Annotated in this window: 44 protein-coding genes (1 of these 44 running past the window's edge); 25 read left to right on the plus strand and 19 right to left on the minus strand. The window is 71.7% G+C overall.

Annotated elements, in window-relative coordinates:
* Positions 1 to 143 precede the first annotated feature (143 nt).
* From ACIBM5_RS14245 to ACIBM5_RS14255, 3 genes are all read right to left on the minus strand, one after another.
* Positions 144 to 521: a hypothetical protein gene (locus ACIBM5_RS14245; protein ID WP_391586927.1), complete on the minus strand. Its 378-nt coding sequence runs from the start codon at positions 519 to 521 to the stop codon at positions 144 to 146.
* Positions 522 to 708: 187 nt separating this feature from the next.
* A complete protein-coding gene (gene bioA, locus ACIBM5_RS14250) occupies positions 709 to 2010 on the minus strand; it encodes an adenosylmethionine--8-amino-7-oxononanoate transaminase (protein WP_396007109.1) in 1302 nt (433 codons plus the stop codon).
* Positions 2011 to 2119: 109 nt separating this feature from the next.
* Complete coding sequence (locus tag ACIBM5_RS14255; protein WP_391586929.1) at positions 2120 to 2899, minus strand: hypothetical protein; 780 nt, start codon at positions 2897 to 2899, stop codon at positions 2120 to 2122.
* Positions 2900 to 3498: 599 nt separating this feature from the next.
* Here ACIBM5_RS14255 and ACIBM5_RS14260 point away from each other — a divergent pair.
* On the plus strand, positions 3499 to 4884 hold the full coding sequence (locus ACIBM5_RS14260; protein ID WP_396007110.1) for a glycine betaine/L-proline ABC transporter ATP-binding protein: 1386 nt from the start codon (positions 3499 to 3501) through the stop codon (positions 4882 to 4884).
* The gene (locus tag ACIBM5_RS14265) at positions 4877 to 6763 is read left to right on the plus strand and encodes an ABC transporter permease/substrate binding protein (RefSeq protein ID WP_396007111.1); all 1887 of its coding nucleotides are present in this window, start codon (positions 4877 to 4879) and stop codon (positions 6761 to 6763) included. The genes ACIBM5_RS14260 and ACIBM5_RS14265 overlap by 8 nt, the downstream gene beginning before the upstream one ends.
* Positions 6764 to 6956: 193 nt before the next feature.
* Here the strand turns inward: ACIBM5_RS14265 and ACIBM5_RS14270 are convergent, their stop codons facing one another.
* On the minus strand, positions 6957 to 8081 hold the full coding sequence (locus tag ACIBM5_RS14270) for a hypothetical protein (protein WP_396007113.1): 1125 nt from the start codon (positions 8079 to 8081) through the stop codon (positions 6957 to 6959).
* 22 nt (positions 8082 to 8103) lie between these two features.
* Positions 8104 to 8340, minus strand: coding sequence for a LapA family protein (locus ACIBM5_RS14275; RefSeq protein WP_396007114.1), 237 nt, complete (start codon positions 8338 to 8340; stop codon positions 8104 to 8106).
* Positions 8341 to 8518: 178 nt separating this feature from the next.
* Between ACIBM5_RS14275 and ACIBM5_RS14280 the strand changes: the two genes are divergently transcribed.
* Positions 8519 to 10189 (plus strand): MDR family MFS transporter, encoded by a 1671-nt coding sequence (locus ACIBM5_RS14280; RefSeq protein WP_396007116.1) that lies wholly within the window; start codon positions 8519 to 8521, stop codon positions 10187 to 10189.
* Between the two features lie 83 nt (positions 10190 to 10272).
* Here the strand turns inward: ACIBM5_RS14280 and ACIBM5_RS14285 are convergent, their stop codons facing one another.
* The 4 genes from ACIBM5_RS14285 to ACIBM5_RS14300 form a co-directional block, all read right to left on the minus strand.
* Positions 10273 to 11130 (minus strand): 3-hydroxybutyryl-CoA dehydrogenase, encoded by an 858-nt coding sequence (locus ACIBM5_RS14285; protein WP_396007117.1) that lies wholly within the window; start codon positions 11128 to 11130, stop codon positions 10273 to 10275.
* 59 nt (positions 11131 to 11189) lie between these two features.
* The gene (locus ACIBM5_RS14290) at positions 11190 to 11600 is read right to left on the minus strand and encodes a PIN domain-containing protein (protein WP_396007118.1); all 411 of its coding nucleotides are present in this window, start codon (positions 11598 to 11600) and stop codon (positions 11190 to 11192) included.
* Positions 11597 to 11833, minus strand: a complete 237-nt coding sequence (locus ACIBM5_RS14295) for a type II toxin-antitoxin system VapB family antitoxin (RefSeq protein ID WP_396007119.1) — start codon at positions 11831 to 11833, stop codon at positions 11597 to 11599. The genes ACIBM5_RS14290 and ACIBM5_RS14295 overlap by 4 nt, the downstream gene beginning before the upstream one ends.
* 166 nt (positions 11834 to 11999) lie before the next feature.
* On the minus strand, positions 12000 to 12815 hold the full coding sequence (locus ACIBM5_RS14300; protein WP_396007120.1) for an SDR family NAD(P)-dependent oxidoreductase: 816 nt from the start codon (positions 12813 to 12815) through the stop codon (positions 12000 to 12002).
* 154 nt (positions 12816 to 12969) lie between these two features.
* On the opposite strand from ACIBM5_RS14300, the gene ACIBM5_RS14305 reads away from it, so the two are divergent.
* The 5 genes from ACIBM5_RS14305 to ACIBM5_RS14325 all read left to right on the plus strand — a co-directional run bounded on the left by ACIBM5_RS14305 (position 12970) and on the right by ACIBM5_RS14325 (position 19198).
* Positions 12970 to 13464, plus strand: a complete 495-nt coding sequence (locus tag ACIBM5_RS14305; protein WP_391586937.1) for a pyridoxamine 5'-phosphate oxidase family protein — start codon at positions 12970 to 12972, stop codon at positions 13462 to 13464.
* A gap of 166 nt (positions 13465 to 13630) precedes the next feature.
* Positions 13631 to 15859 (plus strand): acyl-CoA dehydrogenase, encoded by a 2229-nt coding sequence (locus tag ACIBM5_RS14310; protein ID WP_396007121.1) that lies wholly within the window; start codon positions 13631 to 13633, stop codon positions 15857 to 15859.
* Positions 15860 to 15969: 110 nt separating this feature from the next.
* The gene (locus ACIBM5_RS14315; protein WP_396007122.1) at positions 15970 to 17160 is read left to right on the plus strand and encodes an acyl-CoA dehydrogenase family protein; all 1191 of its coding nucleotides are present in this window, start codon (positions 15970 to 15972) and stop codon (positions 17158 to 17160) included.
* 33 nt (positions 17161 to 17193) lie between these two features.
* Entirely contained in the window at positions 17194 to 18321 is a 1128-nt protein-coding gene (locus ACIBM5_RS14320) for an acyl-CoA dehydrogenase family protein (protein WP_396007123.1), read from the plus strand.
* A gap of 76 nt (positions 18322 to 18397) precedes the next feature.
* The gene (locus ACIBM5_RS14325) at positions 18398 to 19198 is read left to right on the plus strand and encodes a crotonase/enoyl-CoA hydratase family protein (RefSeq protein ID WP_391586941.1); all 801 of its coding nucleotides are present in this window, start codon (positions 18398 to 18400) and stop codon (positions 19196 to 19198) included.
* A gap of 92 nt (positions 19199 to 19290) precedes the next feature.
* Here ACIBM5_RS14325 and ACIBM5_RS14330 read toward each other — a convergent pair whose 3' ends face one another.
* The gene (locus tag ACIBM5_RS14330; RefSeq protein WP_396007124.1) at positions 19291 to 20931 is read right to left on the minus strand and encodes a protein kinase; all 1641 of its coding nucleotides are present in this window, start codon (positions 20929 to 20931) and stop codon (positions 19291 to 19293) included.
* 303 nt (positions 20932 to 21234) lie between these two features.
* Here ACIBM5_RS14330 and ACIBM5_RS14335 point away from each other — a divergent pair, with 303 nt between their 5' ends.
* Positions 21235 to 22839 (plus strand): acyl-CoA synthetase, encoded by a 1605-nt coding sequence (locus tag ACIBM5_RS14335; protein WP_396007125.1) that lies wholly within the window; start codon positions 21235 to 21237, stop codon positions 22837 to 22839.
* A gap of 133 nt (positions 22840 to 22972) precedes the next feature.
* On the opposite strand, the gene ACIBM5_RS14340 is transcribed toward ACIBM5_RS14335, so the two are convergent.
* Complete coding sequence (locus ACIBM5_RS14340; protein ID WP_396007126.1) at positions 22973 to 24286, minus strand: DUF445 domain-containing protein; 1314 nt, start codon at positions 24284 to 24286, stop codon at positions 22973 to 22975.
* 324 nt (positions 24287 to 24610) lie between these two features.
* A complete protein-coding gene (locus ACIBM5_RS14345) occupies positions 24611 to 25348 on the minus strand; it encodes a TetR/AcrR family transcriptional regulator (RefSeq protein WP_396007127.1) in 738 nt (245 codons plus the stop codon).
* Positions 25349 to 25499: 151 nt separating this feature from the next.
* Between ACIBM5_RS14345 and ACIBM5_RS14350 the strand changes: the two genes are divergently transcribed.
* From ACIBM5_RS14350 to ACIBM5_RS14360, 3 genes are all read left to right on the plus strand, one after another.
* Entirely contained in the window at positions 25500 to 26990 is a 1491-nt protein-coding gene (locus tag ACIBM5_RS14350; protein WP_396007128.1) for an MFS transporter, read from the plus strand.
* 86 nt (positions 26991 to 27076) lie between these two features.
* Positions 27077 to 27940 (plus strand): SDR family oxidoreductase, encoded by an 864-nt coding sequence (locus ACIBM5_RS14355; protein WP_396007129.1) that lies wholly within the window; start codon positions 27077 to 27079, stop codon positions 27938 to 27940.
* A gap of 166 nt (positions 27941 to 28106) precedes the next feature.
* The gene (locus ACIBM5_RS14360) at positions 28107 to 28784 is read left to right on the plus strand and encodes a hypothetical protein (protein ID WP_391586950.1); all 678 of its coding nucleotides are present in this window, start codon (positions 28107 to 28109) and stop codon (positions 28782 to 28784) included.
* A 170-nt stretch (positions 28785 to 28954) separates the two neighbouring features.
* On the opposite strand, the gene ACIBM5_RS14365 is transcribed toward ACIBM5_RS14360, so the two are convergent.
* On the minus strand, positions 28955 to 29380 hold the full coding sequence (locus ACIBM5_RS14365) for a hypothetical protein (protein ID WP_396007130.1): 426 nt from the start codon (positions 29378 to 29380) through the stop codon (positions 28955 to 28957).
* A gap of 473 nt (positions 29381 to 29853) precedes the next feature.
* Between ACIBM5_RS14365 and ACIBM5_RS14370 the strand changes: the two genes are divergently transcribed.
* The 6 genes from ACIBM5_RS14370 to ACIBM5_RS14395 all read left to right on the plus strand — a co-directional run bounded on the left by ACIBM5_RS14370 (position 29854) and on the right by ACIBM5_RS14395 (position 37957).
* Complete coding sequence (locus tag ACIBM5_RS14370) at positions 29854 to 31251, plus strand: hypothetical protein (RefSeq protein WP_396007131.1); 1398 nt, start codon at positions 29854 to 29856, stop codon at positions 31249 to 31251.
* A gap of 122 nt (positions 31252 to 31373) precedes the next feature.
* A complete protein-coding gene (locus ACIBM5_RS14375) occupies positions 31374 to 31958 on the plus strand; it encodes an SUKH-4 family immunity protein (protein WP_396007132.1) in 585 nt (194 codons plus the stop codon).
* A gap of 60 nt (positions 31959 to 32018) precedes the next feature.
* Positions 32019 to 32858, plus strand: a complete 840-nt coding sequence (locus tag ACIBM5_RS14380) for a nucleic acid/nucleotide deaminase domain-containing protein (RefSeq protein ID WP_396007133.1) — start codon at positions 32019 to 32021, stop codon at positions 32856 to 32858.
* 37 nt (positions 32859 to 32895) lie between these two features.
* Positions 32896 to 35115 carry a hypothetical protein gene (locus tag ACIBM5_RS14385; RefSeq protein WP_396007134.1) on the plus strand — a complete coding sequence of 740 codons (2220 nt, stop codon included), beginning with the start codon at positions 32896 to 32898 and terminating at the stop codon, positions 35113 to 35115.
* Positions 35116 to 35244: 129 nt separating this feature from the next.
* Entirely contained in the window at positions 35245 to 35931 is a 687-nt protein-coding gene (locus ACIBM5_RS14390) for a WXG100 family type VII secretion target (protein ID WP_391586956.1), read from the plus strand.
* A gap of 121 nt (positions 35932 to 36052) precedes the next feature.
* Positions 36053 to 37957 carry a propionyl-CoA synthetase gene (locus ACIBM5_RS14395; protein WP_396007135.1) on the plus strand — a complete coding sequence of 635 codons (1905 nt, stop codon included), beginning with the start codon at positions 36053 to 36055 and terminating at the stop codon, positions 37955 to 37957.
* 81 nt (positions 37958 to 38038) lie between these two features.
* On the opposite strand, the gene ACIBM5_RS14400 is transcribed toward ACIBM5_RS14395, so the two are convergent.
* Entirely contained in the window at positions 38039 to 39040 is a 1002-nt protein-coding gene (locus ACIBM5_RS14400; RefSeq protein WP_396007136.1) for a glutamate ABC transporter substrate-binding protein, read from the minus strand.
* A 191-nt stretch (positions 39041 to 39231) separates the two neighbouring features.
* On the opposite strand from ACIBM5_RS14400, the gene ACIBM5_RS14405 reads away from it, so the two are divergent.
* Together ACIBM5_RS14405 and ACIBM5_RS14410 are read left to right on the plus strand one after the other, a co-directional pair.
* The gene (locus ACIBM5_RS14405) at positions 39232 to 39714 is read left to right on the plus strand and encodes a hypothetical protein (RefSeq protein ID WP_396007137.1); all 483 of its coding nucleotides are present in this window, start codon (positions 39232 to 39234) and stop codon (positions 39712 to 39714) included.
* Between the two features lie 156 nt (positions 39715 to 39870).
* Positions 39871 to 40791 (plus strand): TIGR04222 domain-containing membrane protein, encoded by a 921-nt coding sequence (locus tag ACIBM5_RS14410; protein WP_396007138.1) that lies wholly within the window; start codon positions 39871 to 39873, stop codon positions 40789 to 40791.
* Positions 40792 to 41009: 218 nt separating this feature from the next.
* On the opposite strand, the gene ACIBM5_RS14415 is transcribed toward ACIBM5_RS14410, so the two are convergent.
* On the minus strand, positions 41010 to 43454 hold the full coding sequence (locus ACIBM5_RS14415) for a protein kinase (protein WP_396007139.1): 2445 nt from the start codon (positions 43452 to 43454) through the stop codon (positions 41010 to 41012).
* A 321-nt stretch (positions 43455 to 43775) separates the two neighbouring features.
* On the opposite strand from ACIBM5_RS14415, the gene pucL reads away from it, so the two are divergent.
* On the plus strand, positions 43776 to 44666 hold the full coding sequence (pucL, locus tag ACIBM5_RS14420; protein ID WP_396007140.1) for a factor-independent urate hydroxylase: 891 nt from the start codon (positions 43776 to 43778) through the stop codon (positions 44664 to 44666).
* Positions 44667 to 44889: 223 nt separating this feature from the next.
* Here pucL and ACIBM5_RS14425 read toward each other — a convergent pair whose 3' ends face one another.
* Positions 44890 to 45801 (minus strand): hypothetical protein, encoded by a 912-nt coding sequence (locus ACIBM5_RS14425; protein WP_396007141.1) that lies wholly within the window; start codon positions 45799 to 45801, stop codon positions 44890 to 44892.
* A 264-nt stretch (positions 45802 to 46065) separates the two neighbouring features.
* On the opposite strand from ACIBM5_RS14425, the gene ACIBM5_RS14430 reads away from it, so the two are divergent.
* Positions 46066 to 48003 (plus strand): N-6 DNA methylase, encoded by a 1938-nt coding sequence (locus ACIBM5_RS14430; RefSeq protein WP_396007142.1) that lies wholly within the window; start codon positions 46066 to 46068, stop codon positions 48001 to 48003.
* A gap of 31 nt (positions 48004 to 48034) precedes the next feature.
* Here ACIBM5_RS14430 and ACIBM5_RS14435 read toward each other — a convergent pair whose 3' ends face one another.
* Positions 48035 to 49996, minus strand: coding sequence for a protein kinase (locus ACIBM5_RS14435; protein WP_396007143.1), 1962 nt, complete (start codon positions 49994 to 49996; stop codon positions 48035 to 48037).
* Positions 49997 to 50290: 294 nt separating this feature from the next.
* Between ACIBM5_RS14435 and ACIBM5_RS14440 the strand changes: the two genes are divergently transcribed.
* Positions 50291 to 51580, plus strand: a complete 1290-nt coding sequence (locus ACIBM5_RS14440) for a citrate synthase (RefSeq protein WP_020555562.1) — start codon at positions 50291 to 50293, stop codon at positions 51578 to 51580.
* A gap of 345 nt (positions 51581 to 51925) precedes the next feature.
* On the opposite strand, the gene ACIBM5_RS14445 is transcribed toward ACIBM5_RS14440, so the two are convergent.
* Together ACIBM5_RS14445 and ACIBM5_RS14450 are read right to left on the minus strand one after the other, a co-directional pair.
* Positions 51926 to 54250, minus strand: coding sequence for a PQQ-binding-like beta-propeller repeat protein (locus ACIBM5_RS14445; protein WP_396007144.1), 2325 nt, complete (start codon positions 54248 to 54250; stop codon positions 51926 to 51928).
* Between the two features lie 376 nt (positions 54251 to 54626).
* Positions 54627 to 56156 (minus strand): MFS transporter, encoded by a 1530-nt coding sequence (locus ACIBM5_RS14450; protein ID WP_391586967.1) that lies wholly within the window; start codon positions 56154 to 56156, stop codon positions 54627 to 54629.
* Positions 56157 to 56262: 106 nt separating this feature from the next.
* Between ACIBM5_RS14450 and ACIBM5_RS14455 the strand changes: the two genes are divergently transcribed.
* Positions 56263 to 56898 (plus strand): TetR/AcrR family transcriptional regulator, encoded by a 636-nt coding sequence (locus ACIBM5_RS14455; protein ID WP_396007145.1) that lies wholly within the window; start codon positions 56263 to 56265, stop codon positions 56896 to 56898.
* Positions 56899 to 57182: 284 nt separating this feature from the next.
* On the plus strand, positions 57183 to 57671 hold the 5' end (the start) of the coding sequence (locus ACIBM5_RS14460; protein ID WP_396007146.1) for a class I adenylate-forming enzyme family protein. 1212 nt of this gene lie beyond the right edge of the window; 489 of the gene's 1701 nt are visible here — the first part of the coding sequence; it begins with the start codon at positions 57183 to 57185; its stop codon lies off the right edge, out of view.

A 57671-nucleotide genomic window follows, 5' to 3' on the forward strand; every position in this document is an offset into this window, starting at 1 on the left:
CTACGTATTTTCTCTTTAGGCGCGCCCCCGCCCCCACACACCACCCCCCGGCCCCCCCGCCCCCCCCGCGCCCCGCCCCCCCCCCCCCCCCGCCCCCCCCCCCTCCTCGGTGTTTCCCGCCGTTTCCCGCCGGCCCGGCCGCACTAGAGCGGCAGGTGGCCGTGCCCGCCGGGGACATGCGGGCCGGGGACGCGTGCGGGCTGGGCGGGCACCAGGGAGGCGCCGCGGTGTCGGCCGTACGTGGTGTAGCCGCCCTGGGTGGGCAGCGAGAAGTTCGGGAACGGCGGATCCTGCGCGTACGAGTGGCTGATGGCCGCGGGTGCGCCGTAGGACGGCCGGCTCGCCGCGAAGTCCTCGTTCGAGCGCTCGTGCGGGACGGCGCGGAACATCCGCCGCCACTCGGTCTCCAGCGCGTTGTAGATCGGCGTCAGAACGTCATGGGTGGGCGCCGCGGGAGCCCCGACGGCGACTACGGGATGGCCGAGGGCCCGGCTGCTGATGGAGTCGTCGAAACTGAACACACCAGGCCCAACGACCGGAACGCCCGCCGGTTGCGGGGATATCGAGTGACGTTGGGGTGGGGCGGGGGCGCGCCGAGGTGGGTGCCCGGGGTCGCGGCTGCGGCGAGGCGGGGCGGCGTGGGTCGGGGGCGCCGACGCGCCGGGGGTGGGCGTGGCGTGGTGACCCGATGTGTGGGCACAGCGGGGATCAGGTGTGGGTGCGGACCACCTCGACCATGGCCCGGGTGACCGTGCGCAGGTCTTCCGGGGTGATCACGTATGGCGGCATCGTGTAGACGAGTTTGCCGAACGGGCGGATCCAGACGCCCTGTTCGACGAATGCGGGTTGCACGAGGGCCATGTCCACGGGGGCGGCGAGTTCGATCACGCCGATGGCGCCGAGGACGCGGACGTCGACCACGCCGGGGAGGTCGCGGGCCGGGGCCAGGCCGGTGCGGAGGCCGTCGGAGACGGCGGCTACGCGTTCCCGCCAGGGGGTGGACAGGAGCAGGTCCACACTCGCTCCGGCGATCGCCGCCGCGAGCGGATTGGCCATGAACGTGGGGCCGTGCATGAAGGCGCCGCCCTCGCCGCGCGAGATGGTCTCGGCCACCTCGTCGGTGCACAGCGTTGCGGCCATGGTCAGGTAGCCGCCGGTGAGCGCCTTGCCCAGGCACATGATGTCCGGTGCGATTCCCGCGTGTTCGCACGCGAACAACGCGCCGGTCCGGCCGAAGCCGGTGGCGATCTCGTCCGCGATCAGCAACACCCCGAAGCGCGTGCACAGTTCCCGGATCCGGCGCAGATACGCGGGGGAGTGGAAGCGCATTCCGCCCGCGCCCTGCACGATCGGCTCCAGGACCACGGCCGCGATCGTCGAGCCGTACCGATCCAGCAGGTCCTCGATCGCCGCGGTGTCCTCGGCGCGCAGCGCGGTGTCGAACCCGGCCGGTGGAATCGGCGCGAACAGGTGGGCCGGCAGCACCCCGGAGAACAGGTGGTGCATGCCGCCGACCGGATCGCACACCGACATCGCGCCGAAGGTGTCGCCGTGATACCCGCCGCGCACGGTGAGCAGCCGGGTGCGTTCGGGCCGCCCGCGCCCTCGCTGGTATTGCAGCGCCATCTTGAGCGCCACCTCGACGGCGACCGAGCCGGAGTCGGCGAAGAAGACCTTGTTCAGCGGCTCGGGGGTGATCTCCACCAGCCGCCGGGCGAGCCGCACGGCCGGCGGATGGGTCAGCCCGCCGAACATCACGTGCGCCATCGTGTCCACCTGCGCGTGCGCGGCGGCGTTCAGCACGGGGTGGTTGTAGCCGTGGATCGCCGCCCACCACGAGGACATCCCGTCGACGAGCTCGCGACCGTCGGCGAGCCGCAGCCGAACCCCGTCGGCGCCGACCACGGGGAACAGCGGCGCGTCGCCCTCGGTGCTCGCGTACGGGTGCCAGATGTGCCGCCGGTCGTGGGAAACCAGTTCGTCGCCGTAGGCCGCGTCGTAGTGCTCCATAGGCCAGGCACGCTATCGGAGTGCGGGAGGCGGCCCGGAATCGGCCGCCTCCGCCCGTGCCCGCGGCGCCCGTCCGGCCGCCCCGCCGGGTCGACGCGCCGACGCTCGTTCAGATGCCGCTGACCGGCACGGACCCGGCGGCCAGCAGGTTGCGCCGACCCGCCTCGCTCAGCGCTGCGGCCAACTCGTCGTTGCCGGTGTGGATGCCGATCGTGCCCACCGGGGCGGCGAACAGGAGCACCACGCCGTGCGTCTTGGCCGCGTTCAGCCATGCCTCGGGCACCTCGGCCGGGGTCTGCGCCTGCCACCACGCCTCGGTCCGGCCACCCGCGCCGGGGAAGAGCACCGCGGTCAGGTAGCCGTCGGTCATCTGCACCGACCAGCCGCCGAGCAGCGGCGGCAGGGTCTCGTCCGGCGTGGCGATCGGTGCGAACCCGCGCTCGCCGAGCAGCGAGAGGAACTCGTCCTGCGCACCGGGGGTGCCCGGGCGGGCCACGGCCGCCCCGGGCTCGACCACCAGCGCCGCGTAGGTCACGCCCGCGCACACCACCATGCTGCCGGTGATCGAGATCGGCACCGGCCCGCCCGGCACCACCGTCTGCACCGCGAGCCCGGGATTGGCCTGCGCCGCGAGCAGCGGCTCGACCGCCGCCTCGGACACCGGGATCACCTGCGAGGGGATGCAGCGCGTGTGCGCGAACGCGAGCACCGCGGTCTCCTCGGCCAGATACAACAGTGCGCTGGTCTCCACGGAGGTGGTGTCGCCCTCGCCGCGGCACGAGGCGCACGCGTAGGTCTGGGGGCCGGTCTCCCCGGCCACCAGGCGGGCGGCCTCGTCGTCGCCGATCTCGGCGCGGACCTCGGGGCTGACGTCGAGCAAGCGTGACACGGAAGGCTCCATCGGTAGGGGGGCGTGCAACAGTGGGTTCGCCGTCTGCGTTCTCGCGCCGGGACGTTACCGCGTGGTGACGGTGTGTCACCTGGAGAATGCGGGAACGTCACCCCTATGGGGCATGTGCGCCCCGGCCGCGCCACGGCCATTCGGGCGATGGCGGGTTCGTGTGCGACGGTGGACGTCGACGTTTCGGCGTCGGGTACGCGTTCGATGACCGAGAGGTACGAATATGTCGATGTGATCACGTCATGATCACCATGGGATCACGGCCGAAAGGCCGCTTGAAATCGGGTGATCAATGGATTGATTCGGACATATGCGAACGCGTTCGTGAGATGAGAATCTCCATATGTTTCTCATCGGAATAGCTCGGGCAAGTCACGCCCGGTAACAAATGCGGGATACAACTTTTTCCGGGCCTGCCCCGGAGAAGGCGTTCGACCCCGGACGTGCGCCGCTGCCGTGACGTTTTTGCGGCGGCCGTATCCCCGCATCCACAGCCCGCGGCGCCGGTGCCCTCATCACGGCGGTGCTCCGGCCCGGAACCGAAGTCAACGGTTCCGTTCCCCCGCGGCCCTAATGACGAGGTATGCGTGTCCAGACTCAGGGCCGAAGGCCTGTACAAGATTTTCGGCCGGCGCGCCGACGATGCGGTCCGGCGACTCCGCGCCGGCGAGAGCCGTGACGATGTACGCAAGAGCAATGCCACCCCGGCCGTCATCGACGTCTCGTTCGACGTCGCGGAGGGCGAGATCTTCGTGGTGATGGGCCTGTCCGGTTCGGGCAAGTCGACGCTGCTGCGGATGCTCAACGGTCTCCTGGACGCCACCGCCGGCGCCGTCTACATCGACGACCGGGATCTGACCTCGTTGCCCGCCAAGGAGTTGCGCGACGTGCGCGCCCGGCGGATCAGCATGGTCTTCCAGCACTTCGCGCTGTTCCCGCATCGCACGGTGCTGGAGAACGCCGGTTACGGGCTGTCCGTGCAGGGGGTGCCGGCGGCCGAGCGCGATCGACGAGCCCGCGAGGCACTGGCCCTGGTCGGCCTGGCCGGCTGGGAGGAGTCCGCGCCGGGCGAGTTGTCCGGCGGCATGCAGCAGCGGGTCGGCCTGGCCCGCGCGCTCGCCACGGACGCCGACATCCTGCTGATGGACGAGTCGTTCAGCGCGCTCGACCCGCTGATCCGGCGCGAGATGCAGGACCAGCTCCTGGAGCTCCAGGAGAAGCTGCACAAGACCATCGTGTTCATCACGCACGACCTCAACGAGGCGATGCGCCTCGGTGACCGGATCGCGGTGATGCGCGACGGTCGGGTGGTTCAGATCGGCACCGCCGAGGACATCCTGACCGACCCCGCCAACGACTACGTGGCGTCCTTCGTCGCGGACGTGGACCGTACCCGGGTGCTGACCGCCGGTTCGATCATGGAGGACTCGCGGGCCACGGTGACGTGCGGCGAGGGGCCCCGGGTCGCGATGCGCACGATGCGCGAGGCGCAGACCACGGCGGCCTTCGTGGTGGACTCGCGCGAGAACGGCCGCCGACTGCTGGGCGCGGTCACCGACGCCGCGGTCACCGAGGCCGCGCGGATCGGCGACCGGAGCATCCGGCCCGATCCGACCCTGGACGTGGTCACGGTGACCCCGCAGACCCCGGTCGCCGAGCTGTTCACGCCGTGCGCGGAGAGCAGGTTGCCGCTCGCGGTGGTGGACGAGGCGATGCGACTGGTCGGGGTGATTCCCCGGGTGAGCCTGCTGGCCGCGCTCGGCAACGCCGCGCAGAGCGGATCGGGCGACAGCGAGGGCGGCACGCTCGGCGTGACCGACACGGGCAGCGTCAAGATGCTGGTGCCCGCGGGGCCTTCGGAGAAGCTGATACCCGCCGGCGCCGCGGAGCGGTCCGTCCCGATCGACCCGCGGGTGCCGGCTCCGGCCGGCGAGCGGATCGTGCCCGAGGGCGAGGTGCGTGACGATGCCTAGGATTCATCTGGGCGACTGGGCGGAGAGCCTGGTCGACTTCATGCGCGACCACTTCTCGTGGTTGTTCGACTTCATCCAGAGCGTGGTGGGCGGCGCGATCACCCACCTCGCCGACTGGCTGACCGACTCGCCGCTGCCGGCCGTGGTCGTGCTGTTCGCGGCGATCGGCTGGGCGGTGCGGGGCCTGCTGTTCGGGCTGCTCGCGGCGGTGGGCTTCCTGCTCATCGACGGCCTGGACATGTGGCAGCCGGCGATGTCCACGTTGGCCCTGGTGCTGGTCTCGGCGGCGGTCGCGCTGCTGATCGCGATCCCGCTGGGCATCCTGACCGCGCGCAGCCGCGCGGTGGGCACCGTGGTCAAGCCGGTGCTGGACTTCATGCAGACGATGCCCGCCTTCGTGTACCTGATCCCGGCGATCACGTTCTTCGGTATCGGTGCGGTACCGGGCGCCGTGGCCACCGTGGTCTTCGCGCTGCCGCCGGGCGTGCGGATGACCGAACTGGGCATCCGCAGCGTCGACGCGGAGATGGTCGAGGCCGGTGAGGCGTTCGGCACGAGCGAGTGGAAGATCCTCAAGGACATCCAGTTCCCGCTCGCGCTGCCGACCATCATGGCCGGCGTCAACCAGGTCATCATGTTGTCGCTGTCGATGGTGGTCACCGCCGGCATCGTCGGCGCGGGCGGCCTGGGCAGCGAGGTGTTCGGCGCGTTGTCGAACAACAACGTGGGCCTGGGCGTCGAGGCCGGTGTCGCGGTGGTCGTGCTCGCGATCTACCTGGACCGTACGGTCAGCGCGGCCGGACAGCGGGTCGAGGCCCGGGCCAAGCGCTCGGCGACCGAGCGTTCGGCCGACGGCTTCACGCCCAAGTGGCTGCTGGACTGGCGTCCGCGCCCGGTCGTCGCGGTCGGCGGCGTGGTCGCGGTCGCGCTCGTGGCGGGCCTGCTGGGCGGCTTCGGACTCGGCGCCACGGACAACGGTCGGAAGAAGATCACGATCGGCTGGATCCCGTGGGAGGAGGACGTCGTGGTCACCAACATGTACAAGCGGTTGTTGGAGAAGCGCGGCTACGACGTGACACTCAAACAACTGGACGTGGGCCCGCTGTTCCAGGGCATCGCGCGCGGCGACATCGACCTCTTCCTGGACGCGTGGTTGCCCACGCTGCACAAGAAGTACATGGACGAGTACGGGCCCAAGCTCGAAGAGATCGGGCAGTGGTACAACAACGTCGACGTGCAGCTCGCCGTCCCGAAGAACCTCCCCTACAACTCGGTCGAGGATCTCAAGGGACACGAGAAGGAGTTCGGCGGCCGGATCGTCGGCATCGAGCCGGGCGCGAACATCATGGACCTGACCGAGAAGAAGCTGATCCCGGAATACGGGCTCGACTTCGACCTGGTCAAGAGCAGTACACCCGCGATGATCGCCGAGTTGGACCGGCAGATGGCGGCGGGCAAGCCGATCGTGGTGACGATGTGGCGCCCGCACTGGGCGTACACGAAGTACGACATCAAGCCGCTGGCCGACCCGAAGCAGTCCTATGGTGCGCCGGGTTGGATCAGTTCGATCGGCCGCAAGGGCTTCGCGAAGGACTTCCCCGAGGTGAACACCTGGGTGAAGAACCTCAAGCTGGACGACTCGGTGCTCGGGCCGCTGGAGAAGAAGGTCTTCGTCGACTTCGACGGCAAGCCGAACGCCGCCGCCGAGGGCGTCAAGGCCTACCTGAAGGAGAACCCGGACGTCGAGAAGAAGTTCCTGGCCGACCTCCCGCCCGCGGGCGGGGAGCAGCCGAAGCCGGAACAGGGCGGCGGACAGGGCAAGACCGCCCAGCCGCAGTCGCTGCCGGCGCCGACCCGGGAGTCGGCGGAGGTGCGCTGACGGCCGGTCTACCTCACGAGGGTGACCCGGGCCTGGTGCGACTCGGTCGTGCCGGGCCGGGCGTCACCCACGTGAGGGACGGCCCGCGCCGCGATCCGGCCGGACCGGCAGGCGTGCCGCGCGTCACCGACACGACCGGGAGCGTCCTCGACGGGGCCGCCGCACGCATACCGTGCGGCGGCCCCGTCGTCGGTCAGCGGCGGATCTGCCAGTCGGCGTTCGGGGCGATGGGGTCGCACTTGTAGCCCCAGCGCGAGGCGCCGTTCGCGAAGGCCTTGAAGAACGTCTCGGTGGGTTGGCCCAGGGTCAGACCGGGGGGATCCTCGCCGTTGTGCCGGCTGAGCTGGTAGGCGACGGTGTGGTCGTTGCACATGCCCAGCACCTTGCCCTCGACGGTGCCCGCGAGTTGGGCGTCGTTGGGTACGCCGCCGGTGGGCAGCCGCTCGGACAGGGCGGCGCGTTCGCCCGGGATCTCCGCGCCGGGAGCCAGGTAGCCGTGCACGATGGCGAAGGACAACACCCGCTTGCCGTCCAGGAACAGATCGCAACCCTGGATCGCGCCGGGCCCCGAGGGAGTGGCGGAGGCGGTCCAGCGGGCACGCTGTTCGCCGGCGGCCTGGGGGCCGAGCGCGGCGGGTTCGAGCATGCCGCACACGGGCGCGTCGGTGATCGGCTTCGGCTCTTCCGCGGGCTTGATCCTGCCGGGCCGCGGGGTCGGCTCGGCACCGCACCCGGCCGCCTTGGCCACACCGTTGGCGAGGTCGACGGCCAGATCGGCCAACTGCTGTCGCCGGTCCGGCGGAGCCGGCGCGCCGGCCGGTCCGATCGTGCGGGCCCGCACCAGCATCGGCACCGGTTGCTCGACGTTCTGCACCTTGCAGTTCTGCACGAGCCACGCGTCGTCCGCACCGGCCATGCCGTACAGCTTGTTGGCCTCGTCGCCCAGTGGGGCGGACCCGGTCGTGGTCAACCCGGGCAGTTGCACCCGCTCGGCGCCCGCCATGTTGAACAGGTACGCCGAGCCGATGAAGGACTGATCACCCGCGGAGACCTGGCAGCGCAGCACCGGGTAGTGCTCCAGCGGCAGATGGTCCTTGTTGGTGAACGCGGGTGCCGCCGGCAGCACGGCGGTCACCGCCGAGGTCGGCAGGATCCCGGCGCACACGGTGGCGCCGACCGGGGTGGTCCCCGAGCCGGTGGGAGTGACCGAGGTGGGCTCGGCGGTCGGCGAACCGGTGCTCGAACAACCGGCGACGAGCACGCCGGCGGTCACCAGGCTCGCCACGGATACGGCCGGACGCAGCCTGGAGCGAAGCATGCGGCCCAGGATATCGGGCCGTTCAGGCGCGGTTTCCCTTCACCCACCAGCCGGTCAGCGCACCCGCCGCGAAGGTGCCGGCCAGAACGATCCAGATCGGCGCTTCGACGGTGGGGATCCAGAACCGGATCGTCGCCGAATCGGTGTTGGCCAGTACGAACCAGACGGCCAGGACGACGATCGCCGCGATGCCGATCGTGCGGTAGGACACGCCGCCGATGTTGCCGCCCGCCGCGCCGGATCGAGGGGTCTTCGCCATGCGGTGATGCTATTTGCGTGATCACTCGATCACGGTGAGGCGCGCCGACTTGACCATCTCTTGAAAGTTGCTTGCAGCAACAAAGGACGCTATGGTTGTACCAAGCAACGAGTGTCGGGGGTGGGGAAGCCGCGTCCGGGCGCAGAGCATCCGAGGCAAGCAGAGCAAAGGGGAAGGTATGACCGACGCACCGGCCGCGGAGGTAGCGGCGCAGCCGATGTCGCATCGGCAGATCATGGAGGCCCTGTCCGGGCTGCTCCTGGGCATGTTCGTGGCGATCCTGTCGTCCACGATCGTGTCCAACGCGCTGCCGCGGATCATCTCCGACCTGCACGGCAGCCAGACCTCGTACACCTGGGTGGTCACCGCGACGCTGCTGGCGATGACCGCGACCACCCCGATCTGGGGCAAGCTCGCGGACCTGACCAGCAAGAAGCTGCTGGTCCAGCTCGCCCTGGTGATCTACGTCGCGGGCTCCGCGCTGGCCGGTCTCTCGCAGAACACGAGCATGCTGATCGGCTGCCGGGTGATCCAGGGCGTCGGCGTCGGCGGCCTCACCGCCCTCGCGCAGGTGATCATGGCCGCGATGATCTCGCCCCGCGAGCGCGGTCGGTACAGCGGCTACCTCGGCGCCACGTTCGCGCTCGCCACCGTCGGCGGTCCGCTGATCGGCGGTGTCATCGTGGACACCCCGTGGCTGGGCTGGCGCTGGTGCTTCTACGTCGGCGTGCCGTTCGCGGTGGCCGCGATCGTGATCCTGCAGAAGACCCTCAAGCTCCCGGTGGTCAAGCGTGAGGTCAGCATCGACTACCTGGGCGCGACGCTGATCAGCGCCGGTGTCTCGGTGCTTCTGGTGTGGGTCTCGCTCGCGGGCAAGAACTACGCCTGGATCTCCTGGCAGACCGCGGCCATGGTGCTCGGTTCGCTGGTGTTGATCGCACTGGCGATCCGGGTCGAGGGCCGGGCGAAGGAACCGATCATCCCGCTGTGGTTGTTCAAGGAGCGCACCATCGTGCTCGCCGTGCTCGGCAGCCTCGCGGTGGGTCTGGCGATGATGGGCTCGTCGGTCTTCCTCAGCCAGTACTTCCAGATCGCGCGCGGCAAGTCGCCGACCGTCTCCGGTCTGATGACGCTGCCGATGATCGGCGGCCTGGTGCTCGCCTCGACCGTGGTCGGCAAGCTGATCACCGCGACCGGCTTCTGGAAGCGCTACCTGGTGATGGGCGGCATCTCGCTGACCATCGGCCTGGGTCTGATGAGCACCGCCCGCGCGGACACCGACCTGTGGGTGCTCGGCGGGTACATGTTCCTGCTCGGCATGGGCGTCGGCGCGCTCCAGCAGAACCTGGTGCTCGCGGTACAGAACGCGGTGCCGATCCACCAGCTGGGCGCGGCCAGTTCGGTCGTCGCGTTCTTCCGCAGCCTGGGCGGCGCGGTCGGCGTCTCGGCGCTGGGCGCGGTGATGGCGACCAAGGTCACCGGCTACCTGTCCGACGCCGGGCTGAAGTCCGGGGCGGGTGGCGGGGCAGGGATCCCGAACGTGCACCACCTGCCGGAGCCGGCGCGCGGCATCGTGGAGGCCTCGTACGGCCACGCGGTCGGCGACATCTTCCTGTTCGCGGCGCCGTTCGGCCTGCTCGCGCTGGTCGCGGTGCTGCTGATCAAGGAGGTCCCGCTGCAGACCGCGCAGGCGGTGGTGGTGGCCAAGGCCGAACCGCAGGCGCCCGCGGCGGGTGCGGAGGTCTCCGGGAAGCCGGGGGCGCCGGCGGTCGCGGAGGCGATTGCCTCCGAGTCTGCCTCCGAGTCGGCCTCGGTACGGATCGACAAGGTCGGGGCGCGGACTCCGTAGCCTCCTCGTACACGGCTCGGGGCGGTCCCGCACGGGACCGCCCCGAGCCGTGTTCGGGGTCCGGACCCCGGGACCGGCCGGACTCAGTACTGGTAGAACCCGCGCCCGGTCTTCTTGCCGAGCAGCCCCGCGTCGACCATGCGCAACAGCAGCGGCGGCGAGCTGTACAGCTGCTCCTTGAACTCGTCGTAGAGGCTGTCCGCGACCGCCTTGATCGTGTCCAGGCCGATCAGGTCGGTCAGCCGCAGCGGGCCCATCGGGTGCGCGCAGCCGAGCACCATGCCGTTGTCGATGTCCTCCGCCGAGGCGAAGCCGGACTCGAACATCCGGATCGCGGAGAGCAGATAGGGCACGAGCAGCGAGTTGACCACGAAGCCGGCGCGGTCCTGCGAGCGGATCACCGTCTTGCCCAGCACCTCGCCCGCGAACGCCTCCGCGCGGGCGGCCGTCGTCTCGTCGGTGAGCAGCGAGGGCACCAGTTCGACCAGCTTCTGCACCGGCACCGGGTTGAAGAAGTGGATGCCGACGACCTGCTGCGGCCGGGCCGTGGCCATGCCGAGTTTCATGATCGGAATCGAGGACGTGTTCGAGGCCAGGATCGCGTCCTCGCGCACCACGACCTTGTCCAGCGTGGCGAAGATCTGCGTCTTGAGCTCTTCGAGCTCGGCCACGGCCTCGATCACCATGTCCCGATCGGCGAAGTCGCCCAGGTCGGTGGTGTAGGTGATCCGGGCCAGCGCCGCGTCCCGATCGGCCTCGGCGAGCTTGCCCGCCTTCACCCCACGATCGATCGACTTGGTCACCCGAGCCTGCCCGGCCTCCGCCGCGGCCTTGCTCGTCTCCGCCACCAACACGTCCAGCCCGGCCTTGGCACAGACCTCGATGATCCCGGACCCCATCAGCCCGGCCCCTACCACCCCTACACGCCGTACATCGGACACCGCGTACTCCTCGCTCCACTTGCTGCCGTCAGCCTCCTCGGCATCCTCTCAGGTGAGCGTCAGCGGTGGTCGATCCGTACGACGGGTTGGCCGGTGAGCTGAGCGATGACCTCGAAGTCGCGGTCCGCGTGCAGCAGTACGAGGTTGTGTCGAGCCGCCGTGATCGAGACCACGAGGTCCACGACGCTTGCGCATTCATGCTGCGACTTCTCCCTGAGACGCAGGTGCAGCGCTGCGGCGTCGGTCCATACCGAATCAGGTACGTGGAAGTGGGGCAGCATCTCCTTCGTGAGCTTGTCGAGGGCCTCGCACGCCGCCTGTCCACCCGTGCCACGGAGAAACTCAAGTCGGATCGGTTCGCACAGGCCGACGCGTCCGGCCGCGAATGGCTGATGCCATGCTTCGCTGGTCTGCCCGCGGTAGAAGCGCACGAGCGCCGAGGTGTCCGCAAGGTACAGGTCCTGGCTCACTGCGATTCCTGCGGGGGCCCGTACTCTTCGGGCAACCCGAGCACTTCCATGTTCAAGGCACCCTCTGCGACCAGTTCTCTTATCCGCTCGATGGCTACCGTGCGACGCTCGATTTCGGCGGCGGCCATTCGTCGTAGGGCCGTGTTGATCGTGTCGCGCGTCGTCGTGGTGCCCAGCATTCGAGCGACTATGGCCAATGCCTCGTCGTCGATGTCGATCAGTGCCTCGGACACGTTCGCTCCTCAGGTCCAATCCATCCCTGAAGAGCATATTCCAACCTTTTGGAGACGTACCGTTGAGCCAAACGGCCTAGTTTTGGCATACGCCCTCCGACCAGCGCAAAGTCGCCCGGACGCGCCTTCCGGGTTCATCCGAAGGAGGGATCCCCCAACACCACGCTCAGTGCGGCGCCGCGTCCATGTCCGGCAGCGGATATGGGAACTTGGCGCTCACCGCACCGTCCACCGTCAGGGTCTGGCCGCTCACGTAGCGGGAGAGGTCGCTGGTGAGGAAGAGGAGGGGGCCGGCGATGTCGGCGGGTAGGGCCACGTCGCGCAGGGGGGCGTTGGCGGCATTGGCGGCGCGGCCCGGTTCGCCGAGGTAGGCGGAGACGCGGGGGGTCCACACCACGCCGGGGGCGACCGCGTTGACCCGGACGCCGGCGGGGCCCAGTTCCACCGCGGCCGAGCGGACCAGTGAGATCAGGCCCGCCTTGGCCGCCCCGTAGGCCGCGTGCATCGGGGCACCGGTCAGGCCGGAGACCGAGGCCACGAAGGTGATCGCGCCGCCGCCGTGGGCGGCCAGGTGCGCGCCGCCCAGTTGCAGGGCGAGCAACGCGTGTCGCAGCACGATGTCCTGGTGCCAGGTCCAGTCCTCGTCGGTGGTGGAGAGCAGGTCGGCGTACCTGCTCATGCCGATGATGTCGACGATCGCGTGCGCTCGGCCCAGCCGTGCCTCGACGTCGGCCCACAGCCGGGTCACGTCCGCGCGCGAGGTGGCGTCGCCGGACCAGGCGATGCCGTCGACCTCCGCGGCGATGTCCTTCGCCAGGTCCGGTTCGCGGTCCACCGCGAACACCCGCGCGCCGGACTGGGCGAGCGCGTGCGCGGTCTGTCGGCCGATGCCCTGGCCTGCGCCGAGCACGACGACGCCGCGTCCGTCGAGCCGGAGTCGGGCCGGGTAGTCGGGCACCTCGGAGTCGTCGGTTCGGGTCATGGCGCCGACGCTAGGCAGGACCTGACGCACTGTCAATCACGGTTCGGGAGTTGGTCGGCAGCGGAACTGACGGTCTGTCAATCGTCCTCGCGGCGTGGCAATGTTTGACCCAGGCAATAAAAATCCCCGGTGGGCGAGAGCGAAGGAGTTCGGCATGGGCGAGCACATGGGCCACGGCGTCAAGCAGCGCGATCGGGTCCGGATGACGGACGAGGAGGTGGCCGCGTTCCTGGCCGAGCGGCACTCGATGACCATGTCCACGCTCAACGCCGACGGCAGCATCCACTCGATCGGCATGTGGTACGGCTTCCTGGAGGGCGAGGTGGCCCTGGAGAGCAAGGCCCGGGCGCAGAAGGTGCTCAACGTGCGCCGCAACCCGACCATCACGTGCCTGGTCGAGGCGGGCGAGTACTACGAGGAGCTGCGCGGTGTGTCCATCGTCGGCAAGGCCGAGGTGGTCGAGGAGCCGGAGCGGATCTGGGAGCTGGGGGTGAGCGTGTTCGGTCGCTACGCGGCGCCGTACACCGAGGAGATGCGCCCGGCCGTGGAGATGATGCTGAACAAGCGCGTGGTGATCAAGGTCGTCCCGGACCGGATCGTGTCCTGGGACCACCGCAAGCTCGGCCTGCCGTCCACGCGCCCGAGCTGACCACCGCCCCCGGCCCCCGCGCCGGCGGCTCGGGTGCGCGCTCGGCGGCCGGTTCGCGATCCGGGCCGCCGACCGCGCGTGCGGACGCGGATCTGGCGACGCCGGATCCAGTCAGGTAGCCTGTCCGCTTACTTGATCGAGACAAGTATTGGTGAGGGAGTACACAGTGCCGATCGGATTCGCCACCGAGCACCGGGCGTTCGCGGAATCGGTCGCCGGTTTCGTCGCTCGCCATGCCTCGATCGAGGCCACCCGCCGAGCCTCCGACGAACTCGCCGCCGGTGCGCTCCCGGACTGCTGGGACACGCTGGTCGGCCAGGGCCTGACCGCCGTGCACCTGCCCGAGGAGCACGGCGGCGCGGGCGCGGGTGTGCTCGAACTCGCCGTCGCCCTGGAGGAGGCCGGCCGCGGCCTGCTGCCCGGCCCGTACCTGCCCACCGTGCTGACCAGCACCATCCTGGCCCGCTGCGGCGGCCCCGAGGTCGGCAAGGCGCTGCTGCCGCTGTTCGCCGAGGGCGCCACCGGCGCGGTCGCCGTCGCGCCGAGCCTGACCGCGCGCCGGACCCGGGTCGGCTGGGAGATCGACGGCATCGCCGAACCGGTCCTGGGCGCGGTCGGCGCGACCCACCTGCTGCTCGGCGCGCGTATCGACACCGACCCCGACCGGGACGGACAGATCTGGTTCGTGGTCGAGCCCGCCGGCGAGGAGACCGTCGAGGTGCTCCCGCTGGAGGCGGTCGACCTCGCCCGCGGCGTCGCCCGGGTGCGCACGCGCGGGCTGGAGATCACCGCTTCCCGGGTGCTGGCCGGGATCGACGCCGCCAAGGTGCGCGACCTGGCCGCCGTGCTCGCCGCCGCCGAGGCGGTCGGCGTGGCCCGCTGGTGCTTCGAGACCGCGCTCGCCTATGTCAAGATCCGCGAGCAGTTCGGCGTCGCGGTCGGCTCGTTCCAGGCGATCAAGCACAAGGCCGCCACCCTGTTCACCCGGCTGCAACTGGCCACGGCCGCGGCCTGGGACGGGGCCCGGGCCGCCGACGACACCGTCGCCGACGCCGACGAGCAACTGCGCCTGGCCGCCGCCGAGGCCGCCGTGGTCTGCCTGCCGGCGGCCCGCGAGATCGCCCTCGACTGCATCACCATGCTCGGCGGCATCGGCTTCACCTGGGAACACGACATCCACCTGTACTGGCGCCGCGCGGTCTTCCTGGCCCAGTGGCTGGGCCCGTCGGGGGAGTGGACGGCACAATTGGGCCGCGCCGCACTGGCGAGCGTCGGCGGCGGCCCCACCCGGCGCTTCGACCTCGAACTCGACGAGGGCGACATCGCCGCCTTCCGGGCCGAGGTGGCCGCACACCTGGCCGAGGCGAACGCCCTCGCCGAGCCCGCCCGTCGGCGGCGCCTGGCCGAACTCGGCTACGTCTCGCCGCACTACCCGAAGCCGTACGGCATCGCCGCGAGCCCGGCCCGACAGGTGGTCATCCAGCAGGAGTTCGCCCGCATCGGGCTGACCCAACCGAGCACGATCATCGGCGAGTTCGCGCTGCCCACGATCATGGAGCACGGCACCGACGCGCAGCGCGACGCCTACGTGCCGGCCACGCTGCGCGGCGAGATCATCTGGTGCCAGCTGTTCAGCGAGCCGGGCGCCGGCTCCGACCTGGCGTCGCTGAGCACCCGTGCCACGAAGGTCGACGGCGGCTGGCGGCTGAACGGCCAGAAGGTGTGGAACTCCAAGGCGCACGAGGCCCACTTCGGCATCTGCCTGGCCCGCACCGATCCGGACGCGGCCAAGCACAAGGGCATCACCTACTTCATCGTGGACATGGCCACGCCCGGCATCGACGTGCGCCCGCTCAAGCAGTCCAACGGCCAGTCCGAGTTCAACGAGGTCTACCTCGACGACGTGTTCGTGGCCGACGACCAGGTGGTCGGCGAGGTGCACGCGGGCTGGCGGATCGCCCGCACCACACTGGCCAACGAGCGGGTGATGATCGCCGGCGGCCCGGGCATGCAGGCGTTCGGCCGGCTGCTCGACGACATCGGCGAGGCCGGCGCCGCCGCGGCGGACGGCGCGCTCGCGAGTCGGCTGGGGGCCTTCGCGGCGGAGCACTTCGCGCTGCGTGCGCTGACCCTGCGCTCGACGCTCCAGCAGTTGTCCGGGCTCAACCCGGGCGCCGCCTCCAGCGTGCTCAAGCTCGCGGTCACCGAGCACCAGCGGGCCGTGGTCACCGCGCGCCTGGACCGGATCGGCGCGGCCGGCACCCACCACGCCGACCTCGGCGGCGAACTGCTCACCGCCTACCTCTCGCTGCCGGCCGTCCTGCTCGGCGGCGGGACCCGGGAGATCCAGCTCAACGTCGTCGCCGAACGCATCCTGGGCCTGCCCAGAGGCTGATCCGGCCGGCGCCCCGCCCGCGCCGCGCCCCCGGCGACCGGCTTTCCGTCCCGGCAACCGGCGATCGACCACCGGCTGTCGGTGCTTTCCACGGCTACCAGGGAGACCACGTGCACATCGCCTACACACCCGAGCAGGAGGACCTGCGGCGGGAACTGCGCGAGTACTTCGCGCGGATCATGACCCCCGAGATCCGGGCCGAGCAGGCCGCGGGCGAGACCAGCCTGATGGGCAAGGACGGCGCGTACTGCCGCGTTGTCAAGCAGATGGGCGAGGACGGCTGGCTGGGCATCGGCTGGCCCAAGGAGTATGGCGGCCAGGACCGCACGATGCTGGAACAGCTGATCTTCACCGACGAGGCCACACTGGCCGGCGCGGCGGTGCCGTTCCTGACCATCAACACCGTCGGCCCGACGCTGATGGAGTACGGCACGCAGGAGCAGCGCGACTTCTTCCTGCCCAGGATCCTCGCCGGCGACATGCACTTCTCGATCGGCTACTCCGAGCCGGGCGCGGGGACCGACCTGGCCGCGCTGACCACCAAGGCGGTGCGGGACGGCGACGACTGGATCATCAACGGCCAGAAGATGTGGACCTCGCTGATCCATGTCGCGGACTACGTCTGGCTGGCCGCGCGCACCGACCCCGACGCGCCGCGGCACAAGGGCCTGACCATGTTCCTGGTGCCCACGAACGCCGAGGGCTTCTCCTGGACCCCGATCAAGACCATGGGCGGCCAGACCACGTCGCAGACCTTCTACGAGAACGTGCGGGTGCCCGCGTCGGCGATGGTCGGCGAACTCAACGGCGGTTGGAAGCTGATCACCGGCCAGCTCAACCGTGAGCGGGTGGCGCTGTGTTCGGCCGCGGCCATCCAGCTCGCGCTGCACGAGACCCGGCGCTGGGCGGAGCGGGCCGTGCTGCCGGACGGCTCCCGGGTGATCGACCGTGAGCACGTGCAGGCCAACCTCGGCCGGGTGCACGCCAAGGTCGAGTTCCTCAAGCTGGTCAACTGGAAGATCGCCTGGTCGGTCGACCACGGCACCAAGGTCGGCCCCGCCGACGCGTCGGCGACCAAGATCTTCGGCACCGAGTTCGCCACCGAGGCCTACCGGTTGCTGATGGAGTGCATGGGCGAGGACGGCTACCTCCAGCAGGACTCGCCCGGCGCGGTGCTGCGCGGCCGGCTGGAGAAGATGCACCGCACGGCGCTCATCCTCACCTTCGGTGGCGGCACCAACGAGGTACAGCGCGACATGATCGCGATGCTGGGCCTCGGCCTGCCGCGACCGCCCCGCTGACCCGCCGTCACCACGCTGACAAGGACAGGTGAAATGGACTTCGGTTACACGGAAGAACAGCAGGACCTGGTGGGCCTGGCGGGGCGGATCCTCGGCGAGCGGGTCACCCACGAGGCGCTCACCGCGCTGGACAAGAGGGTCGAGCAGGAGGGCGCGCCGCGCTTCGACCGCGACCTGTGGGCGGAGCTGGCCAAGGCCAACCTGCTCGGGATCGGGCTGCCGGAGGAGTTCGGCGGCTCCGGCTACGGCGTCTTCGAGCAGTGCCTGATCCTGGAGCAGATCGGCCGCACGCTCGCGCCGGTGCCGTTCGGGCCCTCGATCGCGGTGGCCGCCTCCATGCTGAACCGGCTGGGCACGGACGAGCAGAAGGCGGCCTGGCTGCCGGGTGCCGTGGACGGCTCGCGGATCCTGACCTACGCGCTCGCCGAGCCGTTCGGCCGGGACGGTGCCGCGCCCGCCACCAAGGCGGTGCACACGGACGGGGTCTGGCACCTCGACGGGGTCAAGACCGGGGTGCCGGCCGCGACCGTCGCCGACCTGATCCTGGTCTCCGCGGACGCGGACGGCCACGCCGGGGTGTTCCTGGTCGACCCGAAGGCCGCGGGGGTGCGGATCGAGGCCCAGCTGACCACGGCCAAGGAGGTCGCGGGGCTGGTCACCCTGGAGAACGCCGTGGGCACGCCGCTCGGCGGTCCCGACGCGGCACTCGACCTGCGCGACCGGGCCACCCTGGCGCTGTGCGCGACCCAGCTCGGGGTGACCGAGAAGGCGATGCGCGAGACCGCGAAGTACGCGAGCGAGCGTGTGCAGTTCAAGCGCCCGATCGGTTCCTTCCAGGCGGTGGGCCACCGGCTCGCCGACGCGTACATCGACGTCGAGGGCATCCGGCTGACCACGTGGCAGGCCGCCTGGCAGGTCGCCGAGGGACTGGACGCGGGCGAGGCGATCGCGACCGCGAAGTTCTGGGCGGCTGACGGCGGACACCGCGTGGCCCATGCGGCGGTGCACGTGCACGGCGGCATGGGCGTGGCCGAGGAACACTTCGTGCACCGCTACTTCAACCACGCCAAGCAGCTCGAACTCTCGCTCGGCGGCGCGACCGAGCAGGCGCTGCGGATCGGCGCCGGCTTCGCCGCCACGGCCGCGGGCGAGTTCGCCTGATCCGGCCGACCCGCCCCCGCCTTCGGCCCGGCCGCGCCGGCGCCGCACCCCTGTGATTCCTGGAGACGAACAGAACATGAGCGAACCCCACGCCCTGGTCGAGCGGGACGGCCACGTCCTGATCATCACGATGAACCGCCCGGAGGCCCGGAACGCGGTCACCGGCGAGATGATCGAGATCCTGGAGGCCGCCTGGGACGAGGTCAACGACAACCCGGAGATCCGGGTCGCCATCCTCACCGGTGCCGGCGGCGCGTTCTGCGCGGGCGCCGACCTGAAGGCGATGAGCCGGCGCGCGCCGGGCGACGCGTTCAAGGGTGGCGAAGGCAGGCCGGCCATGGACATGTCCGTGATGAAGTGGTGTCTCAAGGGCTTCACCCTCACCAAGCCCCTGATCGCCGCGATCGAGGGGCCCGCCATCGCGGGCGGCACCGAGATCCTTCAGGCCACCGACATCCGGGTGGCCGGCGAGTCGGCGCGCTTCGGCGTGTCCGAGGTCCGCTGGGGCCTGTTCCCGCTCGGCGGGTCGGCGGTGCGCCTGCGCCGTCAGATTCCGTACACTGTCGCCGCCGACCTGCTGCTCACGGGCCGCCACATCAAGGCGCCCGAGGCCAAGGAGCTCGGTTTGATCGGGCATGTCGTGCCGGACGGCGGCGCACTGGAGAAGGCGAAGGAGATCGCCCACCAGATCGCCGCCAATGGTCCGATCGCCGTTCAGGCAGTCCTGCGCGTTCTGCGTGAAACCGACCAGTTGACCGAGGAAGATGCGTTCAAGCTGGAGTCGCAGATCGGCATGCGGGTGTTCATGAGCGACGACGCCAAGATCGGTCCGCGAGCCTTCGCGGAGAAGAAGACCCCGGAGTTCAAGGGCACCTGATGTGCCATCGGAAGACTTCGGCATGAAACGGGCCCGCCGGGTCAGGGACGGCAATCCCCCGGCGGGTCCTCATCATGTCGACGCACGAGCGGTCATCCGGGTTGCATCGGATGCCGAGGCAATCTCGGCGCCGACGCGGGCACCCGCCGGCCCCGGATCTCCCGGGCGAGCTCGACCGCGGCCAGCACGCCGAGCACGATCCACAGGGCGATCATCATGTTCTCGTCGCCCATCGACGAGCACGACCAGCCGGTCAGGGCCGCGAACAGCCAGAACGCCGCGATGTAGAGGCCGGGGGTGTCCCGCCGACGCAGGAAGGCGACCAGGAAGATCAGCGCGAGCAGCGCGAACGACGCGATGCCGGCGAATTCTTCGCTGGTGAGATCGCTCGCGTTCCAGTGGTCGGTGGCGCCGTAGGCGGTGAAGGTCTGTCGTCGGTAGGCGCGGCGGTACGGCGCCGAGAACAGTGCGGCGGCCAGCACGGCGAGCGGCCCCCACACCAGCAGCACGGCCAGTCGGGCCGACCACAGCAGCGCGGCGGCGGCGAGCACGGCCACGGCCGGGCACAGCTGATTGAAGCCCTTGAACCCGTCCGGACGCACGCTCAACCACGTGGCCGCCAACAGCGCGCCGCCGGCGACGGCGAGCAGGCCGTCGCCGGTGAGCCGGAACCGGATCGCCCACGGCCCACCGCCGGACCGCTGCGGCGCCGAGCCGACGGACGGCGGGATGCCCGGCATTCGGGGCGGACCCGGTGCGGGCGGGACCGGGGGAGGCGGGGCGGGCGTTCGGTCGCCGGCGGTGACCGGGGTCGGGGTCGGTTCGGTGGTCGGTTCGGTCGCACGGCTCGTCGGGCGGGCGACGTTCGGGTTGCGGGTGGTGTCGGCGGCGGGTGTGCCCGACGCCGACCGGGCTCGGACGTCCTCCAGCGCCGCGAGCAGCCGACTCGCGGTCGGGAACCGGTCGTCGGGGTGCTTGGCCAGCAGGCGCAGCACCAGCGCGTCCAGGTCCTCGGGCACCTGCGGGCGCATCGCGGACGGCGGGGTGGGCGGCTTGGAGAGGTGCTGGTGCATCACCGCGAACGGCGAGTCGGCCAGGAACGGCGGCCGTCCGGCGAGCAGTTCGTAGATCAGCGCACCGAGCGAGTACAGATCGGTGCGGGCGTCCACGTCCCGGCCCTCGATCTGCTCCGGGGACAGGTAGGCGGGGGTGCCCACGGTCATCCCGGTCGCGGTGAGCCGGGTGGTGGTCTCCGCGAGCACCTTGGCGATGCCGAAGTCGAGCACCTTCACCCGGCCGGACGAGGTCAGCATGATGTTGGCCGGCTTGAGGTCGCGGTGCACGACGCCGTGGCCGTGGCTGTGCACCAGCGCGTCGGCCACGTCACGGGCGATCGCCACGGTACGGCCGATCGGCAGCGGGCCCTCGTGCAGCGCCTCGGCCAGCGTGCGACCGTCGACGAACTCCATCACCAGGAAGGGCGTCGGTTCGCCGTCCGTGGTGTCCTCGCCGACGTCGTACAGCGTGGCGACGCCCGGGTGCGAGAGCGCGGCGACCGTGCGGGCCTCGCGCCGGAACCGGTCCCGGAACTCCTGCTGCCGGGTCAGCTCGGCGGGCAATACCTTGACCGCGACGGTGCGGCCGAGTTCGCGGTCGACGCCGCGCCAGACCACGCCCATGCCGCCGTGGCCGACCGGCTGAGCCAGTTCGTACCGTCCCCCCAAAACGCGCATGTCTCCCCCGGAGTCGGGTGCGTGGCGTGCCTGGACGCGCGGGTCTTCGCGGGCCTTCGCGGGCGTGCGGGTGCGCGGGCCGGTGCGGAACCGCGGGCGTGGAGCCGCCGGTGATTTCGGGACTTTCCCGGCGCGAAAGTACCGCCCGGCGGGGAGGCCTCGACAGCGCTTTGCCGGATCATGGCGAACCTATTCTTTTGATCGAGTCAAGGGTAAGTTGACTCGACCCTGCTTCGACCCGGACCGGATCCGTGCTCGGATCCGGCTTCGGAAGCGCCCGTTCATCCGCCGTGGGAGCCGACCATGACGCCCGTCAGCCCGTCGTTCAACCTCGCCGACCTCTTCGAGATCGTGGTGGACGCGATTCCGGACCGCACCGCGCTGATCGCGGGCGAGGTGCGACTGACCTACCGTGGACTCGACGAGCGGGCCAACCGCGTCGCACACCACCTGCTCGACGCCGGGATCGAGCCCGGCGACTTCGTCGGGATCCACGCGTGGAACCGCGCCGAGTGGGTCGAGGCGATGATCGGCTGTCACAAGGCACGGGCCGTGCCGATCAACATCAACTACCGCTATGTCGAAGCGGAGTTGCGCTACCTGTACGAGAACTCGGGCATGGTCGCGGTGATTGCCGAACGTTCGTTCGCGGGCGCGACGCGGGCGATCCGGGCCGATTTCCCGGCGCTGCGGCATGTGCTGATCCTGGAGGACGGCTCGACCGAACCGACCGAGGGCATGGTGGCCTACGAGGACGCGCTCGCCGCGACCTCGCCCGAACGCGGCTTCGGCGCGCGCAGCGGGGACGACCTGTACGGCCTGTACACCGGCGGGACCACGGGCATGCCCAAGTGTGTGCTGTGGCGTGGCGAGGACATCTTCTTCGCGGCCCTGCAGGCCGGTCGCGGCGCTCGGCCCAGGCTGGAGACGCCCGATGAACTCGCGGACACGGTGCGGGAGTCGGCCGGGATGACCACGCTGGGCCTGGCGCCGATGATGCACGGCGGCGGGCAGTGGTCGATGTGGAACACCTTCTACATGGGCAACACGTTCCTGATGTGGACCGGGCGCGCCTTCGACGCCGACACCGTGATGGCGCTGGCGGCCCGGGAGCGGGCGTTGTCGATGGCGGTGGTCGGCGACGGGATGGGCAGGCCGCTCGCGGACTGGCTCGCGGCCAACCCGGACACCTACGACCTGTCCGCGCTCAAGGCGATCAGCAACGGCGGGGCACCGATGAGCACCGCGGTGCGCACCGCCCTGGAACAGGCCGGCGTCTTCGTGATCGACAGCTTCGGTGCCTCCGAGACGGGCGCCGCGGCCCGGCAGACCGGCGCGCCGGGCGCGGGCACGCGGTTCGCCTCGTCGGCGACCACGACCGTGCTCGACGACCGCCTGATGCCGGTCGAGCCGGGCTCCGGCGACGTCGGCCGACTGGCGGTCAGCGGGCACATCCCGCTGGGCTATCACGGCGACGAGGAGAAGACCCGGGCCACCTTCGTCAAGGACGCGGCCGGGCGCCGCTGGGTGTTGCCGGGCGACTTCGCGCAGCTGGAGAAGGACGGCAGCATCATCCTGCTCGGGCGCGGCAGCGCGACCATCAACACCGGTGGCGAGAAGGTCTATCCGGACGAGGTGGAGGGCGCGCTCAAGACGCACGCGGACGTGTTCGACGCGGTCGTGGTCGGCGTCCCGGACCCGCGCTTCGGACAGGCCGTCACCGCGCTCGTGGTGGTGCGCGAGGGCACCGCGCCCGCGCCGGAGGCGATCACGGCGCACGCCCGCACCCTGATCGCGGGCTACAAGACGCCCAAGCGCATCCACTTCGTCGAGTCCATCCCGCGCACGGCGGCGGGCAAGGTGGACCTGCGGGCGGCCAAGGCGCGGGCGGAGGAACTGTCCGGGTAGGCGGGTGGGTCGGGCGCCGGAGGGCGCCCGGGGTCGGGGCCGGCGCCCGGGTGCGGGTCGGCTCGCGGGGCGGGTGGGGCCTGCGCGGCGTTCGGCGCGGTGCCCCGGGGCGGGTGGGCGACCCGCCCCGGGCTCAGCTCAGTACCTGAGTCAGGGTGTGGATCAGCAGGCCGACCAGGGCGCCGACGACGGTGCCGTTGATCCGGATGAACTGGAGGTCGCGCCCGACGTTGATCTCGATCTTGCGGCTGGTCTCCTTCGGATCCCAAGCGCCGACGGTGTCGGTGATCAGCGCGGTGATCTCGTCGCGGTAGGTGGTCACCACGTACACGGCGGCCTGCTCGATCCAGCGGTCCGCCTTGCCCCGCACACGCGAGTCCTCGGCCAGCCGGCCGGCCAGCGAGCGCACGGCGGCGTTGACCCGGCTGCGCAGTTCGCTGTCCGGGTCCTCGGTGGCCTCGACCAGCATCGCCCGGGCGGCGCCCCACACCGATGCGATCAACTCCTGGACCGCCGGGTGCGCGACGGTGCGGTCCCGCAGCCTCTCTATCTGGGCGATCATCGCCGGATCGTGCTGGAGGTCGCGGGCCACCTCGGCGAGGAAGTTGTCCACCGCGACCCGGGCCGGATGCCCCGGGTCGTCCCGCACCGCACCCGCGAATCGCACCAGTTCGCGGTGCACCTTGTTGGCGATCTGCCGATCCAGGAAGCGCGGCGACCAACCGGGTGACTCCTCGTCGACCACCCGCAGGACGGCCTCGCGATGGTTCTCCAGCCAGTCGTGCGCCTTCGTCGCGACCAGGTCGACCAGGCCCCGATGCGCACCGTCGCGCACCAGCCGGTCGAGCAGTTCGCCGATCGGCTGGGCCACCGCCTGGGCGGAGACCCGACGGGTGATCGCCTGCCCGAACACGCTCTGCACGTCCTCGTCGCGCAGCACGGTCAGCGCCGCGCGGGCCAGTACGCCCAGTTGGTCGGTGACCCGCTCGGCGTGCCCGGGGGCGGCCAGCCAGGTGCCGGCCCGCCGGGAGACGTCCATCCGGCGCAGCCGCTGCCGCACCACGGCGTCGGAGAGGAAGTTCTCCCCGACGAACTCGCCGAGATTGCGCCCCAACGCGTCCTTGCGGGTCGGGATGATCGCGGTGTGCGGAATCGGCAGCCCCAGTGGCCGGCGGAACAACGCGGTCACCGCGAACCAGTCGGCCATCGCGCCGACCATCCCGGCCTCCGCCGCGGCCTGCACATATCCGGCCCAGGCCCCGGCCCCCCGCGCCTCGGCCCACCGCGCGAGCACGTACAACACGATCGCGAACACCAGGAACCCGGTGGCGATCACCTTCATCCGCCGCACGCCCCGAAGCTTCTCCACCTCCGCCGCGGTACGAACCACCCCACCGGGGGCGGGACGGTGCGGAGCGGGAGACACGGGTTCGGCGAGATCTTCCATGACCGTCATTCTGATGATCTGCCCACGTCGAATGCGCTCACGACACCACAACGACGACGTGGCCCTCCTCATGTGTGCACTCGGGGGAGGCGATGGATACAACTCAGGGGTCACATTTGTCCGCTGTCGTGGGAAACCCGCCTCCTCGAACCGTTGGAGGGTTCGGGATACCGCGAGGAGCGGAAGGAGGAGCGATCATGAGTCCCGCACGGCGCCGGCAGGACGTCGGGGGGATCTGACGACCCGACAGCCATACCGGAGATCGTCGGTCGGTGGTCCAACCGGGTAGGATCCGGCCCGCGCCGGCGGCGGCCCGGCGTCGGATCAGCCGCGGGCCGGGGTGCCCAGGATGCCGTTGAGCAGGACCTCGATGCCCCAGGCGTCGCGTTCGTCGCCGGACCCCGCGGTCAGCGTCGCGCGCATCGAGACCAGGTGCGGGTAGTCCGTCGCGGACAACCGCCCGAACGCCTCGTCCATCGCCGCGACCGCGCTCTCCTCGGTCTGTCCCTCGGCGCCCTTGGCGGCGTACGCCGACTCCTCGGCCGCCGCGGCGGTGATGTGCAGGTTGATCAGATCCAGTGCGAGCGAGCGGGTCAGGTCGTCGATGCCCGCGCCGGCCAGCAGTCCCAGGATCGCCTCGGCCAGCGCGAGCGCGTTGGGACCGGTCGGTACGTCGCCCAGCGCCACGGTCGCGATCCCGCGATGGCCGCCCAGCACGGTGATCGCCGTGCGGATGAGCGTGGTCAGCTCCGTGCGCCAGTTCGGGAACGGCTCGCCGACCGCGGCCACGGTCGGCAGCGGGATCTCGCCGAGCACCCGGTCGTAGATCAGCGCGAGCAGCTCGTCGCGGTTGGCCACATACACGTAGAGCGAGGCGGCGCCGGTGTCGAGCGCCTGCGCGACCCGGCGCATGGTCACCGCGTCCAGGCCGTCGGCGTCCAGGATCGCCAGCGCGGCGGACACGAGTGCGTCCGCGCTGAGTGCTGCCTTGGCCGGTCGGGTCCGCCGACTGACCGGTGCGGAAGGGGTGGACGGGCGTGGTTCGCCGGGTGATTTCGCCATGCCCCGAGTATAGGCGTTGACGGAACACTGTTCGGTACGTACATTGTTCGTAACGAACGGCGTTCGTAGCGAACGCCGCTCGACACACCGCTCATCCCGCCGCATCCATCGCCTCGTCAGGGGCCGCGCGGCCCCGATCCGAGGAGTACCGATGACCCCCGCACCCGCGTCCACCACCGCCGACGCACTCGACGCCATCGCCCCGAAGCCCACCGCCGACCCGGCCGCGCCCGCCGCCGCCGAGACCCCGCTCCCGGCCGCATACGCCCGGCGTTGGGTGATCCTGGCGATCGTGCTCGTCGCCGAGGTGATGGACCTGCTCGACAGCACCGTGACCAACGTCGCCGGCCCCTCCGTCCGGGACGATCTCGGCGGCGGTGCCTCGCTGTTGCAGTGGCTCGCCTCCGGCTACACGCTCGCGTTCGGCGTGTTGCTCGTGGTCGGCGGCAGACTCGGCGACCGCTGGGGCAGACGCCGATTGTTCCTGCTGGGCGCCGGCGGCTTCGCCGCGGCGTCCCTGCTCTGTGCGCTGTCCCCCTCGCCCGAACTGCTCGTCGCCGCCCGCATCGCCCAGGGAGCCTTCGGCGCCCTGTTGATCCCGCAGGGCTTCGGCATCCTCAAGTCGGTCTTCCCGCCCGGCGAGACCGGCAAGGCGTTCGCCGCGTTCGGTCCGGTGCTCGGCCTGTCCGCCGTCGGCGGCCCGATCCTGGCCGGCGCGCTCATCCACCTCGACCTGTTCGGCACCGGCTGGCGGCTGATCTTCCTGATGAACGTCCCGCTCGGCCTCGCCGCCGTGCTCGGCGGCCTCCGCTACATCCCCCGGGACGACCCGAACCCCGCGGTGCGGATCGACCTCGCCGCCGCCGCGCTGCTGACCGCCGCCTCCACGCTGATCATCCTGCCGCTCATCCAGGGCCCCGAAGCCGACTGGCCGCTCTGGTCGTTCGGTTGCCTCGCCGCCGGTGTCGTCGCATTCGCCGGTTTCATCCTGCGTGAGCGCCGCAGCACCCACTCGCTGATCGAGGCCACGCTGCTGCGCAACCGCGCGTACAAGTCCGGCATGCTCTTCGGCCTCGCGTTCTTCGCCGGCACCACCGGATTCATGCTGATCACGTCCCTGTTCGTGCAACTGCACCTGCACTACGGCCCGCTCCGGGCCGGCCTCACCCTCGCCCCGATCGCGGTCGGCATCGTGGTCGCCTCCATCGCCGGCTTCCAGGTGATGGCCAAGCTCGGCCGCAACCTGCTCCTGATCGGCGTCGGCGTGCACATGGTCGGCCTGGTCGCCCTCGCCGCCGTGGTCACCCACTACGGTTCGGACACCACCAGCGTCGCCCTGATCGCCCCGCTGTTCGTCGCCGGTATCGGGATGGGCGCCGTCTTCGCCCCCCTGTTCGACGTGATCCTGGCCGGTGTCGCCGAGCACGAACTGGGCAGCGCCTCCGGTTCGTTGTCCGCGATGCAGCAACTCGCCGGCGCCCTCGGCGCGGCCGGCATCACCACCTTGTTCTTCCAACTCGCCGAACACCACAGCGCCTCCTCCGCGATGGCCTTCGGCGCCCTTGCGGTGGCCTGCCTCGGCCTGCTCGCCGGCGGCCTGGTATTCCTGCTCCCTCGGCACGCCCGGCCGCACGAGGCGTAAGCCTGCGCACAAAGCGCCGAGACGCGAGCGCCCCGCACCTCCCGAACCCCCCGCCACACCACCGAACCAGCAAGGAACGAGTCACCATGACCAGCACGACCATCCTCGTCACCGGAGCCCGCGGCAGTGTCGCGCGCGGTGTCGTCGCCCGCCTCGTCGCCGCCAGCCGGTCCGTCCGGATCGCGAGCAGCGACCCGGCCGAACTCGAACCGACCCCCGGTGTCGAAGCCGTCCGCCTCTCGCTGCGCGAACCCGACAACGCCGCCGCGGTGTTGCAGGGCATCACCAGCGTCTTCCTCTACGCCGAGGCCGCCGGCATCGCCGACTTCGTCAAGGCCGCCCAGGCCGCCGACGTCCGGCACATCGTGCTGCTGTCCTCGTCCTCGACGAACACCCCCGACCCGCAGAGCAACCCGCTCGCGGCGGGCCACCACACGGTCGAGGTCGCGGTCGCCGAGTCCGGAATCCCGTACACGGTGCTCCGCCCCGGTGCGTTCGCCGGCAACTCGATCGGCTGGAAGTACCAGCTGATGGGCACCGGCAGCATCCAACTGCCCTACCCGAACGCCCAGATCGCCCCGATCCACGAGGACGACATCGCCGACGTGGCGACCGCGGTGCTCCTGGCCGGCGACCACCTCGGCGAGACGCTCGACCTGAACGGCCCCGAATCGATGTCCTTCGTCGAGCAGATCGCGATCCTGGCCGATGTCCTGGGCCGCGACCTGCCGTTCACCGAGGTCACCCGCGACCAGGCGCTCGCCGGACTGACCCGCCACATGGACCCCGGCTACGCGAACGCACTGCTGGATCTGTGGGAGTCCGCCGTCGATCCGGAGCCGCTGTCCGGCACCACCGAGGCGATCACCGGCAAGCCCGGCCGCAGTTTCCGCAGCTGGGCCGTCGACCACCGCGCGGACTTCGCGCTCGACTCGGGCCGGCGCGGGTAAATCCCCGACAATCACCCGGACATGACGACATCGGACCGACCGGACCGGCCTTCGCCGGCCGGTCGGTCCGTGCTGTGGCGGGCTTCTCGCTCCCTCGCTCCCCACGGAGTCGCCAGGCTGTCTACCCTGCTGTTCAGACCGGCCGTTTACCGAACTCTGGACGCACATGACCGTCGCGCTTCACACCGGCGCGGGTGCCGCAATCGAGGTACGCCGCGCGCTCCAGGCTGATGAAGCCAGGGACGTTCCCGAACACACGTGGGTCGGCCCGATCGTCCGGGTCCGCCCACAGGGTGAACGGCACTACGAGGACATCGCCTACATCGAGGCCGCGCCCACCGACGGCATGGGCAGTTCCCCCTCCCGCCACCTGACCCTGTGGGCCGACCGGGCACGCCGGCACCGGATCGCCGCGGTGGGCACGTACTCGACCGCCGGCGACTACGCGGTCTACAGCATCACCGGACCGGCCGGCGAACACCTGGCCACGGTGCATCGCGAACAGGGCAGCATCCGCCGGCTGCGCCGCACCTCCTGGACGATCCGCCCGGCCGAGGGCCCCACACTGCACGCGCACAAGGGCACCACGTTCGGGTGGATCGCGTGGTGGGCGCTGTCTCCGCTGTGGGGCCTGATGATGGCCGTGGCCGTGCTCGGCGGCAAGGCCCCGCGGCTGCCGCTGCGCACGATCTGGCGCCACGACGGCACCCGCGTCTTCGAATACCTGGGCAGCGTCGGCACGACCGACTCCTACGAACTGCCCCCCGGCCGGGTCGACGCCCGCATAGTCCTGGCCCTGGCCGCCCTGCACAACAGCCACCCGGGCTGGTACGACCGCCTGTAGCCACGCGCTCGGGCCGGGCGGGGACGACCGGGTGCCGAGAGGGCGCGGGACGACATCGCGCAGCCGAATCGAGGCCCGCACGGCGGGAGTCGTGCCGGTCGCGGGCGCGGTGGCCGGCCACCGCGCCCGCAGTCGTGGCGAGACGGTACCCGCGGGCCGGAGCCGGAGTGTCAGGGCGTGGCCCGCCAAAGTCCGCCGGGCGGTACCGACGTCTCGCAGTCGTCGCACAGCGTCAGGTGCAGGTATCGGGTGGTGCGGAGTGAGCCGGGGCGACCGCAGTTCTCGCAGACGGTTCGGGAAAGGCGATTGAACTCGGCTGTCACGACCCGAAGTCGGGTGGCCTCCGCCGATGTCCAGTCGGCCCCGTTGGGTGTCCACGGTCGGGGGAAGGCCTGGATGGTCAGGGCTGCCCATTTCTGTTTCACGGCGAGCAGTTCGTAGGCGGGGAACTCCGCCACCAGCGCCTCGTGGCAGCGCAGGGCGAGGTGGTACCAGCCCGGGCCGATCCAGAACTCGCCCGACGCATGCCGGAGATGGTGTCGCAACGGCTCCAGGACGACTTCGGACGGCCGTTCCGACGTACCGTGCGTGGTCATCTGCTGCCTCCGCTTCGGGGACGGTCCCGGACGCGCCGGGATCGCGATCGAGTGCCGGGAGTCGCGGTCGGGTTCCGGCAACTCGGGTGGTCCGGGCCGCCGACGCTGTCACCCGTCCACCCCCGGCGTCCAGTCCGCGACGGTGCCGCCGGGCGGGCGTGGCGTCGGGTCCGGGGTATCTGCCGACCGTCCGGGCCGGGCCGGGCCGCGCGGGGCGGGCCCGTGCCGGCCGGCCTGCGCGACGCGAGGGAAACCCCCGAACTTCCCACCGCTTTGCATTACTTGACTCGAAGCCGGTTGGCCTCGCGGGACACCGAACGTAGGTTTGACACCGTCGTTCGGTCACTACGGGGGTAGTTCGTGCGGCGGCCCGATCGATGGATCGTCCGCGAACGTGCGCATCACGGTGGGTCGGGCCCGCCTCCTCCCGGGGCGTCGAACGCGCGCGACGGCCCACGGGGAGGCGATCGGCGATGAGCAAGACCAAGAAGGGTCCGAAGGGCGGCGATGCGGGCAGCGGGCACGACGCGCCCGGCGCATCGAAGCCGGGCGACGCACCGGCGGCCGTACCCAAGGCGCCCAAGCGGCCCGGTGCCGGCGACACCTCGGGCAAACCCGCCGGCCCACCGGGCACGGACGGCGGCGCCCCCGGCGGCAAGCCTGGCGGTCCGCCGCCCACGGGCGCCAACGGGTTCAAGCACGTGCCCGAACACGTGGAGTCCGGCGCCCGGGGCATCGACGCCTCCGCCGCCCGGATCGAGGCCGCGCACACCAAGTTGGCCGGTGTACTCCAGGCCAAGGGCTCGTTCTGGAACAAGGACAGCCTCGGCCAGACCTTCGGCAAGGTCTTCGAGCCGTTGTCCACCGGCCACTCCCGCGCGGGCGGCGCGCTCCAGCAGGCAGTGGCCAAGACCGCCGGCAACGTGCGTACCGGTGCCAAGCGCACGACCGCGACCGAGGAGGCGAACCTCAAGCGGTTCGGGACGCGGATCGGCGGCCCGGACGCGAAGAAGCCCGGCGGCAACGGCGGCCCGACCGGCGCCGGCGACGGCAAGAGCCCGGGCGGCTCCGGGCAGAATCGACCCGGGCAGGGCCGGACACCGGTGTACTTCGTCGACGAGGACGGCCGGGTCCATCAACTGGTCGACGGGAAACTCGTTCCGGCCCGACCGGGGGGCGGCAATTCCGGTATCGACCGGGTGCTGAATCCGGACGGCACGATAAAGGTCAACATCAAGACCGACAAGGAAGGAAATCCCGAGGTCACCCCGCGCGGCAAGCCGAAACGGGTGCCGGTGCCGGGCGGCAAGGGCCGCTACGACAAGTACGCGAAGGAAGAGCAGAACAACACCGGGAATGCCACACCGCGCACCCCGGTGCAATCGCAGCCCCTGCAACAACCCACGGACCTGTCCCAGGCCGTCGAGGACGTGCGTCGGGCGCAGAACGACTACGGCGGCAACAACTACGCCTCGCTGTACTACCAGGATCCTTCCGGACGCGGCGGGGATTTCATCCTGGTGGGCAGCAGCGGCAACAACGGCGGCCATTCCGAGCGGGCCATCGGCCTGCCGATGGTGCACAACGGCATGCAGAACGACGTCACTCGGCTGTATACCGAGCGGGCACCGTGCCAACCCTTCCCGAAGACCGGTGGCGCCGGGTGCGACATCTGGGTGGACATGCATCTCAACGGCAGCGGCCGAAACGCTCCGTTGGAGGTGAGCCACGTCGCCGACTTCGATTCGCGACGGCTCGACGGCGCGGACCGCAACGGCCCCTTCAACCTGTACATGCACGACCTTCAGCAGCAGCATGCCGCGGGCAACACCGGCCCGCTGGCCGGTGTATACACGTACCAGTATCCGTAGGCATCCGTGGGCATCCGCAGGTTCGAACCCGCCGGAACGGCGGCGGACGGTTCGACGGCCCGGGCAGGCGGCTCGAAGGCCCGGGAAGGGGCCGGAAGCGCCGGACACAGCTGGAGTGATTCATGATCTTCGACATCGACCGCCGCGGACTGCTGGAGGTCTTCCCCGAGGGCCGGGTGGTGCGCGCCTCGCGCGCCGAACTCGCCGAGGTCCCGGGGCGCGTCGAGGACCTGGACTTCCTGTGCGACGTGGGGATCCCGCAGGGGCTGTTCCAGATGGCCCCGGCCCTGGCCGGCGAACCCGGCGCGCAGCCGTCGCGCCTGCTCGACCTCGGCGACCCGGACGACGGGGTCGACCTGCCCGAACTCGACGGCGTCGGCCCGGTGCTCGTCCTCGGCGGAATTCAGCAGTGGTACATCTTCCTCCACCTGGAGACCGGCCGGATCCACGCCTTCGCGGACGGCGGATCGGAGTATTGCGAGATCAACGGCGACCTCTCCTCGTTGTGCACGATGCTGTATCTCCTGTGGACGCGGACCCCGCGCACGGAACCGGGGAGTACGGGCCCAAGCAACGAGGAGTACCGCCGCGTCGCAAAATCCATTCGGGATCGGATCGAGCCGCTCGATCCGATCCCGTATCGCGGGGAAAGCCTGTGGATCTCCTATTTCGGTTCGTACGTCGACGGCCTGTATCCGCTGCGCTGACCGCACGGCCGTCCGGCCGCACCTCGGGCCCGCCGTCGAAAAAGGGATACTCGAATCACCATGAACTCTGACCTTTCCGCCGCCCTCCATCAACGCTTCGGCCGGGACGGACTGCGCTTTTCCGACTCGACGCAGCTCGCCGGTGTGCCGATGCCCGTGCAGGTCGGCGCGTACTTCATCGGCGCGGACGACGAACACCCGCCGACGCTCGGGGCGTTCGCCGACGCGGTCGGGGAGTCGCTGCCCGATCCCGCGGTGCGCGAGCGGGTCCGGCTCGGCACCGATCAGGGCGCGGAGCTCTACGTTGCCGCCGACGGGTCGGTGCGGGCCCTGTTCCTGGGCGTCGACCTGCCGGAGATGCCCGTGGCGAGCAGCGTGGAGGCCTTCGCCGCCGGGCTGCTGACGCTCGATCAGGCACTGCCCCGGATCGCCGCGGTGGACGAGCCGGTCGAGGGCTTCCCGCTGTTTCGCGAACTGCGCGAGGAACTGCTCGCGCTGGATCCGGACGCGTTCGCCGAGCGCGAGGCGTGGTGGCCCAGGGTGCTCGACGATGTGCGACTCCCGCTGAACATCGCCGGTTCGGCCGCGTTCGAGATCGTGGACGCGGACGGGAACAAGCAGATCGTGACCGAGGTGTCCCGCCCGGGACTGCCGCACCCCGAGGAACTGCTGTGGTACCGCCTGTCGGCCGGGGGTGTGCCGGCCGAGGACGTTTTGCGGGTGTACTGCGAGCTGGAGCCCTGCCTGATGCCGGGCCACTACTGTGCGCTGTGGATGGGCCGACTGTTTCCGCACGCCGAGTTCACCCACAGCTTCGGCTACGGGGAGAGCGCGCAGTCGCGCGAGGACGGCGTCCGGGCCCTGATGACACACGTCGCGGAGCAGGGCGACCATCGCTGACCGGGCAGCGTGCGGCACGAATCGGGGGACGGACACCGTGGTCGACAACGACGGGCATCGACTGCCGCACATGGGCGCCGGCCGACAGCCGGCCGCCCGTGCGCTGCTGGGCTGGCTGGACGACGAGCGGTCGCCCCGGCTGTGCCTGGTCCGCGGCTCGTCGGGTGCGGGCAAGTCGCACCTGCTGGCCTGGTTGTACGCCGCCACCGGTACGGACGACACGCCGCCCGCCCGCCGACTGCACGCCTTCGTGCCGGCGCACACCCTCACCGTGCCCGGCGTCGTCGCCGAACTGGCCGCCCACCTGGGCGTCGCCGCCCGCACACCCCGCCAACTGATCGCCGCGGTGGCGCTCGACCCGCGGCGCACGGTGATCGCGGTCGCCGACCCGGACCACGCCGGCGTACCCGGCGCACCCGGGGAAGGCGCCCGGATCGTGGCCGAGTTACTCGACCCGCTGCTCGAACTGCCGCACGTGCGCCTCCTGGTGGAGTGCGCGCGGCCGGACACCCGGGCGGCCTTCACCCGCGTCGCCGCGCCCGCCACGCTGGACCTGGACGAGCCTCGCTGGACCCACCCCGGTCGGTTCGAGCGCTGGTACGCCGGACTCGCGACCGGGTCGCCCCCCGCCTCGCCGTTCGGCGCCGAAGCCGCCTTTCCGCACCCCGGCCTGGCCCGGCTGGCCACCCGCGTGGACGGGGGAGGGCTGCCCGCGACGCCGGGCGACGGGGTGCCGGGCGACCTGCCGGAGCGGGCGGCGCGGATCCACCGGGCCTGGTGGGCGACGCTGCCCGAGGACGTGCGCGCGGCCGTGGCCGCCCTGTCCGGGCTCGACCTGCCGCTTGCGGCCCGCCAGTGGGAGCGGGCGCTGACCACGCTGTACCCGACGCCGGGCCCGCGGTCCGCCGCCGCGACGATCGAGCACGCGACGCGCGTGTTGCCCGCGGTGTTCGAGGGCGGCGACACGTGGGCGCTGCCGGCCGGGCCGCTCGCCGCATTCGTCCTCGGGCAACGCCCGGAGGGCGCCGACCCCGGCCGCCCGGCCCGGGTGCATGCCGCGCTGCGGCACGCGGCGGACGCGGGCATCACCGACCTCGCGGGGTTGTACGACGCGGGCGAGGAGCGCATCTCGGCGATCCTGGCGCACAGCGTGCGGATCGGCGACGCCGCGGCGCTCGCCGCCGACCCGGTCGTGCAGGCGCTGGCCCGGCCGCAGACGGTGGCCACCGCGCTGGTGGCCACCGGACAGTGGGAGCAGCCCGCCCAGGCCGCGTTCCGCGGCGCGTTCGGCACGCTGCTCGGGCAACCCGCGCCGGCGGCCCGCGCGGCGCTGCTCGCGGTACACCGGCTCGGCCGTGACGACGCCGCCGCGCGCATGCTCGCCGAACGCTCCACCGCGCCGGGCTGGCGGGCCGAGTGGGCCCGCTGGGGCGACGGCGACGCACACCGCCCGGACCGCTGGCCGGGCCCGGTCCTGGCGGCGACCGCGGGCCGCGGCGGCCTGGCCGGCCGGGTGCTGCTCGTGGACGACACCGGCGTGATCCGTGCCGTCGCCGGCGCCGACGGCACGATCGCCGGCCGCGTCGTCGCCGGCTCCGGGCCCGTCCCGCTGCGTGCGCTCGCGAGCACCTACGGCGGCCGGGTCACCACGCTGAACCGGTGGGGCGGCGTGGACGTCCTGGAGGCCGCCTACCACGGCCCGCGCGGTGCGCTGGAGGCCGCCTTCCAACGTCTGGTCAACACGTGCGGGGCCGAGCTGACCGTGCTGTGCGCACATCCGCTGCCCGCGGTCGGCGACGTCGAGGGCGGTGTCTGGTGCCATGGTTCGCCGCCGGGCGGGCCCGGCGGCGAACCACCGCCGCGCGGAGTGTTGTCCGCTCCGCTGCACACCGGCCCGGTCACCGCACTCGCCGCGGTGCGCACCGGTTCGGACGGCGCGCCGCCGCTGCTGATCAGTGGCGGCCGGGACGGCCGGGTGCGGATGTGGAGCCCGGGCGCGGAGCCGGCGCCGGATCCGCTCGACGCCCGGGCGACCGCGGTGACCGCACTGGCCTGCGAACAGACCACCGAGGGCGTGCTGATCGCGGCGGCCTGGGCGGACGGCCTGGTCCGGCTGCGCCGACCGGGCGACGACACGGCCGTCGACCTGAACCTGGGCGCACCGGTGACCGGGATCGCGGTGTCGGTGCAGGGCTACATCGTGCTGGGCATGGCCGGGGGCGTGGTCGGTCTGCGCCTGGAACCCCCGGCACGGTGACGGGATTTCGACGGGCGCGGGATCCGGATCGAGGATGCCGCGAATCGATGTAGCGGACCGGGAAGGGGCGTAACGTCGAGACGGCGCGCCCTCCGGTTCGGGCGTGCGCGACGACGACGGGGGTCGATTGTGGGCATCACCATACCGGGCTATCTGGACACGGCGTTGGACGTCATCGGCGTCGACTGGCCCAACCTCGACGAGGACGAGTTCAAGGAACTGGCGCAGGCCTACCGCGAGTTCGCCGACGAGATCGACGAGGCCAGAGCCGACGGGAAGAACGGCGCGGCCTGGATCCTGTCCGGCACCAGTGGGATGGCCGCCGAGGCGTTCGAGGCGCACTTCGGCAAGCTGAACAACGAACACCTGCACGATCTGGCCGAGGGCGCCCGGATGCTGGCCAAGGCGCTGGACGCGGCGGCGGTGGTGATCGAGGTCGCCAAGGGCAGAGCAATCGCCCAACTGATCATCCTGGCCGACGCGATCGCCGCCGCGGCGGCGGCCGCCACCTTCACCTTGGGCCTGTCCGCGATCGCCGGTCTCGCCGAGGTGGCCATCGTGCGCACCGCGGTCAAGCGCATCTTCAAGGAACTCGAAGAGGAACTCATGGCCCGTGTCGTCGAGATCGCCACCGCACCCGCGGTCGCCGCGCTCGAGGGCACGGCCAACGAACTGCTGTCCCAACTCGTGGAGAACGAACTCGGGGCCCGCAACGGCTACGACCTCGACGCCGCGATCGACGCCGGCAAACAGGGCGGACAGGACGCGATGCCGACCGTGTCCAGCATCACCACGACCCTGAACCCGGTGACCTGACCGGCCACGGGGCTTCGAACGCGAGTACGACCACCTTGACTTCGTGCCGCCGCGTCGGGATCCTGCCGGCGGGCGGCACGGTCACCCGGTGCCGCCCCGGGACTACCGGGAGGAACCGCGAATGAGCCGCGACACCGGCGGGGCGTACGAGAGGGCCCATCGGCGCAGCCTGGAGGATCCGGACGGCTTCTGGCTGGAGGCCGCCGCCGCGATCGACTGGGTGACGCCGCCCACCCGGGCACTGGACGACAGTGCCGCGCCGCTGTACCGCTGGTTCCCGGACGGCACGCTGAACACCTGTTTCAACGCGCTGGATCGCCATGTCGCGGGCGGGCGGGCCGAACAGGCCGCGATCGTGTACGACTCACCGGTGACCGGGACGCGGCGCACTCTCAGCTACGCCGAACTACTGAACCTGACCGCCCGGTTCGCCGGTGTGCTGCGCGGGCTCGGGGTGGGCCGGGGCGATCGGGTGGTGCTCTACCTGCCGATGGTGCCCGAGGCCGTGGTGGCGATGCTGGCCTGCGCCCGGCTCGGCGCGGTGCACTCGGTCGTCTTCGGCGGCTTCGCCGCGCACGAATTGGCGGTGCGGATCGACGACGCCCGCCCCAAGGTCGTGGTGGCCGCGTCCTGCGGGATCGAGCCGACCCGGACGATCGCCTACAAGCCCCTCGTGGACGCGGCCCTGGCCGAGGCGAGCCATCGCCCCGAACGCGTCGTGATCCTGCAACGTCCGCAGCTGGTAGCCGAGTTGTCCGAACGCGACCTGGACTGGGACACCGCGATGGCCACGGCCGAGCCCGCCGAGTGTGTGCCGGTCGCGGCGACCGATCCGCTCTACATCCTCTACACCTCCGGCACCACCGGACCGCCCAAGGGCATCGTGCGCGACAACGGCGGGCACGCGGTCGCGCTGCGCTGGTCGATGGAGAACGTCTACGGCGTGCGGCCCGGCGAGGTGAGCTGGACCGCCTCCGACGTCGGCTGGGTGGTCGGTCACTCGTACATCGTCTACGCGCCGCTGCTCACCGGCTGCACCTCCGTGCTGTACGAGGGCAAGCCGGTCGGTACACCGGACGCGGGCGCGTTCTGGCGGGTGGCCGCGGAGCACCGGGCGACCATGCTGTTCACCGCACCCACCGCGTTCCGGGCGATCAAGAAGGAGGACCCGGAGGGGAAACTGCGCGCCGGGCACGACCTCTCCGCGCTGCGCACGCTGTTCCTGGCGGGCGAACGGCTCGACCCGGAGACCTACCGCTGGGCCGGTGACCTGCTCGGCATCCCCGTGGTGGACAACTGGTGGCAGACCGAGACCGGCTGGCCGATCGTGGCCGACCCGATGGGCCTGGAGCCGCACCCGACCAAACCCGGTTCGCCGACCCTGCCGGTGCCCGGCTACGACGTGCGGATCCTGGACCCGCGGGGCAACGAGGTGCCACCCGGCGTGGACGGCGCGGTGGTGCTCAAACTGCCCATGCCGCCCGGCACGCTGACCACGCTGTGGGGCGACGACGAGCGCTGCATCGCCTCCTATCTGAGCACCTACCCCGGCTACTACCTCAGTGGCGACGGCGGGCGCAAGGACGAGGACGGCTACGTGTACGTGATGGGCCGCACCGACGACGTGATCAACGTCGCCGGCCACCGGTTGTCCACCGGTTCGATGGAGGAGGTCCTGGCCGCTCACCCGGATGTGGCCGAGTGCGCGGTGATCGGGGTGGCCGACGAACTCAAGGGTCAGGTGCCGCGCGGCCTGGTCGTGCTCAAGGCCGGAGTGGACCGGGAACCGGCCGAGGTGGCCGCCGAGTTGGTGCTCCGGGTGCGCGAGACGATCGGTGCGGTCGCGGCGCTGCGCCGGGTGGACGTGGTCCCCGCGCTGCCCAAGACCCGGTCGGGCAAGATCCTGCGCCGCACGATGCGCGACATCGCCGACGGCAGGCGGCCCGAACCGCCCTCCACGATCGAGGATCCGGGCGTGCTGGACACCCTGCGGCCGACCCTGACCGGCGAACAACCGGACGGCTGAGGGAGCGACGGCCCGGCGAACGAGCAGGCCACCGCACGGGTGGTCGGCCGGGGAACAGGGAGCGGGCGGGCCGGTGATCGCTCAGCCGGCATACCTCGCGCGCGGCGGGGGCTGCGGCCCCAACGGCCCGCCCAGCCACGTGTCGTACAGCCGCTGCCACGAGCCGTCCCGCTTCATGCGTTCCAGCAGCCCGTTGGCGAATCGCACGAAGTCCTGGTGCGGTAGCGGGAAGGCCATCCCGTGCGGTTCGTCGCTGAACGCGGGACCGACCACCTTGGTGTCCGAGTCCTGCGCCTGAAGTCCTCGAAGCAGCGCGGAGGTGGTCGAGACCGCGTCCACCTCGCCCTGCTGCAACGCGACCAGGCAGTCCGTCCAGTTCTCCACCGCGTACGGCAACACCCCCGCCGGATCGTCGCGCAGGAACACGATCGAGGTGGTGCCACGAACCGTGCACACCCGCTTGCCGCGCAGATCCGGGAGCCCCTCCACGCCGGAGTCGGTCCGGACCAGCACCCGCTGGCCATCGGTGTAGTAGTCGCTGCTGAAAGCCACTTCGAGCCTGCGTTCGCACGTGATGGTCATCGTGTCGATCACCACGTCCACCTCGCCGGACCGCAACACCTCGGGCCGCTGGGCCTGGGTGATCACCTTGTACCGGATGCGCGCGTCGTCGGTGTCGCCGAAGATCGCCCGGGCCAGGGCCTTGGCCATCTCGATGTCGAAGCCCTTGATCAGACCGGTGCGCCGGTCCAACTCGGCGAAGAATCGGGTGTTCTGGTCCACGCCGACGATCAGGTGCCCGCGCCGGTGGATGGCGTCCATCGTGGACCCGGCGGGCATCCGCCCGGGAGCGGGCAGCGCGGCGGGCGGGGTGAGGCTCTCGCGCGGATCGCAGGGCGGGGCGACGGAGGGCTTGGGATAGTCCTCCGGCCTCGCCGGACGCGCACCGGAGATCAGCGGCTCGGCGCCGGGAGTTGCCGCGTCGGCGGGTACGCGGCTCGACCCGCCGGAGCAGGCGACCAGGGTCGCGGCCAGGACCACCGCGGAGGCCGTGGTCGCGATTCGGCGGGATCTCCGGTGCATGCAGCCCCCTGGGTGCCGGTGCGCGCGTCGACGAAGCGGCCGTCGCGGAGGCCACCGGCCCCTCCGACACCGCCGCTCGACGATCGGCGTCGTCGAAGTTCTCCGAGTATCGGCCGACTCCGGCTGAAATCCGGGGTGATCGGGCAAAGAATGGGGGCTTCCCTCAACCGTTTCGATCAGGACGGAAACGCGTGACGAGCATTGGCATCACGGGCCACATCAACATCTCGGCCGGCACCGTACCGCTGGTCGACCGGGCCGTCCGAGACCTGCTCGCGGTGGTCGCGCCGGACGAACTCGTCGGCTACAGCTGCCTCGCGGCCGGTGCGGACGCGATCTTCGCGCACGCCGTGCTGGACCTGGGCGGCCGGCTGGTGGCACTGCTTCCGTCGGCGGACTACCGCGAGGCCAAGGTCGCCCCGGAGTACCGCGCGAGCTTCGAGCAACTGATCGCCGCCGCCGCCGAGGTCCGGGTGATGCCGTTCAGCCGAGCCTCCGGGGACGCCTACGCCGCGGCGAACGACGCACTGTTGGCGGCGGTCGACGTGGTGCTCGCCGTCTGGGACGGCCGCCCCGACCGAGCCCGCGGCGGCACCGCAGAGATGGTCGAAAAGGCCCGCTCGGCCGGCAAACGGATCCACGTCCTGTGGCCCCCGGGATCCACCCGAACCTGAACCCGGGCCCGGAACCGGCCCCGGACCCGAGGCCAGGGTCGGAACCGTGGGTTGCGGCCCCGGAGGCGTGCCCACAACACGTGGCGGGGCGAGGGAGTTGCCCACGATTCCCGGCCGCGCATTCGATTGTGCGGCCCGGGCCGGTAGACCTGGATCATGGAGACCTCCCTCTTCGTCCTGCTCGCGATCCTCGCGACGATGGTGCTCGGTTTCCGGACCCGACAGGTCCTGACCGGCGGCCCGCTCGGACGCACGCGGCCGGCCGAGCCGTTCGGGGCGGAGCCGCTCGAACCCTACGAACTCGCGTTCCTGGCCGGTGGCCCGCGGCAGGTCGTGGATACCGCGATCGTGCGGTTGCATGCCCGGGACGACCTGCGCGTGTCCCGCGACGCTCGACTGACCGCGACGGCATGGACCGGCACCGGTGCGATCGAGGACGCGATACTGGCCGCGGCCCGAACCGAGGGCGGCGCCGACCTGACCGAGATACGGATCGCGGCGGACCGGGATCCGGCGATCCAGGCGCTCGGGGATCGACTCGTGGCGGCCGGGCTCGCTCGGCGCCGGCCCACACCGCTCGCCTGCCGGGCCCTGACCGTCGGATGGGTGGTGCTGGTCGCATTGGTCTGGTGCGCCGCCCCATTCGAGCTCGGCATCGCGATCGTGGTCGGCGTGCCGGTCACCTCGGCCGCCGGTGTGGCCGTGTTCGCGCTGTCCGCCGAGGCACCGGCGCCGGCGACCCCGGCCGGCCTTCGCTGCCTGGGCCGAGCCCGCAGGGAGTGGGGCCGGCGCGACTGGGATCGGGAGGGCCCACCCGACGCGGTCGGCGGAGCCGCCCTGTTTGCCCGTCGGGGGCTGCACGACTCCGGGTTGACCGGGGTCTTCCGCGGCTCCGATGCCCGGATCCGCAGACTGCGGGGTCACACTCGGCGGCGCCGACTCTCGGACGGCGGCGGGCGACGCGACTTCGATCCGAGTTCGGGATACAAACCCCGCCTGGGCCGGAGCCACATGAGCGGCACCCACGACGACGCGGGATCGGGCTGCGGTTCGTCATGCGCCGGCGGCAACGACTGACTCGACGAGGCCGTCCGCGCCGCCAACCGAGCGCCCCCGGGTCCTGCGGGCGCGAGGCGACCGGGCCCGCAGGGCGGCCGGGTTTGTGGGTCGGGACGGGCGAGCTGCCGTCGTGCCGCCTGCTCCGGCTCGGGTGGGCGTTTGTCCGGAGGGGGTGGCCGGTACGAGGGCGTGGGGTCGGCAGGGCCCGCCGGTTCGGTGGCGGGCCCTGGGGTTGGTTACCGGGCGTGGTTCGGGTCGGCCGGGGAGTGTTCGGGGGTGGCGGGGGAGGGTGGGGAGCCGGCGGCGTTGGCGCGTGCGCCGAGCACGGCGAGGACCAGCGAGGCCAGGCCGGCCAGGCCCGCCAACACCGAGATGCCGGGCAGGACCAGGCCCATGACGACGTTCTGCGCGTCCCGCCACGCGGAGTCGGTCAACCGGAACAGCCCTATCCCGACCGCGGTCACGCCCAGGAGTGCGATCACCGCGTGCCAGATCACCGGGTTGGCCGGGCGTGGGTCGGCTGCCGGTGCGGAGGCAGACGGGAACGGCGTTCCGGTCGGGAGCGGCGACGCCTGGGGCGCGGCGGCGACGGGCGGCGCGCCGGCCGGGATCGGCGGGGCCGCGGGCACCATTTCGTCCCACGTGCTCAGGCGCGGAGTCGCCTGCGGCGCAGCCCCGTGGGCGACCTTGACGGTCTCGTCACCGGAGCGGCCGGGCGCGGGCGCACCGGACTCGGGGGCGACCCGGACCGTCGCGTCGTCCGTGCCGGCGGGCGCCGGCGCCTCCGAGTCCCGGGCGACCTCGACGGTCTCGTCGTCGGTGCCGCGCCGGATGGCCGGCAACCGAACCGGCGCGCCGCCGTCGTAGGGCTTCTTGGCCGCGGGCTTGTCGGCCGCGGGCGCCTCGTCGTCCTTCCCGATCCGAACGGCGGGCGTCACCACGGGAGTCGTCGCATCCGCGTCCGGGTCGACCTCGCCCCGTGCGACGGCCGGCTTCGCGTCGCCGTCGCCGTCACCGCTCGTACGTGCCGCCGGCTTCGCCTCGTCCGCTGTGCCGGACTTCCCGCCGGACTTCGCGACACCCTTCTTGCCGGTGCCCACCGCGGGCGTCGCCACCGGCGTCGCGTCGTCGTCGGCCGCTGCGGGGCGGGCCGCCGGCTTGCCGGCAGCCTTCTCGGCCGCCCGCGCGGCGGGCGTGTCGACCGGCTTCGCGTCGGCGGCCTCGGCCCCGGCCTCGCCTTCGGTCGCAGGCGCGACCGACTTTGCCCCGTCTTTCGCCTTGCCGGCGCCCGCCTTCGCGGCCGGCTTCCCGGCGCCCTTCTCGCCCGTTCGTACGGCGGGCGTGGCCACCGGAGTCGCGTCGTCGTCGCCCTCGACGGCGGGTGCCGCCGGCTTCGCATCGCGACCCTTGCCTGCGGATGTCGCGGATGTCACCGCCGGCTTCGCATCGTTCCCGCCCGCGCCCGCCTTCCCGGCGCCCTTCCCGCCTGCGCGTACGGCGGGTGTGGTCACCGGAGTCGCGTCGTCGTCGCCCTCGACGGCGGGTGCCGCCGGCTTCGCATCGTTCCCGCCCGCGCCCGCCTTCCCGGCGCCCTTCCCGCCTGCGCGCACGGCGGGCGTGACCACCGGGGTCGCGTCGGTGTCCTCGTCCCCGGCCGCGGGTATCGCCGCCGGTATCGGGTCCGCATTGCCCGGCTCCGCGGTCGCCGGCGCGTCCGCGACCGGCACCTCGGCCGTCTCCGACTCCTCCGCCTCGTCCCCGTCGCCGGGCTCCGCCGCGGCACCGTCGGCAGCATCCGAATCCGAATCCGGATTCGAACCGACACCCGCGGACGCGGCGAGTGCAACGAGCGCGGCCACCTCCTTCGGAAGCCAGTCCGCCCCCGGCTCCGCGGCAGCGAACCGGGCCACCAGGTCGGCCGCCGAAGGCCGTGCGGTAGGGCGCTTCTTCAGGCAGTCGGCGACGATCTCGCGCAGCCAGTCCGGGAGTTCCGTCAGATCCGGCATCTCGCGCACGACCTTCTGCGCGATCTCGGCGACCGTCCCCGCACCGAACGGCGCCACGCCGGCCGCATGACACAGCACCCCGCCCAGTGCGAACACGTCGATCGCCGGGCCGATGGAGCCGCCGGTGACCTGCTCCGGCGCGGGCAACCCGGGTACGTCCACGACGCCCGTCCGGGTCATCCCGGCCGAACCGAGTGCCCGGGCCAGCGCGTAGTCCGCGACCCGCGGGCCGTCCGCCGCGAGCAACACGTTCGCGGGCTTGAGGTCACGGTGCGTCAGGTCGGCATCGTGGATCGCCGCGAGTCCCTCGGCCAACCCCGCGCCGAGCGCGCGCAACGTGTGTTCCGGAAGCGGTCCGTGCGCCGCGACCGCCGCCTCCAGGGACGGGCCGGCCACATGCTCGACCACCAGCCACGGCGGTGTGCCGTCCGGGTCCGCGTCCAGGACGTGTGCGACGTGGGTACCGCCGACCTCCTGCGCGGTCGTGACGTCCTTGCGAAAACGTTCGAGGAATGTCTTGTCGGACGCCAGATCCGGCCGCACCAACTTGACCGTGACGTGGTCACCGCCGGGTGCGCGACCGAGGAACACCGTCCCCAGGCCGCCCTGACCCAGTCGGGCCGACAGTCGGTACCGCCCGACAACCCCGGGATCGCCCGGCTTCAGCGGATCCATGACTGCCGCCCCCTCTACGTGCGTGCTGTGCCAAGGCAGGGAGCGGCCCCAGGGCATACCACCGGCCCTGTCTGTCTCGCCTCCCCGCGGACTGTGCCGCAGCCTACCCTTCGAGGCGAGGCCCCACCGAGGACCCGGACCGGCCCGTCGCCCGCCCGCCACCTGCGCCGCGACATCCGTGGATCACCGCGACATGTCCGGATCCGCGTCTTTGACCATGCTCCGCGCGCCCGGCAGGATCCGCCGGAGAGGGCCTGGCTTCACGGCGAAAACGCGGTGACACCCGGCGACATCACCCGGCACGGCGAGGGAGCTGAACCGATGGCGATCGTTCTGGGGCCGAATCGATATGGCAAGGCCGAGGTTCGACTGGTCCGGGTCACCCGGACCACCGCGACCGAGCACGAACTGTGCGATCTCAACGTGTCCGTGTCGCTGTCCGGCGACCTCGCGGACACCCATCTGCGCGGCGACAACGCCCATGTGATCCCGACCGACACGATGCGAGCCGTGGTGTTCGCCTTCGCGCAGGACGAACCGCTGCCCGCGATCGAGGCGTTCGGGCTGCGTCTGGCCCGGCACTTCGTCGACGCGTACGACCCGATCGACACCGCGCGCGTGCGTGTCCTGGAATATCCCTGGATCCGGATCCCCGCCGCCCACGGACCGCATCCACACGCGTGGACCCGGGCGGCCGGCTCCCGGTACGCCGGTGTCCTGCACGGGCCGGCCGGCACCGAGATCTGCTCGGGTCTCGCGGACGTCACCGTGCTCAAGTCCACGGGGTCGGAATTCCACGGCTTCCTGACGGACCGTTACACCACGCTGGCGCCTACTCGGGACCGGGTCCTGGCCACGAACGTGCACGCGCGCTGGCGGCATCGGCGCGACGACGACGCGTCGACCGACTGGGACGCGTCGTTCGGCGCGGCCCACGACACGTTGTTGCGGACGTTCGCCGAGACGCACAGTCTGTCCCTGCAACAGACCCTGTACGCCATGGGCGAGGCGGTGTTGACCGAGCAGGGGGACCTGGTCGAGGTGCGCCTGGAGTTGCCGAACAAGCACCATGTGCCGGTCGACTCGAGCGCGTTCGGCCGGCCCGACGCGGGCGGGGTCTACCACGCGACGGACCGGCCGTACGGTCTGATCGAAGGCACGGTCCTGCGCGACGACGCGGCGCCGGCGCTTGCCGACCTGCCGTGGCGGTAGCCGGTGCACCGGTGAGCCCGTGAGCCGGTGAACCCGGTGGTCCCGTGGTGCGACGACGCGGCGCACGGCATGCCGCCCGCCGCGCATGCCGTACAGGCCGCACATGCCGCGGGGGCGGGGCGCCCCATGGCACCCCGCCCCCGCGTCCCCACCCCTCATCCCCCCGGATGAAAGTCTTCGTTCGGATGAACGTCCTCGTCGCCCCTGCGGGGCCGAGCATTCGTCAGCCGAGGTTCTCGATCCCCGCGGTGCCCTTCTCGACGTCGAGGACCTCGACGGAGGAGACCTTGCGGGTGGTGTTGCTCTCGGCCCACTGCTTGGCCTCGGTGGCGAGCTTGCCGCCCTTGTCCATCCGGGCGGACTCGGCGGACAGGTTCTCGGAGAGCGAGACCTCGGCCGGCAGCGTGGTGAGCACGGTGATGTCGTAGCCGCTGTAGGTCTTGGCGATCCGGACCTTGGTGACCAGCGAGCCGTACGTCGTGGTCTTGAGCTTGGCGAGCAGGTCGGCGGCGTACTTCTGCGAGCCGGCCTTGTCGGTGTCCTTCTCCGCGCCGTTCTCGATGCCGGCGGTGCCCTTCTCCTTGTCGAGCACCGACACCGAGGAGATGTTCAGGCTCGACGAGTCCTGCGCCCAGTGCATGGCCTCGACGGCGAGCTTCTGTCCCTTGTCCATCCGGGCGTTCGCGCCCTTGATGTCCTCGGTGATGGAGACCTCGGCGGGCAGCGTCGTGTTGACGGTGATCTCGTAGCGGTCGTACTGCTTCGCGATCCGGACCTCGGACACCAGGCCGCCGTGCTTGGTGGTCTTGAGGTGGGCCAGCAGGTCCTGGGCGGCCTTGTCGGCGCCGCCCTTGCCGTCGCCCTTGTCGTCCGCCTTGGGCGATTCGCCCTTGGGCGATACGCCCTTGGGTGCCGCGCTCGCGTCGGCCGCGCCGGTGGTCTTGGGCGACTCGACCGCGACACTGGCCGCCTTGCCCTCTTTCTTCTTCTCGGGTCCGCAGGCGGCGAGCGAGCCGGTCAGGGCGATCGTCGCGGCCACGGCCACGGTGGTGATCAGGCCGCGGCGACGTCCTCGCACAGTCGCGGTCGAAGCGGACTGCGGTGGGACGGTCGGCCGGGGAGCGAGCGCGGACATGAGGGATTCCCTTCGGTGGCACTGCGGGTTCGACGGCGCTGCGGGCTCGGAGCCCGATCGGTGCCGATCGAGTCGGTCGGCCCGAACGGCCGAGCGTGGGGGACGACAGTGCGGTGCGTGAGTTTCCGGGGTTGCCCCGTGCTGTCGGGGTCAATACAAGCAGCGCCTGTGAACGGTGTCAACAACTACTTTGCTTGCGCATTGCGTCGCCGCTCTATGGTTAACTCCGGAAGGTTCACACCCCCGGCCCATGAGGAGGAGACGGTGCCCACCAGCCCCCAGGTCACCGCTGCCGAGATCGCCCGCATCGCGGGTGTCGGGCGCGCCGCCGTGAGCAACTGGCGTCGGCGCTTCGACGACTTCCCGCGGCCCGTGGGCGGCAGCGACGCGAGCCCCACCTTTGCGCTGTCCCAGGTGGAGAGCTGGTTGCGGGCACAGGGCAAGATCGCCGAGGTGGCCCCCGAGGAACACCTGTGGCGCATGGTCGCCGCCTCGGGCGACATCCCCGAGCGGCTCGCCGACCTCGGTGACCACCTGCTGGCCGGCTCACCCGCGCCGGCCGGCCCGCACGCGGCGCTGCTGCGCGCCGCGAGCGATCTGGCCGACACCCGCGGGGCGCCCGCGGTGTTCGCCGACCTCTACGCCCGGTTCGCCGAATCGGCGGCCGGCCCCGGCGGCGTCACGCCCGCGGCCACCGTCGCACTGATCGCCGAACTGGCGGGCGTGGGGCGCGAATCTGCGACCTCGGTGCTGAACCCGGCGACCACGCACGGCGATCTGTTGCTCGGCTTCGTGCGGTCCGCCCGCACGCTGCGCGGGCAGACCGAGGCGCCGGCCCTGGCCCGACTGGTCCGGGCCCGGATCGCGCTGCACCCGGACGCGGGAGCGGACGTGGACGTCGCCGTCGCCGAGGGCGACGCGCTGCGCGCGGACGCGTGGCCCGGCGAGCCGTTCGACACCGTCGTGGGCAACCCGCCGTTCAACGACCGCAATTGGGGCCACGACGAGCTTGCCTACGACCCGCGCTGGGAGTACGGCCTGCCGCCACGCACCGAATCCGAACTCGCGTGGGTCCAGCACGCGCTCGCCCACACGGCGGTCGGCGGCCGGGTGGTACTGCTGATGCCGCCGGCCGTGGCGGCCCGCGGCTCGGGGCGCCGGATCCGGGCCGAACTGCTGCGCCGGGGCGCGCTGCGCGCGGTGATCGCGCTGCCCGCGGGTGCCGCGCCGCCGTTCGGGGTGGCCCTGCATCTGTGGATCCTGGAACGGCCCTCCGGCACGCTGATGCCCTCACACGTGCTGTTCGCCGCGATCGAGGACCCGGCCCGGGCGGACGCCACCGTGGCCGCCTGGCGCGAGTTCGGCACCGACCCGGGCGGCCTGGCCGAGGTGCCGGGTCGGCACCGCGCCGTGCCGCTGATCGAACTGCTCGACGACAACGTGGACCTGACCCCGGCGCACAACCTGCCCGAACGCGCCGACCTGAACGTGGCCGAGCGGGTGCACGACACCCGGGAACGCCTGCTCGCCCTGCTGACCCGGCTCCCGGGGCTGGTGCCGGCCGTGCCCGCCGCCGAGGCGGGCGCGCCGACCTGGCGCTCGGTCGCACTCGCCGACCTGGCCCGCACCGGCGCGGTCACCCTGTACCGCAGCGCCTCCCGCTCCGGTCGCGGCGGCCGGGAGACGCCGACCGGACCGACCGTGCCGATGCTCACCACCACCGATCTCGCCGCCGCCGTGCCGCCGAGCGCGCGCCTGTCCGTGGCCGAGGCGGACGAGGCGCAACATCCGCGGATCCGGGCCGGCGACGTGATCGTGCCGACCCTGCTCGGCAGCGGCGAGAGCGGCTGGGCGGGCGCGGTGCGGGTGGCCGGGCCCGCCGAGCGGGACGCGGTGCTCGGGCCCAACCTGCACCTGCTGCGTCCCGATCCGGACACCCTCGACCCGTGGTTCCTGGCCGGGTTCCTGACCGACCCGGCGCACGCCAAGCGGGCCGGCTACGGGTCCAGCATCGTTCGGGTCGACGTGCGCCGGATCGAGATCCCGCTGCTGCCGCCCGCCCGGCAGCGCGCGTACGGCGAGACCTTCCGGGCGCTGCGCGCCTTCGTGACCGACCTGCGCGGCGCGGCGGCGCTCGGCGAGGACCTGGGCCGGGGCCTGTTGGAGGGCCTCACCGCCGGCCTGCTCCGGCCGCCGGAGTAGGCCGGGCGGGCCGCCGCGGGTGGACGGGCTCCTAACGCCCCTCCAGAGCCCGCAGGACGGCTTGCGAGCGGGCGGTGGGCTCGGCCGCGCGGAACGGGCCGGCCGGGCTCAGCGCGGCCGGCATGGCGGCCCGGTGCGGACCGGTGTAGCAGCGCACCAGGGCCTCGGCGGCGGCGCGGTGCACGTCGCCCATCGAGTACAGCTGCTCGCCCGGGACGATCCGTTGCCGCCGGGTGCCCCGCGGATCGTCGGCCGGCCACTGGCGGTGCACCACCACTCGGGGTTCGTCCGCGGGCTCCGGCGCACTCAGCGTGGAGAACGACAGCGGGTACGGGAGCAGCGGGCCGACCAGCTCGCACAGGCCCCACAGCACCGCGTCCGGATCGGGCACGCCGTCCGCCTCGGACAGCGCGAACGTCTCCTCCGGCCGGGTGAGCACCGCCGAGACCACGTCCGTCAGCACGTCCGGATGCCGGCCGGCGCGTTGCCGCAACCCGACCTCGCGGCGGGCCAGCTCGGCGGCCGGCACCGCCGGGTCGAGGCGGGGCAGGAGCCGGCCGGCCGGGTGGTCCGGGTCGGGCGGCTCGATCGGGGCCGCCCCCAGGGCGAGCGCGTGCCGGGGCCCGACCGACGGGGTCGATCCGGAGTCGAGCCGGGCCGGGGCGATCAGGACCAGCGCGTGCGCGGCGGTGCGCCGGATCACGGTCGCTCGGCCGCCGAGCGTCCCGAAGCGGACCGCGGAGCGACGCGGCCCGTAGTACCCGGCGCCCAACGCGGGCCCGACCAGCGGAGCCAGCACGGCGTGCCAGCGGCGCAGGGCCGGTTCGGACAGCGACGAGGCGGACACGGTCGCCGCGCCCGTGTCGCCCACCGCGTAGTGGATCCGGTCGAGCATCGGCGCGCGAGCGTACGGGTCCTCGGTGTAGCGCTTGGTCGGGGCCGGTGCGGGCCGGTCCACGGTGGGTTCGGCGGACCGCCCGGGTGCGGGTCGGGCCGGGCGCGGACGCTCGGCGGAGGGGGCCCGCACGGGTTCCGGCTCGGGCGCCGGCCGCGCGGAGCCGCCGGCCGGTTCGTCGGCGGGTCCGCGCGACCAACGCCCGAGCCGCCGCTCCTGCTCGTGGAGCAGGTCGAGCACGGGGCGCGGCAGCCACGTGGCCGCCTCGTGCGGCCGCCGGCGGCTGCCCAGCAGGTCGGCGAAGTCGGCGAGCACCCGGTCCGGCGTAGGCCGTCGATCGGCGCGGCGGCGCAGGCACGACTCGACCAGCGGCAGCAGCGCGTCCGGCAGCCCGGTCAGGTCCGGGTCGCGGGTGCGTACGGCGTTCATCACCCGCATCGCGCTGCCCTCGTACGGTGCGTGACCGGTGCCCGCGAACAGCAGCGTGGCGCCCATCGCGTACACGTCCGAGCGCACGGTGCCGGACTCGCCCTCGATCTGTTCGGGGGCCATGTACGCGATCGTGCCGACCAGGTTGACGGTGTCCTGGTCCTCGGCCAGCGCGAGCCCGAAGTCGATCACCTTGGGGCCGTCCAGGGTGACCAGGATGTTGCCCGGTGCCAGGTCGCGGTGCACCAGGCCGGCGCCGTGGATCGCGCCGAGCGCCTCGGCCACGCCGGCGGCCAGCCAGCGCACCGCGTCCGGCGGCAGCGGGCCGCACTCGTCGACCACCTCGCGCAGCGACGGCGCGGGCACGTACGCGGTGGCCAGCCACGGCCGGGCCGCCTCCGGGTCGGCGGCCACCACCGCGGCCGTGAACACCCCGCTGACCAGTCGGGCCGCGTGCACCTCGCGGGCGAAGCGGCGGCGGAAGTTCGGGTCGTGGTCCAGCTCGGCCAGGATGGTCTTGATCGCGACCAGGCGTCCGGCGGGGGACAGGCCGAGGAAGACCCGGGCCATGCCGCCCCGACCGAGCCGGGAGAGCACCCGGTAGGGGCCGATCCGGCGCGGATCGTACGCGTCCAGCGGGGCCGGGCCCCGCCTCCTGACATCGGTCACGCAACGTCCCCCCGAACCACCGGATCGTGTGCCCTCATCATGGCGCCGCATGGGTGACACTCGTAGCGGGAAGCCCAAACGCGTGCACCGTTGCGACGATGACTCCGGGCACCACGACCCGCCACCCTGGGTCAGGTGACGCGGCTCACGGTTTGTCGCTCGTGTGGGAGGTGGCTGCGAGGTCGCCTCGCGCGCCTGCTATTCGTACTGATGCACACATGTCACAAAGACCGGAACCGCACGGACACGATCCGGGTGGCTGCCGGAGCCTGAGCCGAGAAGTAGGGGACCCCCATGAGCGAGGACTCGGTAGTACTGCGCCACCAAGGAAACGAGCACACCCTTCCGCTGGTCGAGGGCACCATCGGCGACACCGCCGTGGACATCTCGACACTTCGCGCCAAGACGGGGCTGGTGACCTACGACGGAGGGTTCGTCAACACCGCCGCGTGTAAATCGGCGATCACCTTCATCGACGGCGAGGAGGGCATCCTCCGCTACCGCGGTTACCCGATCGAGCAGATCGCCGAGCAGGGTACGTTCCTGGAGACGGCATACCTGCTGATCTACGGCGAACTGCCGTCCGCGAGCGCGCTGGACAACTTCCGCGACGAGATCACCCAGCACACCCTGCTGCACGAGGACGTCAAGCGGTTCTACGACGGCTTCCCGCGCGATGCGCACCCGATGGCGATGTTGTCGTCCGTGGTGTCCGCGCTGTCCACGTTCTACCAGGACAGCCACAACCCGTTCGACGAGGAGCAGGTCCGGCTCTCGGCGATAAGGCTGTTGGCGAAGTTGCCGACGATCGCGGCCTACGCGTTCAAGAAGTCGGTCGGCCAGCCGATGCTCTACCCGGACAACTCGCTCGGCTACGTCGAGAACTTCCTGCGGATGACCTTCGCGGTCCCGGCCGAGTCCTACAAGGCCGACCCGGTCGTGGTGGACGCGCTCGACAAGCTGCTGATCCTGCACGGCGACCACGAGCAGAACTGCTCGACCTCGACGGTGCGACTGGTCGGCTCCAGCCAGGCGAACATGTTCGCGTCCATCTCGGCCGGCATCAACGCGCTGTGGGGTCCGCTGCACGGCGGCGCCAACCAGCAGGTGCTGGAGATGCTGGAGCAGATCAAGAACGACGGTGGCGACATCGACTCGTTCGTGAACAAGGTGAAGAACAAGGAAGACGGCGTGCGCCTGATGGGCTTCGGCCACCGGGTGTACAAGAGCCGCGACCCGCGCGCGACGATCATCAAGAAGGCCGCCGACGACGTCCTGTCCCGGATGGGCAAGAAGGACGAACTGCTCGACCTCGCGATGCAGTTGGAAGAGCGCGCCCTCGCCGACGACTACTTCGTCGAGCGCAAGCTCTACCCGAACGTGGACTTCTACACCGGCCTCATCTACCGGGCGATGGGTTTCCCCACCGAGATGTTCACGGTGTTGTTCGCGATCGGTCGGCTGCCGGGCTGGATTGCCCACTGGCAGGAGATGATCGCCGACCCGAAGGCGAAGATCGGCCGCCCGCGCCAGGTGTACACCGGCGTCGCGCTGCGCGACTACACCCCCATCGGTGCCCGCTGACCGCAGGGAACACGCGGAAACGATCTTGGAGTCGAGGGTCTCGAACCGTGGTTCGAGGTGTTCGGCTCCGAGATCGTTTTGTTTTCTGCGGGGCGCCGGTCGTACCGGCAGGGCGAGGCGGAACGAGTCGCCGGGCCGGCCCCGAGTGTGCGGGCCGGCCCGGCGCGGTGGTGCGGTCGTGCCGCGATCGTGCCGGAGTCGCTCGCGGGCGGTGCAGCGCACCCGATCGACTCCGGCGCGGGAGACTGTACGACGACTCCCGATTGATCGGTAGTTTTGTTACCTTAACGTGATCGACGACGCGGATTCGCCCCCCAGGGGGAGTCGAACGAACCCGCGTCGTGATCAGCCGGTGGGCGTCGCCACCGAGGGGCCCTTTCCGGTGGCCGCGTCGAGCACGTACAGATGCCGATCGGCGCTGCCCACGAAGAGCAGCCCGTCGGCCACGACCGGCGAGGTCACCCGGCCGCCGGTGGTGAAGCGCCAGCGGGGTTCCCCGCCCAGGCCCACCGCTATCACCGAGCCGTTGCTGCTGCCCGCGTACACGATGTCGTCGGCGACCACCGGCGAGGTGACCCACCCCTCGGCGCCGAACCGCCACACGCAGCGCGTGGTGTTGACGTCGACCGCGTACAGCCCGCCGTCGCCGCTGCCGAAGAAGGACAGGTTGCCGGCCGTGGCGGGCTGGGCGACCGGGCCGCCCGCGCCGAACCACCCGCGCATCGCGCCGTCGGTGGCGTTGAGCAGGTACAGGTACTGGTCGGTGCTGCCGACGTGCACGATGCCGTTCGCCACGGTCGGCGAGGACACCCAGCCGCCCGTGGCGAAGCGCCACCGACACCAGCCGGTCGCGGCGTCCAGCGCGTACACGCAGCGGTCGCTGGAGCCGAAGTAGACCGTGCCGTCCACGACGGTGGGCGAGGTGGCCCAGCCGCCGGTGGGGAAGCGCCAGCGACATCGCCCGGTGGCCGCGTCCACGGCGTACAGCGCGTTGTCGCTGGAGCCGAAGTACACGGTGCCGTCGGCGACCACGGGGGCGGCCACCACTTCGCCGCCGGTGGGGAAGCTCCAGCGCCACTGACGCGAGGTCAGCTCCAGGGCGTAGACATGGTTGTCCTGGCTGCTGAGGTACATCAGCTCGCCGTCCACGGCGGGCGGGTGCGACCAGCCCGACGAGTCGAACCGCCACTCGCGGGTGGCCAGATGCAGGGTGTGCAGCCCGTTGTCGTTGCTGTGCACGTGGACGCGGGCGGTCCGACCGGAACCCGCGCGCACCGGCGGAGTGAGGATCTCCCCGGTCGCGGTGAACCGCCACACCGGCGAGGTCTCCAGACCGCCGGTGGGGGTGCGCGGCGGAGTGGGGTGCTGGCGCGGCACGTCGGGCCCGCTCTCCGGCCACGTGACCGGAGAGTTGGGTATCGGCGCCGGCGGCCTGGCCACCCGCTCGGTCGGCAGCGCCGGCGACGGGGACGACGTGGACATCTGTCGCCCGACCGGTCGCGGGCCGCCCGGCGGCCCGGTCACCGGCGTGTTCGTCGGCGGCGCCGGCGGCCGGGGCGGGGGCTTGCGGGTCGGGTTGGTCGGCGGGCGCTGCGGCGGTGGCGGCGCGGACCGGTGCGGCTCGGGGCGCGGTGCCGGGCGCGGCTCCTCGCGCACCTGGTTCGGCAGCTTGCCCATGTTGTTCGGGTCCGGGCGCACGTTCTCCGGCACCTCGGGACGCTCCGGCTCGACCACTTCGCGCACGGGCGGGGTGCGCGGGCCCATGGTCGGCCGGTACTGGCTCTCGAACCGCTGCACCATCGCCGACGCGTTGTCCGGCAGTTGGCTGTCCGCATCGCTGTCGTCCAGGAGCGGCGCGAGCTGGTTGAGCAACTGGGTCGGGCTCGGCCGGTGTTCCGCGGCGCGCTGCATGCACAGGTTGACCAGGCCGGTCAGCTCCGGCGGCAGCCCGTCCAGGTCGGGGGAGCCGGTGACCAGGCGCAACAGCGCCTCGGCGGGCTTGCGGTCGGGGTAGGGCGAATGCCCGGTCGCCGCGTACACCAGCGTCGCGCCGAGCGAGAACATGTCGCTCGCGGGAGTGATGTCGCGGACGCCCTGGGCCTGTTCCGGCGACATGTAGGCCGGTGTCCCGACCGCGACGCCGGTCATGGTGAGCGAGCCGAAGTCGGCGGCGCGCGAGATGCCGAAGTCGATCACCTTGGGCCCGTCGCTGGCCACCAGGACGTTGGACGGCTTCAGGTCGCGGTGCACCAGCCCGGCGGCGTGCACGGACTCCAGCGCCTCGGCGATGCCCGCGGCCATCCAGCGCACCGCGCGCGGCGGCAGCGGGCCGCATGCGCGGACCAGGGATTCGAGCGAGGGCGCGGGCACGTACGCGGTGGCCAGCCAGGGCACCGCGGCGTCCGGATCGGCGTTGACGACGGCGGCGGTGAACACGCCGCTGACCCGGCGGGCCGCGGCCACCTCCTGCGCGAAGCGCGCGCGGAAGCCCGGGTCGCCACCCAACTCGGAACGGATCGTCTTGATCGCGACGAGTCGCCCGAAGGGCGAACGCCCCAGATAGATGCGGCCCATGCCACCGGCACCGAGTCGGCCGAGCACCACATAGGGACCGATCCGTTCCGGATCCCCCTTGGCCGGTGGCTCACCCGGCCATCCGTGTTCCGTCACAATCCCCCCGAAGTCGCCCCACCGCCCATCATCCCCGCCGAGCGGCCGTTTCGACAGGAACAGGCGGGAGGAGTGCCACGGCGCCGGTCGTCCCGTCGTCGCGATAGAGGTGCCCCGGGGTGGAGCACCCGCTGCCTGTCGCAGGGTACCCGCCTGCCCGGTCTGCCGCCCACGCCGCGTCCCGCTTCGGCCGAAACACAGGGGATTCCCCCAGACGCCGATCACGAAGAGTGGCTGCGGAAGCGGAAATTACCGCTCCGATCGGTCCGAATCGGACGAACGGCGATCACGGACACGAACACCCGGGCTCGGTTCGGATCGAACCGGGCCCGGGTGTCGCAGTACCGACGGTTTGTCAGTATGTCTGCACGTCGGCCTAGTGCAGGCCGCCGGGAGCATCGGTGGGCAGGTCGGACTTGCCGACCCGCAGCACCGTCACGGCGACCACGGCGGCGATGCCGAGCAGGATCGAGGCGGTCAGGAAGCCGGCCGTGTAGCCCTCGGTGAGGGCCAGGTTGCGGACCGCCTCGTTGTTGATCGCCTTCTCGCCGAGCTTGCCGAACTGGTGCTTGAACTCGTCGTCCCGGGCATTCGTGTAGATCGTGGTCAGCACCGCGATCGCCACCGCTCCGCCCACCTGCTGGGTGACGTTGAGCATCGCGGAGCCGATCCCCGCGTCCTCCGGGGCGATCCCGGCCACCGCGGTGGCCATGATCGCGACGAAGATCAGGCCCATGCCCAGACCGAACACCAGCATCGCGGGCAGCAGGCCCACGACGTAGGTCGAGTCGACCTCGAGCAGGGACAGGTAGAACAGACCCAGACCGGCCAGGATCGGACCCACCGTCAGCAGCACCCGCGGCCCGATCTTGGGCAGCATCACGCTGGTGAACTGGGCCGAGATCATCACGCCCGCGCACAGCGGGAGATAGGCCAGACCGGCCTTGATCGGCGAGTAGCCCGCGACGATCTGCATGTAGAGCGTGATGAAGAAGAACGCGCCCATCATGCCGCCCGCCGCGAGCGCCATCACCACGTAGCTCGCCGAGCGGTTGCGGTTGCGGAACAGCCGCATCGGCATCAGCGGCCGCTCGACCCGAAGCTCGATCGCGATGAAGGCCGCGAGCAGCACCGCCGAGACGATCAGCGAACCCACCGTCAGCCCGTCGGTCCAGCTCTTTTCCGCGGCGCGGATGACGCCGTAGACCAGGGCGGTCACACCGAGGGTGGAGGTCAGCGCGCCGGGGATGTCCAACCGGCCGCGCCAGATCGCCTTCTCGCCGGTCTTCGCGTCGTCGGGTATGGCCAGCGGCAACGCCGCGACGAGCGCGATGCCGATGGGCACGTTGACGAACATGACCCAACGCCAGGACAGGTACTCGACCAGGAGGCCACCCATGAGCAGGCCGACCGCCGAACCCATGCCCGACACCGCCGCATAGACACCGAACGCCTTGTTGCGTTCCGGGCCTTCCTCGAAGGTGGTGGTCACCAGCGACAGGACCGCGGGGGCCACCATCGCGCCACCGACACCCTGCAGGGCCCGCGCGGCCAGCAACAGCGCCTCGCTGGTGGCGAACCCGCCGAGCAGGCTCGCGACGGTGAACACGATCAGGCCGAGCGCCAGCAGGCGGCGTCGGCCGAAGAGGTCACCGAGCCGACCACCCAGCAGCAGCAGGCCGCCGAAGGTCAGCATGTACGCGTTCATCACCCACGAGAGCGATGTTTCACTGATGTCGAGCGCCTTGCCCATGTCGGGCAGGGCGATGTTCACGATGGTCGCGTCGAGCACGATCATCAACTGGGCCCCTGCCAACAGGGCCAAGGCCAATCCGCGGCGCGCGTGGGGCGCGTCGACGGACGGGGATCCGGTCGAGCCGGCGACCTCGGAAGGTGCCGTCGTCATGGATTGCCTCGCATTACTAGTGGACGTGAGCGTTCTCTACGCGAATCTAGGGCTTTTGCCTTAGAGAACGCAAACGTTTTCTGTACCATGGCGAGCGGAGGCGAGAGTGAGCACAGGAGTACGCGCGGGTCAAGTCGAGACAGCCCTGCTGGTCACCGACTACAGACAGCGGCCCCGAAAGCGCGGCGTCACGCTGGAGCGAGCGATCACCGAGGCGGTGCTCGCCGAGCTCGGCGAGCGCGGCTACGGCGCGCTGACCTTCGAAGGTGTCGCGACCCGAGCCGGGACCGGCAAGTCGGCCCTGTATCGCCGCTGGGCGGACAAGATGGGCATGGTCGCCGACGCGCTCTCCGCCGCGCTGCCCGATCCGCAATCGCTGACGCTGCCCGGCGCGTTGCGCGCCGACCTGGTCGTCTACCTGGAGACCGTCGCCCACGGCATGCACGGAGCGCTCGGCCTGGGCATGCGGGTGCTCAGCGGCGAGATGTGCCGACACCACGAGTTCGCCGAGATGTGGGAGCACCGGGTGATCGCGCCCTGGCAGTCCCTCCTCGTGGAGCTGATCACCGACGCGATCGCCCGCGGCGAGGCCCGCACGGGCGCGCTCGCCCCCGAATGCGTGCTCGCCGGCCCCTCCGTCCTGTGCCAGCGGTTCACCCTCACCGGCGTGCCGATGTCCCGGGCCGAGATCGAATCCCTGGTCGACAACGCCCTGATGCCGATGATGGCGGCCAAGGACTGACCCCAGCGCGGGTGTGCCGCCGGCCGCCTCCGCGGTGCGGCCACGGTCGCGATTCGGCCCGGTCGAGGTGTGTACCCACCGGCTCCACCCGTCGCGTCCGGCGCGGGGGCTGCGGTTTCACGTGCACCGCGGCGACCTGCCCGGCCCCGTGGCGCCCGGTGTGGGGTGCCGCCGTCGGGTGGGTCGGCTGCGCCCCGCCCCCACGCACCCTCCACCTGAACACGTGTCAGATCACACCCCCGCTCACTTGAATGACTCGGTCAAGCAGTTCTAAGGTCCGCCCCATGGCCACCACCAACTCCGCCGCGCCCGCACCCGACGCCGCCCTTCTCGCCCTGACCGCCCCCGGCGGACCGTTCGCGCTCGTCGAAGAGGACGTGCTCGGCGTGCCGTTGCGCGTGCTGGCCGATCGCCCACGGTCGATCACCGCGTTCGTCGAGCGGGCCCGTAGCTTCGGCGACCGCGAGTACCTCGTGTACGAGGACCGCCGGATCGGCTTCGCCGAACACGTGCGCGACATCGCCTCGACCGCACTCGCACTGCGCGAGCGATACGGGATCGGCCCGGGGGATCGGGTCGCGATCCTGGCCGCCAACCGGCCCGAGTGGCTGACGGTGTTTCAGGCCGCCGCGGCGCTGGGCGCGATCACCGTCGGCATGAACGGATGGTGGGCCGCCGACGAGATCCGCTACGGCGTACGCGACTGCGCCCCCGCGCTGCTGGTCGCCGACCGGCGTCGGCTGGAGCGCCTGGGCGGGGCGTCGGAGGCCGAG

It is taken from the genome of Embleya sp. NPDC050493 (assembly GCF_044458105.1).
Lineage (GTDB): Bacteria > Actinomycetota > Actinomycetes > Streptomycetales > Streptomycetaceae > Embleya.

Bases quoted from the DNA above. Each gene is read 5' to 3' on its own strand.
- bioA (WP_396007109.1), bottom strand. From the start codon at position 2,010: ATGGAGCACTACGACGCGGCCTACGGCGACGAACTGGTTTCCCACGAC.
- ACIBM5_RS14265 (WP_396007111.1), top strand. From the start codon at position 4,877: ATGCCTAGGATTCATCTGGGCGACTGGGCGGAGAGCCTGGTCGACTTC.
- ACIBM5_RS14270 (WP_396007113.1), bottom strand. From the start codon at position 8,081: ATGCTTCGCTCCAGGCTGCGTCCGGCCGTATCCGTGGCGAGCCTGGTG.
- ACIBM5_RS14275 (WP_396007114.1), bottom strand. From the start codon at position 8,340: ATGGCGAAGACCCCTCGATCCGGCGCGGCGGGCGGCAACATCGGCGGC.
- ACIBM5_RS14280 (WP_396007116.1), top strand. From the start codon at position 8,519: ATGACCGACGCACCGGCCGCGGAGGTAGCGGCGCAGCCGATGTCGCAT.
- ACIBM5_RS14300 (WP_396007120.1), bottom strand. From the start codon at position 12,815: ATGACCCGAACCGACGACTCCGAGGTGCCCGACTACCCGGCCCGACTC.
- ACIBM5_RS14305 (WP_391586937.1), top strand. From the start codon at position 12,970: ATGGGCGAGCACATGGGCCACGGCGTCAAGCAGCGCGATCGGGTCCGG.
- ACIBM5_RS14320 (WP_396007123.1), top strand. From the start codon at position 17,194: ATGGACTTCGGTTACACGGAAGAACAGCAGGACCTGGTGGGCCTGGCG.
- ACIBM5_RS14325 (WP_391586941.1), top strand. From the start codon at position 18,398: ATGAGCGAACCCCACGCCCTGGTCGAGCGGGACGGCCACGTCCTGATC.
- ACIBM5_RS14330 (WP_396007124.1), bottom strand. From the start codon at position 20,931: ATGCGCGTTTTGGGGGGACGGTACGAACTGGCTCAGCCGGTCGGCCAC.
- ACIBM5_RS14335 (WP_396007125.1), top strand. From the start codon at position 21,235: ATGACGCCCGTCAGCCCGTCGTTCAACCTCGCCGACCTCTTCGAGATC.
- ACIBM5_RS14340 (WP_396007126.1), bottom strand. From the start codon at position 24,286: ATGGAAGATCTCGCCGAACCCGTGTCTCCCGCTCCGCACCGTCCCGCC.
- ACIBM5_RS14345 (WP_396007127.1), bottom strand. From the start codon at position 25,348: ATGGCGAAATCACCCGGCGAACCACGCCCGTCCACCCCTTCCGCACCG.
- ACIBM5_RS14350 (WP_396007128.1), top strand. From the start codon at position 25,500: ATGACCCCCGCACCCGCGTCCACCACCGCCGACGCACTCGACGCCATC.
- ACIBM5_RS14355 (WP_396007129.1), top strand. From the start codon at position 27,077: ATGACCAGCACGACCATCCTCGTCACCGGAGCCCGCGGCAGTGTCGCG.
- ACIBM5_RS14360 (WP_391586950.1), top strand. From the start codon at position 28,107: ATGACCGTCGCGCTTCACACCGGCGCGGGTGCCGCAATCGAGGTACGC.
- ACIBM5_RS14365 (WP_396007130.1), bottom strand. From the start codon at position 29,380: ATGACCACGCACGGTACGTCGGAACGGCCGTCCGAAGTCGTCCTGGAG.
- ACIBM5_RS14370 (WP_396007131.1), top strand. From the start codon at position 29,854: ATGAGCAAGACCAAGAAGGGTCCGAAGGGCGGCGATGCGGGCAGCGGG.
- ACIBM5_RS14375 (WP_396007132.1), top strand. From the start codon at position 31,374: ATGATCTTCGACATCGACCGCCGCGGACTGCTGGAGGTCTTCCCCGAG.
- ACIBM5_RS14380 (WP_396007133.1), top strand. From the start codon at position 32,019: ATGAACTCTGACCTTTCCGCCGCCCTCCATCAACGCTTCGGCCGGGAC.
- ACIBM5_RS14395 (WP_396007135.1), top strand. From the start codon at position 36,053: ATGAGCCGCGACACCGGCGGGGCGTACGAGAGGGCCCATCGGCGCAGC.
- ACIBM5_RS14400 (WP_396007136.1), bottom strand. From the start codon at position 39,040: ATGCACCGGAGATCCCGCCGAATCGCGACCACGGCCTCCGCGGTGGTC.
- ACIBM5_RS14410 (WP_396007138.1), top strand. From the start codon at position 39,871: ATGGAGACCTCCCTCTTCGTCCTGCTCGCGATCCTCGCGACGATGGTG.
- ACIBM5_RS14415 (WP_396007139.1), bottom strand. From the start codon at position 43,454: ATGGATCCGCTGAAGCCGGGCGATCCCGGGGTTGTCGGGCGGTACCGA.
- pucL (WP_396007140.1), top strand. From the start codon at position 43,776: ATGGCGATCGTTCTGGGGCCGAATCGATATGGCAAGGCCGAGGTTCGA.
- ACIBM5_RS14425 (WP_396007141.1), bottom strand. From the start codon at position 45,801: ATGTCCGCGCTCGCTCCCCGGCCGACCGTCCCACCGCAGTCCGCTTCG.
- ACIBM5_RS14440 (WP_020555562.1), top strand. From the start codon at position 50,291: ATGAGCGAGGACTCGGTAGTACTGCGCCACCAAGGAAACGAGCACACC.
- ACIBM5_RS14450 (WP_391586967.1), bottom strand. From the start codon at position 56,156: ATGACGACGGCACCTTCCGAGGTCGCCGGCTCGACCGGATCCCCGTCC.